Source organism: Methylocella silvestris, from assembly GCF_002891535.1.
Taxonomy (GTDB): Bacteria; Pseudomonadota; Alphaproteobacteria; order Rhizobiales; family Beijerinckiaceae; genus Methylocapsa; species Methylocapsa silvestris_A.
This window is the reverse complement of the sequence record NZ_PDZR01000029.1, coordinates 1-46,629: the sequence shown is the minus strand read 5'-3', so window position 1 is coordinate 46,629 and position 46,629 is coordinate 1. Positions and strand designations below refer to the sequence as shown.

Genomic DNA, 46,629 nt, shown 5'->3' with positions numbered 1-46,629 from the left:
GCTTCAACAAACTGAAAAACTGGCGCCGCTTGGCGACCCGCTACGACAAGACCGCCGAAAGCTACCGCGGCTTCGTCCTCATCGCCGCCGTCCGACTATGGATGAGGGTATTTGTCAACAGGACCTAGGAGATGTCGGCGCCCCATTTGGCGACGTCGTTGCGACGAGGTTGTAGATCGGGGGCGCCGTCGGTCCGCATTGCGATCAGGGTCAACATGTTCGGAGGCCGCGCCACGAGTGATTGGAGTGCGCCCCGTCGACCGTGTGACTGATGGCGACTGGCACGTAACGCGACCAAGCGTCGAGATAACGGCCAGATAGACGAAGCAAGCGCATCGGCAGAAAAAGCGGCTTGTCCGCGAGCGCGCGTCAGTCTTGCCCGTGGGTCAACGGATGAAAGATGGCGTCTCGTTTTATCCTTTGCTGCTATAGGCCCACCGAGGCAACAGTGTCAGCAATAATAAAAATAGCTGACTTCGCCATGGCGGGAAGATCTTACCTGTCCATCTCGAAGCTCATGTCTGGTCAACAATAATACACTTGATCTGAGGGAGAACGCGATGAGGACGAGTCTCGAGAAATTTGCCATAAACCAAGAAAGAGCGGGCACTCTAAGTATATTCCGGTTGGGCGTCTTCGCGGCTTTGCTCGCGATTTCTGGGCTATATGCGCCGAGCGCCAGAGCACTCGACGTCGATGCCGACGACTACAGCGCGGGGGCGCTTCCAGCGGGCACAAATCTCGGGCTCCTCTATGGGCAATTCGTCAATCGTGACGCCAACTACTCCGCCGGCCAGAGGGTCGGGAATGGAACGCTCGATTCCGAGGTGGGAATTCTCCGCTATGCACATTTCGTCGAAATAGGGCCCTTTATCGCGGACCCGCAGTTCCTGCTCCCCTTCGGGCATTTGCAGGGTAGTGGCGATCTTGGCGCGCTTGGCCAGACGACCGGCGTCGGCGACCTGATCCTGGCGTCAACCATCTGGCTCTACAACAAGCCTGAGTCGAATTTGTTTTTCGGGATTACGCCAGTGCTCTATGTTCCAATTGGAACATACAACTCGAGCAATGGGTTGAATCTTGGAGAGAATCGTTGGAAAGGCGCGTTGCAGGCCGGCTGGGTGATACCTGTCTTCGTCAAGGAGCTCGTCCTTCAGCTGGTAGGGGACGTAACATTCTATGGCAACAACACCTCTTACGGGGCGAGGGGGCAGACGCTACAGCAGCTGCCGCTCGTCTCGCTTCAGAGCTGGTTCAAATATGCCGTAACCCCTGATTTCGACATAAGGTTAGGCGCGACCTATTACGCCGGGGGCCAGACAAAGGTTAACTCTACCGTCAGCAGCGACAGCCTGAGCACAGTCAATTTCAAGGTGGGCTTCGCGTGGAATTTCGCCCCGAGCTGGAATATTATGGCGCTCTACGGGCGGGATATTTCGGTTGATAACGGCCTGAGAGAAGCCAATCGCGTCAATCTCCGGCTGATGAAGGCGTTCTGAGCGCCCGACTTTCTGCTCATCGCGGCGCTGCGCCTCCCCAGCAGTCCGCTTATTCGCCGCGCTTCCAGAGATGGGGCGCGGCGTTTTTTTGGCTGCGGCCCTCCGCGCGCCGGCGGAGGCGCCCTGGAGCGTCTCTGGCGCCGCTCGCAAGCTCAAGACCGCGGAAAAGAAAGTTCATCTGTCTTTGACTGATAAAGCGACGCCCCCTTTTTATCCCTGCAGGCAATAGGCGGTTCGCCTGCCGCGCTTCATTCTGCGTTTCGAAACGGGGAGGAAATTTGTTCGCAGGAAAGCTGCGCGGCAAATCCCGCACGCATACACAAAAATAATCAAGTGGAGCGCGTGAAAATGCTACGGATGAAAGCTGCTGTGGTCCGCGAGAAAGGCGGACCATTCCTCGTCGAGATGATTGATCTTGATGATCCGCGGGGCGACGAGGTCCTCGTCAGGATCGCCGGCGTCGGCATGTGCCACACGGACCTTGTGGTCCGCGATCAATATTTTCCGACGCCCTTGCCGGCCGTTCTTGGTCATGAAGGCGCCGGAGTCGTTGAGAAGATTGGCTCTCAGGTGAATAAGGTCGCCGTCGGCGACCATGTGGTGTTGACCTTTGCAAGCTGCGGTAAATGCGTCAATTGCCAGAGCGGACGATACGGCTATTGCCCCGACCTCTATGCGCATAATTTCAGCGGCGCCAGGGCTGACGGATCTAGCCCCTGCTGCGACGCCCATGGCAGCCGGGTCAGCGGCTATTTCTTCTCGCAATCTTCATTCGGCGAATATGCGCTGGCGACCGAACGGAACGTCGTCAAAATTCCAAACGATGTACCCCTTGAGATTATGGGGCCGCTGGGCTGTGGCGTTCAGACTGGCGCCGGAGCGGTCATCAACGCGCTAAGGCCCGGGGCAGGGACCAGCATTGCGATCTTCGGCGCGGGGTCGGTTGGACTTGCCGCGGCGATGGCGGCGCAAGTGGTCGGATGCGCCCAGATCATCGTCGTCGATTTGAACGATCGCCGGCTGAATCTGGCGATGGAGCTCGGAGCGACGCACGTCGTCAACGCCGGTCGGGATGACGCGGTTCACGCTGTCAGAGCGCTGACGAGCGGTGAGGGTGCGCAGTTTTCGCTTGAATGCACGGGCCTGCCGAAAGTGGCGCGCCAGGCGGTCGACTGCCTGAGGTTGACTGGTATTTGCGGAATCATCGGCGTCGCGCCGCTCGGCACGGAAATGATGCTCGACATGAATGGGATTCTCTTCGGCCGCGCGGTGCGTGGAATTATCGAGGGCGACAGCATTCCCGATATTTTCATCCCGCAATTGATCGAGCTGTGGCGGCAGGGGCGGTTTCCCTTCGACCGGCTGATCCGGAAATATCCTCTGACGGAAATCGAAGCTGCTGCCCGCGCCTCGGAATCGGGGGAAGTGCTGAAAGCCGTCTTGATCCCGGACGCCGTCACGGTCGGGAGCTAAGAGGCCGTGATGCCGCAGGCCGTGATGTCGAATCTTACGCAGCGCGCGGCGCAGCGCTACAAGGATGCCGTCGCATTGAAGCTGCCGGGGGCGGGCTGCTTCACTTTTCAGGAGCTTGACGATCTCGCCGGACGCTTTGCCGGCGGCATTCGCGGCCTTGGCGTGCGCCCCGGCGATCGGGTGCTGCTGCATCTGCCGAATGGCTGGGAATGGATCGTCGCCTATCACGCCATCGCGCGTATGGGCGCTGTCGTCGTTCCCGCCAATTTTCTGCTCAGCGCTGCGGAGGTGGCGTTCGCCGCACGTGATTGCGGGGCGATCGCGCTGATCTTGCCGGCGGAGCGCAAAAGCGCGGTCGAAGTGAACGCGAATGTTGCCGTCGTTGCGCTCGGGTCATCCGCAGGCGCGGTCGAATTTGAGACATTACTCGCAGGCGCCTGCATTGATCCGGTCAAGCGCGCGCCAGACGATCTTTTTACCATCGGCTACACCTCCGGCACCACCGGCAAGCCAAAGGGAGCGATGTTGACGCACGGATGCGTCTTCGCGAGCATGGCGGCGACCGCGACGATGCATGTCCGCCATGCAGCGGACATTGTGCTGTCCTCGCTGCCCTTCGCGCATGTCTACGGCAATATCGTCATGAACGCCGTGTTTCTGACAGGCATGCGGCTGATTTCAACGCCGCGCTTTGAGGCGGGAGCAGCGCTAAAGCTCATAGAAGACGAGCGCGTCACGCTCTTTGAAGGCGTGCCGACGATGTATTATCAGATGCTCGCACATCCAGATATCGTCTCCGCCGATCTGCGCAGCTTGGTCCGCTGTACGGTTGGCGGTCAGACCATGCCGCTTTCGCAGATTGAGGCGGTCACGAATCGGTTCGGCTGTCCTTTGCTCGAACTGTGGGGAATGACCGAAGTCGCCGGGCCGGCGATCACCCATTCGCCCTACTGGCCGCCGCGTTATGGTTCGATCGGCCTGCCTGCGCCCGGAGTCGAAGCCCGCATCGTTGATCTTGGCGATCCGACGCGCAGTCAGGCTACAGGCGAATTCGGCGAGCTGATGGTGCGCGGGCCGATGGTGACGCGCGGCTATTGGAACAACGCCGAGGCGACAGCCTGTGCGATCGATGGCGATGGCTGGCTATCCACAGGCGACGTCGCGCGGGCGGACGCAGACGGCTACCTTTTCATTGTCGATCGTAAAAAGGATCTCATCATCACCGCCGGCTACAATATTTATCCAGCCGAGCTTGAGCAGGTCATCGCCATGCATCCTGCGGTCATGATGGTTGCAGTGGCGGCGGTTGCGGACGCCGAGAAAGGCGAATTGGCCGAGGCCTTCGTCGTGCGCCGGCCCGGCGCCTTGCTTGATGAAATCGAACTGCTGATCCATTGCCGCAAGCATCTGGCGTCCTACAAAGTGCCCCGGCGCGTTCGCTTTGTGGAAGATCTGCCGAAGACCAGCACCGGTAAGATCATGCGCCGGAAGCTGCGTGATCTGGCTCCCGGCCGCCTTGCCTCACAAGTTTGAAAGAGCGTTTCCATGAGCATCGACTTTTTTTCCGATTATACGATGTCGATCGACGGCGCCGCTGCGACATCGGCGGCGACATTCGAGGCTTTCAACCCGGCGACCGAGGAAGTCATAGCGACGGTCCCTGACGCCGGCCGGGAGCAGCTCGAGGCCGCCGTCGCCGCGGCCAAGCGCGCCTTTCCGGCCTGGAGCGCGCGGCCGATCACGGAGCGCCAGGCGCTGGTTGCACAAATCGGCGACCTGATCGAAGCGCATGCCGAGGACTTTATGCGGTTGCTCACGTGCGAGCAGGGTAAGCCGCGCAAGGGCGCCGAATGGGAGATTTACGGATCGGTGATCTGGTGCCGGGAAATCGCCAAACAGGAGTTGCCCGTTCATGTCTGCGAGGAGAGCGAGACGCGTCTGGTGGAAACCCGTCGCGAGCCGCTTGGCGTCATTGCCGGAATTACGCCGTGGAATTTTCCTGTACTGCTCGCAATCTGGAAGATTGCGCCGGCGCTCGTCGCCGGCAACACGATGGTCCTGAAGCCCTCGCCCTATACGCCCCTTTGCACGCTTAAGCTTGGTGAAATTCTGCGCGGGGTTCTGCCTCCCGGCGTTCTGAATGTGGTATCCGGCGGTAATGATCTTGGCGTCTGGCTGACGACCCATCGGGACATTCGCAAGATCAGCTTTACAGGCTCGACCGAAACCGGCCGCAAGATCATGGCCGCGGCGTCGGGTAATATCAAGCGCGTGACCCTCGAACTCGGCGGCAATGATCCTGCGATCGTCCTTCCCGACGTCGACGTAAAGGAAACCGCAGAAAAGCTGTTCTGGGCGGCATTCCAGAACAGCGCGCAGTTTTGCGTCGCCGCAAAGCGCCTTTACATCCACGCCGATATTTACGACGACCTCGCCGCCGAACTGGTCGCCTATGCGAAAACGGTGAAAGTCGGCGACGGCTCCCTGCAAGGCACCGACCTTGGTCCAATACAGAACAGGATGCAGTTTGAAAAACTGAAGAACCTGCTCGCCGACGCTAGGGCCAGCGGTCTGCGCTTTCTGCTTGGCGGAGAGATCACCGACCAGAAAGGCTTCTTTGTGCCCGTGACGATTATCGACAACCCGCCGGAGAACAGCCGCGTCGTCGTTGAAGAGGCGTTCGGCCCGGTCCTCCCCCTCCTCAAATTCGATGACATTGACGGCGTGATCGCGCGCGCCAACGATACCGAATACGGCCTTGCGGCCTCCGTCTGGGGCAAGGACGTCAAGGCGGCGCGGCGGGTCGCGGAGCGGATCGACGCCGGAACCGTGTGGGTGAACGAGGCGCATACCTTCTCGCCGCATGTTGCCTTCGGGGGACATAAACAGTCTGGTCTTGGCGTCGAAAACGCGCTTGAGGGGCTTGCCGAGTACACCAGCGCGAAGACGCTCGTCATCAATGGGGCCTGAGCGGCGCCGAAATCGCCGTGATCCAACCGTCGCTGTCGAAACGCGGCCGCCTTCGCGCCATCCTGACGCGGGCGCTCCATCTGGCGGGAGGGATGGTCGACGCCTCCACCTGAAGCAGCGGCGCATTCTGACGGCGGCGGAATAAACGAACGATCGGCCTCCTCGTCGGATAAAGTTGAGCGCCGTTATTATCTGCTAAAGATATGGCGCGGGACCATGGATCGCCGCTAGTTTCACCGTCACGATCTCAAAAAGCAAGATTTTGGAAACAGGGGAGAAATGCATGATTGGGGCCGCGGACGCCGAATTCCATCCAGCTGATCCCGACAAACTGAATTGGGCGGAAACCAATTTCTTTGGCTTTTACAATGCCGAGGAGAGATTGAATATTGGCGTATACGCTTTGTTTCGCACCAATCTGCGCACCGTCAACTCAACCATCTGCATGAATTCCGGCTTTGCGATCACGCCGTGGGAGGCCGATTACGTCGACTATCAGTCCGTCATTCCTATGGCGCCTGACTGCAGTCTGCTCGACTACCGCCTCGCCAATGGGCTGCACATCCGCTGCGTTGAGCCGAACATGGTCTGGGAGATCAAATTCGACGACGGCGAAGGCACTTTGATCGACGTCGTCTACCGATCCATCATGCCTGCATTCGATATTCACGATCCGGACATGGATCCGATGGTTGGCCGCCATGACGGCGACTTCGCCTGGGGAACCGCCTACAATGGCCATTTTGACCAGACGGGTCACTACCAGGGCAGCGTGACCCTGCGCGGCCGGACGATTCCGATCGACTGCATTTCCACCATGGACCACAGCTGGGGTCCGCGGCCGGAGCGCGGCGCCCCCAACATGAGCTGGCTGCATGCGCATTTCTCGAAAGATCTCGCGGTTCACGCCATCTTCAGTTTTGATCCTGAGCAGAACGGGCTGAGGCTCTCCTTGACACACGGTTATGTGGTGGAGCGCGGCGAAATCTTCGGTCTCAAGGCGGGCTCCGGCCAGGCGGTGCGCCGGCGCGACCGTTACGCCGAGAGCGTCGAGCTTTTGCTCGTCGATCGCGCCGATCGGGAGTGGAGGCTTTCCGCCAAGGGGCTGACGAGCTTTCCGTGGCAATGCTGGGCCAATATGGTTTCATTTAACGTGCTCGGACGGTGGGAGACGAATGGTCTTGTCGGATATGGCGAGATTCAGGACTTCTTCGAACTACCGCAACTGACCCGGTTGAACTCGATCCCGGCGACGCGCATCGCCGCGGCGGCTTGAAGTCGATGGCGAGACAAATCCGTGCGATTCTGTTCGATCTCGATGGAACGCTCGTGCAGACCCGGGACGCGTCCTGGGCGCTGTTCGAACGGACCAACAAGAAATTCGCGCTCGGCATCGATGACCGCGAGCAATTCTTCAAGCTCTTTCGGGACAATCTGTTCGTGGCCGTCCCGCAGGCCTGCGGCGACCAGGAACGCGGCGTCGCGGCGATCGATCATTTCCTCGAGCTTCTGCGCAAGGAATATAATCCGCCGCTGGTGCCGGGCATCGCGGATGTCGTCAGGACTCTCGCGGCGCGTTGCGTTCTCGGCATCGTTTCAAGCAACGCACTCGAGGCGATCCGGCGGATCGCCGACGACGCCCGTATCGCCCAATGCATAGCCCATGTCTTCGCAGGCGATATCGAGCCTGACAAACGCAAAAGCATCCGCCAATTCCTCGCCGACCCGTCATACGCCACGCTGCGCATCGGCTCACCCGCCTATCAGGAGCGTACGCCGAAACCCTTCGAACCCGATGAGGTCGCAGTTGTGACAGACACGGTGTGCGACGTTAGGCATGCGCGCGAATGCGGCGTTCGAACGCTTGGCGTCTCATGGGGAATGCACAAGGCAAGCGAGCTTATGGAAGCGGGAGCGGAGAAAGTCGCGGTCTGGCCGCAGGAGATCATCTCCTGGGCGCTGCCGCCGCCGCAGTCGGACACGGTCGAGGAACGCGCCGGCGACGTAGAGCCGCCGCCGCAGACGGACCTTGAACCGGTCCTTGAAAAATCCGCCGTCAGGCGCCTGAAAGGACTTCGCGCTGAATAGAGCCGCAAGCAAATGCGGTCCAGCGACACCAACAAAAAGGAGAGGAAACAATGAAAGTCATAGCGCAAGGATACAACAGCTTCGAAACAAAAAAATCGTCCGAAGGGGAGGTTGTCTATCTGCCAAATCCGCAATCCGTGATCAAACTGATCCAGAGCGGAAAGCTGAAGGAGCACATATTGCTCGTTCAGGGGGGCACGACGACTTTTCTTTCGCCTGCGCTGACCATGGGCGCGATTGGCGTCATCACGCTGTCGGGCGCGCCGGAATCGCACCTTGGAATTCTGTCGCGCGAATTTCAAATGCCCTGCGTCATGACGGCTCATCTCGTCGACAGCGACACACGCTATGTCACCGGCGGCGATAATGAGGAGCATTTTGGCGCGATGATCAGCCGTCTCCAAGGCAAGCGCGTGCGACTTGATTGCAGCGACGTCGATCATGGCAAGATCGTCGAGCTTGATTGAAGCAACAATATAACAAGCAAAAGCAACAGCACAGGGCGAGGAAAAACAATGAGCAGCTATAAAAAGCGTTATTCCGAAGGCGATGACGGGCTCCGGTTTCAGGATCTCGCCTATGTCGGCAATTTCAAGGGCCAGGAACCTGTGCGCGACGGCATCGTCGGCGATCGTATCATGCGCTCCCGCGCCAAGTCGAAGGTGCTTGAAAAAGTCAGCCGCGAGGACGTCCTTAAAGGTCAGTTCACGCTCAATGAGCTGAACGACCTCAACAATTATCTCGCCTGGAATATCTGGGACGTCCTCGTTATGCGCGCAACGGAGGGCGTTTCCGGCATGATCCCCCGCCAGGAATATGAAATCCTCGCGTTCATGAACGAATTCTACCGTTGGCCCGAGATTTTGCGCATGACCACCGACGAGATCGGCGCGGAAGGCGTGATCAATATCGGCGCGACGGCGCGGCGCGAGATCGGCATCAAGGTCAACGCCGTGCATGACTGGTGCATCGGCGCCGTCGGCTTCGGCATGGGCCGCTGCGGATTGCTTGCTCTTGAGGCGATCAAGCCGAACGACTATGTCGAGGAAAGCAACGAAATCCTGAAATTCATGCAACGCGTCCTGTGGGGCAAGCGGCAGGATGGCTATATCCTGAATTCTCAGGATCGCTATCGCTGCGCGATCCACGACAAGGACGTCATCGAGACGCTGGCCTCCCATATCGAATATTTCGAGCCGGGCAGCGACAAGCACCAGAAGTTCACGAGGTTCAACGCATCGGCTGAATTGCTCGCGTTCCTGGACCATTTCGACAACCGCCTCGGCCTCGGCGACACGGGCCCCTATGAGCTCCCGGACGGCAAGATTCTCATCATCCGCGATCTTTTCACGAATGAGGAGGTTTATCACTGGAGCGACGCCTGCGACAACGCCGGCGTTCCTCATTGCTACAGCCTGTTGCTGGTGATCGATGCGGAGGCGATGAGCCTCGAGGAGATCAGAGTCAACGATATCTCGACCACATTCACAAGGCCAAAGAACTACATCGAGCACATCGTCGGCGGCGCGATTTTCGTGCGCGAAAAGTGGAACACGCCGATGTCGGAAATCTATCCGATCGCGATTGACAAGCTTGAGAAGCGGGTCGAAGGCATCCAGCAGGCGACAATGGGGCTCTATAGCAAGCTCGCCCGCATGTCCCGGCGCCAGCTTATCACCAACGGCATGTACACCTATTACATCGACATGATCCTGCCGCATCTGCGCCTTGCCGGCACCTATGAGAAGGCCTGCGTCGATTATGATTTCTGGGAGATCGATCAACGCGTCGCCAACTATTATTACGACATCACCAAGCGGGGCTTCGCGCAGGCGGTCGTGCCGCAGAAGATATTTTCGGGGGAGGGCTATCTTCCGTTCCCGGATGGAACGGATCTGCGCCGCTCGAAATATTTCTGGAGTTGAGTCATGATGGTTTCCGGCAATCGCGCATCGATGGAATCGCCGCCGGTCGCGCCCTTGATCGACGACGACACATTTGACGTCTTGAACGCCATCTATCTGCACAAGATGGCGACGCCACAGCATGTCGTCGAGGTCGCCGAACTCGCAGAGCCCGAGGTTGAGGGCATCCTGAAGCGGCAGCAGGGCGAGGAGGCTGTGATCGATCTTGGCGGCTCTTTCGTCCTTGACGAAAAAGGGACCGCAAAAGTGCTCGCCTTCTACCGCGAGGTCTATGCGCCATTGCGCGCGCAGGCCGGCGTCATCGCCTGGTACGACAAATTCGAAACAAGCCTCAACCAGCAGTTCATCAAGGCGGTTTCCGACTGGCAGACGTCTGCCGGAGACGATCGCGCCCGCGAAAAGATGACGAAACTCGTCGAGCGGATGATCCGGACCTTGCGCCAGCTCGCCACCGACGTGTCCCGTTATGAAAAATACGCCAAGCGCTTCGAACGGGCGATGGCGCGCGCCGACCGCGGCGACGACGATTTCGTCTGCAAGCCGACGGTGGATTCCATGCACAACATCTGGTTCGAATTTCACGAGGATATTCTTGCTCTGATAGGACGCCCGCGCGATGTCTGAGGTGCTTGAAACGACGGCGGCCTGCTTCGTCTGGGACATCCGCGAGCTCGATCCGAGCGATGGCAGGAGATTTGGCGGCAAGGCGACCGGGCTAGCCCGGATGGTCGCGGCGGGCATCCCCGCGCCGCCGGCTTTCGCCATCGGCACTGACGCCTTCCATGCCTTCCACGCGAACGGCCGGCGTCTTCCGGGCGCTCTGCGCCGCCAGGTCGACGAGGCTATGGCGGCGCTCGGCGCGCAGGCGGGGCGGAGGTTCGGCGTCGCCGGGGATGGCGAGCTGCCTCTCCTCGTGTCGGTCCGCTCGGGCGCGCAGGTCAGCATGCCGGGAATGATGGACACCGTTCTGAATTTGGGCCTCGACGCGAAGCTGGCCGCCAAAATGATCGCTGGCGCCGGCGCGCGCGAATTCGTCATCGATAGCTGGCTACGATTCTGGAAGATGTACGCCGAGATCGTGCTCGGCCTCGACGGTGAGGTTCTCGCCGAGGAAATTGCGCCACAGCGCGCGGCCGCAATCGCCGGACGAATTGATCTCGAGGCGCTGGAAGCGGCGATCGTCGCCTACGTCGCCGCACAGGGGGAGGACGCATCGACGGATCCGCGCGCCCAGCTCGATCAAACCATCTCGGCGGTCTTCGCATCCTGGGACAGCCCGCGGGCAAAAGCCTATCGCCTCCATCACGGCATAGCCGAGGAACTCGGAACGGCGGTCACGGTGCAGGCCATGGTCTTTGGCAACGCCGACGATAATTCCGGCTCCGGCGTCGCCTTCTCACGCAATCCGAATGACGGCGATCCGGCACTCTATGGGGAATATCTCGCTGGCCGTCAGGGCGAGGATATCGTCTCCGGGGCGAAGACGCCGATCGACCTCTCCCGCTGCGAGGGGGCCTACGCCGATCTGCGCGCAAAGCTCGACGAGCATGCGCGCACGCTGGAGCGCCTCTACGGCGATGCCGTCGACATCGAATTCACCGTCGAATCGGGCAGGCTCTATCTGCTTCAGGTGCGCCCCGCCAAGCGCACGGCCGAGGCTGCCGTCCGCATCGCCGCGGATCTTGTCGAAGAGGGCCTGGTCGACCCGGCGGCCGGCCTCAAGCGGGTCTCCGCCGAGCAAGTGAAACGGCTGCTGCGTCCTGTGTTCGATCCCGCCAAACTCGCCGGCGCGCGAAGCATCGCAAAAGGCATCGGCTCTTCGCCCGGGCAGGCGAGCGGCGTCGCGATTTTCGATTCGGACCGCGCGGCCGAGCGCGTGGCGGCGGGCGAGGCCGTCATCCTCGTGCGGCCGACGACGAGCCCGCTCGACATTCGCGGCATGATCGCGGCCGGCGGCATATTGACGGCGCGGGGAGGCGCGCTGAGCCATGCCGCCGTCGTCTCCCGGGCGCTCGACAAGCCTTGCATCGTTGGATGCGAGACGATCGAGATCAATCCGAACGAGAAGGTTTTCGTCGCAGGCGGCAAACGCTATTGCGAGGGCGACTGGATCGCCATCGATGGCGCAAGCGGTCTTGTTTACGAAGGCGCGATTGATCTCATCGCGCCGGTTCAAGGCGCTCGACGCTTATCTCGGTTGCTCGAAAAAGCCGACGCGCTGTCGCGAGCGACGATCTTTACCGTGACTCATAACGGCGGCGAGGCCGCGCAGATCGAGGGGGCCGGGGCCGCGCGCGCAATGATCGGAATGACCGATTTCGCCCTCGCGACCGGCTCGATCGCAGCTCTTATCGATTGCGTCAGCCGGATTGGACGCGCAAACGCCGCGACGACGGAAAGCGGCCTGGCGGAGATCGCGCGAACGCTCGCCACAAGGATTCTCGAATGCGCCGAGGCGCAGATAAACCATATTCGCCTTCCGAGGCTGGCGTCCGAACGCGCCCGCTCACTCATTCCCGATTGGTCCGATCTCGACCCGCGCCTGTTTCTGCCGCTTGGCAGCCCGGCATTTTACCGGCCCTTGCTTCATGGGCTTTCGCAGGCGTCCTTGGATCGGGACGCGCCTGTCACAGTCTTCCTTGGCGGCGTCACAGACGTCGGCGAATGGCGTCGTTTCCACGATGAAGCCGAAGCGTTTCCAAATCTCGCCGCCGGCGTCACCGTTCAGAATGTGGCGTGCCTCGACGCAGCGCCTGCAATGCTCGCAGAAGGCGCGACCTTGTGGCTCGACATGGACGAGATCCTTTTGTCCGCGCATGGATTGACGCCCGAGCATTATCTGGTCGCGACCGCGCTTGATGACTATGTCCAGCAAGGCCTCATGAGCGCGCATCCGCGTGGCTCCCTGAAGCCGTTTCTCGCCTCTCTCCTGAACAAACTGGCGAATGCGTCGGGCGCTGCCGAACGCGTCGGCGTTGATTGCGGCGCCGGCTGCGATCTCGGCCTGCTTCGTGCTCTCTATGGGGAAGGCTTCCGCACTTTTGGCGTTTCTCCCGGCAACCGCGAGGTTGTTTGCCTTGTGCTAGGACAGGAGGCTGTATTTAATTTATGATCCTGCGCCAGATAGGGCTCGAAAAGAAGCCCGGCGCCGCCTGCGCCCGGTTCAGGGACCGCGGCATTCATGAGGAGACGACGTGGTTGCATCCAAACTGGATCTCTGCGCGCCCGCGCGTCGTTCGACGCCCGAAGTCGGCGACGACCCGTTTCTTGCTCTGGATGCGCTGACGCGGCGCGTCGTGGCGGCGGTTGAAGGCGGTTCGCATTCGGTGTTTGCGGAGGCCGAACGATCGCTTTTGGAGTTTGCCGATGCGCGCGCCGTGCGGATCCTCGTCAACGCCGCCGGAAGCTGGCGCCCGTGGCGTCAGCTCAACATGCCGGACGCCCCGTCGCGCATCGACCCCGCGCCCGAGCCGGAGATTTCTGCGGGCTCTCCTTTTCTCGCGGATAATCGCATTGTGGCGCCTATCCGCCCCGGAAGCATCGTGGCGCTGATTGACCACGCTGCTATCGGCGAAGTCCGCCTGAAAGCGCTGGGCGTCGCAGCAAATTGCATCGATCTTGCGATCGCGACAGGCGAGCGCCAGGACAGTTCGAGCCGCAACGCGACGGAGATGCAGGCGCTTCAGAACGTTGCTGTGCGTATCCTCCAGAGTTCCGACATTGAGGAGATCCTGCTTCTCGTCAGTCATGAAACCAAGCGGCTGCTTGCTTCGGACATTTGCGGCGCGCTGATGCGCGACGGCGACGAGGTGGTGATGCGAAATTGCGTCGGCCATTTTTCAGTTGAGATGGCTAAGCTGCGCATGAAGCCCGGAAAGGGCGTCGCCGGACGCGTGCTGGCCACCAGCGAGCCTTGCGTCGTCGCCAATTACGTCGATAGCGATGCGATCAGTCCTGACTTCATTCCCCTCGCGCGGATTGAAAAGGTGCGGTCGGCGGCGGCCGCGCCCATTCTCTCGCGCGATGCGGTCATTGGCGTCCTCGAAGTATGGCGGCGGCGGCCTTCAACCTATACCGAGCAGGATACCAACCTGCTTCTCGCGCTGGCCGGCCTTGCTTCACTTGCGATCGTCAATGCGGAGCTCTTGCAATCGCGCGCCTCCGCCGCCGCGGAGCTGGCGGTCGCCAATGCCGCTCTCGCGCAACGTTGCAGCACGATCGAGAATTCAGCCAAGTTTCAGGAAAAAATCGTTCAACTGATGCTGAGCGGCCGCTCTCTTGCCGTCCTGGCGGCGACGACTGCGGAGCATGTGGCGGGCACTGTCCTGGTGCTGGATCGCGATCTCGCCGTCGAGACCGCGCAGCCCGATCCCGTAGAAAGCGCGGGTCCGATCCTTGATGTGGCGCGGTCCATCATCAAGAAAGTTAATCGCATTCCCGATCAGGCGATCATCAAAGGCGCGGGCGCTGACCATGTGCTGGCGCAGCCTGTTCTCGCGGGCGCTGAACTGCTTGGCTGGATTGTCTGGCACGGCGAAGCTGATCCATCCGAGACGACGAGATTAGCGCTAAGCCATGTTTCGCTCGCGGTCGCGATGCTGTTGCTCGAACGTCGGAGCGCCGCCCGCGCGCGCGCAGAGACGGTGCAGGCGGTGCTCTGGGATCTGCTCGAGGGCGATGAAATGGTGAGCGCCGCGGCGCTCGATCGCGCGCGGGAAATGAACGTGTCCTTCAGGGGAAAAGTCTGCGTGCTTGTCGCCACTCTGGAGGGTTTTGGATGTGGCCGGGACGGCCGCGCCGGCCTGCCGGATGGAACCACCCATGACCGCGTGCTTGACCGCGCCCGCCTCTCCGAGCTTGGACAAAGCGCCCATATGGTAGGCCTGCGCGGCGATCAGCTGCGCATGATCTGCAAGGCCGCTGACGCGGAGTCGCTTTGCGCCACGGCGGCCCGCATGATCAGCGACATCAGGCGTGAAACTCCAGGCCTTTCGCTGAAGGCGGGCATCAGCGGACCATGCGGCGATCTGCGAAAGCTGCCGGCCTGTTTCCGTGAAGGAACCGTAGCCCTCGAAGTCGCGCAATACCGCCGCGGCCAACCGGTCGCCTGTTATAGCGACATCGGCGTGCTCGGCCTGTTGATCAATTTGCGCGGCAAAACGGACATCAGGCGCGTCAGCGAGGAGATCCTTGGCGAGCTTACGTCGGAGCCCGAGCCGTCGCGTAAAATCCTCCTGGAGACGATGCAGACATTTTTCGAGTGCGACTGCTCGCAGATTGCGACCGCCGCCAAGCTCGGAATGCATCAAAAGACCATCGCCTATCGGCTCGGTAAAGTGTCACGCCTGACAGGCCTCAATCTCGGCCGTCATCAGGATCGGCTGCTCGCCGATATAGGGATTCGCCTGAGCCTGACGCTTGAAGCGAAATAAGCGCGAGGCGCCGATCGAAAGGAATTTCACGAGGCGGGCGCGCGCTCATCCCGGAATTGACGTCGCGCCAGTGGTTGCAATCCGCCGGCGATCCTGAAGGCCGAATTGCGTGGCCGCCCAACCGCCGCGCGCTGCTGCGTCATCGGCGTCAAGGAGCCAGAAGCTCTGAAGCAAAGCCTTCCCGTTAGCGATCCTGCGGGTTCGCGGGGAACAGGGAAAAGCCCCGATGTCCTTTCGGAGACCGGGGGCGCCTCGCTTTCGCAAGAACGGTTGGTTGCGGGGACACACAACCATGTCAGATTGCTATTTAACGCCAAAGCGTGATCGGCGCGTTTAACGCTCAACCTGCCGGGGCTGATAACCAAACGACCCGACCGTGACTTCCCGGGCGTGACCAGTCTAGCGACAAATCCGAGGACGTCTGTCCGACGACACGGCCGCATTTGGCATGGACTTCAATCGTCAATCCTCCCTCGACTCACGGAACCGGCGCTTCACCAGCGCAAGCAGTATTGCGGCGGCGTCAGACATCGGCACGTTGCACCGGGACACGATGCCCAAAGTGCGCGTGATCGAGGGATTGCGGATCGGCAGCGCAACCAAGCCGGGGGAAAAGGCGGCGTTGAGCGACAGCTGCGGCGCGATGGTCAGCGCGACATGATCCGCGACGAGGCCAGCGGCGGTGGCGATGTGTTGAACCTCGTAGCGCCATTTCAGTCTTTCGCCACGCGCGCCCAATGCAGAATCGATGATCGCGCGGTTGGCGGTCTGCGCGCTGACACGCACCAGGGGCTCGTTCTCGAAATCGCTCCAGACCACCGTGCTTCGTCGCGCCAGCGGATGATCTTGCGGACAGAGCAGAACATAGCGCTCCTTGGCGAGCGGCTGCATCTCCAGATCCCATCGTCCGGCGGAAAGCACGGTGATCCCGAATTCCGCTTCGCCGCGTTCGACCAGATCGGCGATTTCGGCTGCGGAATTGTCGTAGACTCGGACTGCGACATCGGGCAAGCGCTGCGAAAAGGCGTCAAGCAGCTTCGGCAGGTGCGAGGTGGCGATTGTGGGCAGGCAGCCGATCGACAAGGTCTCGCGCTTTTGCCGCCCCTGCGCCTTGAGGTTTTCGCAGGCGGCGCCCAATTCCTCGAGCATGGCGCCCGCGCGCGGCAGCAGTTCCGCCCCCGCCGGGGTGAGCAGCACTTTGCGCGTGGTGCGGGCAAACAATCTAAGGCCGAGCTCTGCTTCGAGCTTGCGCAGCCGGTGACTCAGCGCGGTCTGCGAGAGATTCAGATGAGTCGCTGCGCCCTTGAAACTGCCCCGGTCTGCGATGCTCAGGAAAGCTTCAATGCCGAGGAAGTTGATGCGCATGAAATGGCCCGCTGGTCACGTGAATTGAACCGCAGTTCAGGGCGCCGCCTTCGACGAAGCAACAATAAATTGCAGGCCGCCGTCGCGAGATTTGGACCCTGGCGGCGGCAGGCGCTCAGGCTGGTTCGATCGCACGCATGGAGTTGAGGGTGACTCCAATCGCCGGGCCGGAGAAGGACACGAGCTCAGCGTCGACGAATTCAAGAAAATCGAGATCTGCCATGCTGTTCACGATATGGAACGACAAAGGCAACTGCTCGAACGTTGCGCGGCGCCAATTCAGCCCGCCTTGGCCGACCCACTTCCGGAATTCGAAGGCGTCGAAATTGATGTTGGCGGCCTCGCCACCCTTTGCCGCAGGCGGCGCAGCTGTGGTGGCATAGGCCACGTCCGGTTGGTCTTTGCCCCACGGGCTCGTGCGGGGAAAGTATTTGTAATAAAGCTGCGCGCCGTCCGATCCCGGCAGGCCCCTTTCGAACTCCTTCAATTCCACAAGTTCACGCAGTTCGATGTCGAAAAAAGTGTGGTCGAACCAGGATGCCGAGCAACGCGCCGAGCCCGCATCTTCGTTCCGATCGATCTCCGTGAAGTTGGCGAACATTTTGGGGAAACCAAGTTCTTCGCGCCCGGTCATGATGGCGTCGGGGCTGCCCTCCCAGATGATTGGACAGAAGGAGCCATCGAGCCGCTCGGTCTTGCCTTGGTAGGTCACCGGGAAGTCGATCGAGAGAATGCCATAACCGCGCCCCGCCAGCCAGAACAGGTTCTTGAACCAGGCGCAGGAGACCGAGACGATTGGCTCGCCCCGAAGCGAAAACCCTGGCGGAAGCAGCCGCTCCAGTTTCTGCGGATCGGTCCGATAACTGATCTTCATCCAGTCTGAATGCATCCGGCCGGCCTCTTCCGGCGTCCAGGGCCGGCCCTCGGGATGCTGCCGCGGTCCGGGGGTCGGGCCGAATACGACGGGCATCCTGTAACGCACGCCAGGCAACAGTTTCGCAGGCATTCCGTGCTCCTGTTCTATTTCAATTGGGCCGGTTCTTCGTTGCTTTCGAGCTCACGATCGGTTCGCCAACTCGCGCATAGAACCGCGCCGCCGCTCGCTTGCGGCCACCACCAGAAAGCATGCCGGGGATGGATCGGAGAAACTAGCTTACTCATTTCCTCCTCCCATCGTCATCGCGCAGCGCGAGAGAAGGCGCGTGCGCGCGCAATCGAGTTTGAAGGGGCGCGGACAAGCATCCGCGAGCGAGTTCCAGCTCAAAACGCTCCAACCAGCGGCCGGCGCGTAATGAGACAGCTGTTTTGCTGCGTCGAAAAAACTTTCGATGCCGATCGAAGCTCGCGAAATCCTACAACGACAACGGGCCGAACTCTGCGGGGCGAAAACCTTGGCAAAGGGGGGTGGCCACAGCTCATGAGAACGAAATTGAGAACCATCTGGAGCTGGAAGTCGAGGGCGGCATTTCAGGGCGTGACCATCGCCATGCTGGCAATAACGGGACCCACCTTGCCCGCATTCGCGCATCACTCTTTCGCGGCCTACGACATGGCCCAAGAGGTTTCCGGTAGGGGCGCGATCAAGGAGTTCCATTGGGGCGCGCCGCATTGCGCCATCATCATCACGGTTCAACAAGCCGACGGCTCGTCCAAGGATCTGCTGCTCGTCAGCGTCGCGCCGCAAATTTTTGCCATGCAGGGCTTTTCGCCGAAAGCCTTTCATACCGGCGACGAGGTGAGCTTCAGCTATCATCCCAACCGGACGGGCGCCGAAGGCGGCTCGCTGGCGAGCCTCACCTTTCCCGATGGCCGCGTTTTCAAGGCGCCCGAAGCCGGGCCTCCACCAGTCGCGGACAGCCAGCCTACCGGTGGCGCGCCGCCGCCTGCCGGGGGGGCGGCTGACGGCCCTGCAGCGAAGTGATCTGACGAGGAGCCCGCGTGTTGAAGCTGAACGCGAAGCTCGGCTCTGGGTTTCCAGTTTAAGCGGCGGCGCCGGCCCAGCAGGCCATGGCGTTTCCCCGGGGCGCGCCCCGCCGTGCTTTTCGCCCTCGGTTGTCGCCTCGCCGGGCAGAGGGGGGCCAACTCAAGCGGTGTCGCTGTGCGCCTGCGCGCCAGCAGATTGGCGACTACCTTCGTTTAACGACATGGGTCGTGCGCCCATGCGGTTTCGAAACAGGGAGCAAAGATGAACAAACGTATGATCAGACAAGCCTTGGCGGCCGGAATAGCCGCCGCGACACTTGGCGTCGCGGCGCCGAGCTTCGCACGTGACGAAGCGCAAGAAAGCGCCAACGTCAAGTTGGTTCAGGATTTCTACGCCGAGCTTGACCAGGCGACCGCCTCCGGGAAAATTCGGGAAGAGGCGTCACCCATTGCGGCGAAATTCATTGCACCGAATTATATCCAGCACATGGAAGGCGCCCCGAGCGGACGTGATGGCTTCGTCAAGCTCATGAGCCAAATTCCGCCGGGTCCACCGCTGCCGCCCGCCAAGCTGATCGCCATCATGGGCGAAGGCGACAAGGTGATCCAGGTCACCTCCCGTGAAATGCCCGATCCTGTCACCCATGCGACGAAGTCGAACCTCGTGTGGAACATGTTCCGCATCGAAAACGGGCAATTGGCTGAACATTGGGATTCAATGCCGAGCTTCGGTCCTCCCCCGGGCGGACCTCCGGGAGGGAAGCCGCAGGCAGCCATGATACCGCCTGGCGGAATGCCTCCGGGAGGAATGCCCCCGCCAGGCCGCATGCCCCCGGGCGGACCGCCTCCGGGCGGCATGCCTCCGGGACCACCTCCGGGCGGAATGCCTCCAGGACCGCCTCCGGGACCGCTTCCGGCGAAGCCATGATCGACACAGAATAAAAGGAAATGAGATTTGGCGCCGTCCCGAGCCGGCGCCTTTTTCTACGCCGCAGAGCGCCGCTTACTGCTGGCAGGTCCTGATCAGGGTCGGTGAACTGAGCATATTCTTCTCCGAACCGAAGGTCCCCGTAAGCGAATGCCGCGCACACTTTCGGGAATGTGCGGTAGGACGCTTTCCGATCGGGACATGCTTCAGGGCTGGATTGCGGCTATAGGCTCCGGCCCCATCATTTCCTGAGCGGTGGCGACCCGCGGCCCCTCGTTAACGTCGATGACCTCCGGCGAAGCTGAATCGACGGGCCGCGTCCAGCCGCCGCCCAGCGCCTTGGCCAGCGCCACATGGTCGGTCGCGATGGCAACCCTGCTGACGAGCAGCGAATCCTGTTCCGAATAGAGTGATCGCTCGGCGTCGAGCACCTCGAGAAAGCTGGAGCTTCCCAAAGTGTAGAGCGACCGCGACAGCGCAGCGGCTTTGGCGTAGCCGGCCGCCGATTCCGCCAGCTTCTTCGCATGCAGTTTTTCCTGAGCCAGCGCCACTATGGCGTTCTCGACGTCCTCAAGCGCCGTCAGCACCGTCGCGCGCCACGAAACGAGATATTCGTCGCGTGTCGCCTTCGCGTAATCCACCTGCGCTGTCAGCTGGCCGCCCTGGAAGAAGGGGATGGACAGGCTCGGGCCCAAGGACCATGCGATGGTCGAAGCTTTGGCGAAATCTTCAATCCGAAACGCATTGCTGTATAGCGAGCCCGTCAAAGTCAGTTTGGGGTAGAGCTGCGCTTCGGCGTAGCCGATCTGCGCGGTATATTGAGCCACCCGCTTCTCGGCGGCCCGCACATCCGGGCGGTTGCTCAGAAGGTCGGCGGGCAGGCCAAGCGGCAGGCTCTTGGGTGTGGAAGGAACAGGTCTTGCCACCGCCAGACGCGCCGCAAGCGCGCCTGGCGCCTGCCCGATGAGAATCCCGAGACGATGCATGGCCTGGGCAAAGGAGGCGCGAAAGGGCGGAATGGTCGCTTCTGTATTGGCGGCGAGCGCCTCGGCGTTGAAGGTGTCGACCGCAGAGGCGGAACCCACCTGAAACTTGATGCGCGTGAGAGCCGCCGTCTTGCGTTGAGATTCCGCTGTGCTGCGCGCGAGAGCGATGCGGGCCTGATAGCCGCGCAACTCGATGTAATAGGTTGCGACATCGCCGACCAGGGTCAGGAGCGCTGCGTCGAGATCGTCCTCCGCCGCATGCGCGGCGAAATCATACGCCTCAAGCGAGCGCCTGTTACCCCCAAAAATGTCGATCTCCCAACTTGCGTCGAGTCCGCCGACGAATTGGTTGTAATTGCTGGCGCCGCCCTCAGCTGCGCCGGTCTGCGACGCCGACAGTTGCTGCTCCGTCGACGAGGCCGTGCCGCTCAATGCCGGAAGAAGCGCGGCGGCGCTGACGCGGCGGCTGGCGCGCGCCTCACGCACCTTGGCCTTCGCGCTGGCCACGCTCTGGTTGCCGGCGATGGCCTCCTTGATGAGCCCATCCAGCACGGGATCGTTGAAAGACCGCCACCAGTCGCCGAGATGCGCGGGGCTGGCCTTGTCGTCCGGCGCCTCGCTCCATTTGGCCGGGATCGGCGCGTTGAGCGGCGTGGCGATTGGACCGACGGCGCAGCCCCCGAGCGAAAGAACGCATATGGACAGGAGCGCCGAGCGCTTCATGCATGAGTCTCCGCGGACTTGCCGCCTTGAGTGAACAATCGCCGCGCGGCGACAAAGAGAAGCGGGATGAACAGCACGCCGAGCGCCGTCGTCGAGATCATGCCGAACATCACGCCACCCCAACGACATAAGACACCGTCGCTATGCGCGAATTCGTCGGCGAACTGACACGATTGCGCTCAGGCTTTCCTATTCTCGCAGGATTCTTGCGCGGAAACTGGTGGTCACTTTAATGAAAGCGTCCGGGACAATTCCGCTCTGGAGATCGTCGAGCTCGTAGAAGCGGGGTGAGGCGGAGTTCGGAATCACTGTCTTGTCCGCCGGGCGATGGCGCCCGGAGATACAACCACTTGCAAGGAGAGTGCGTTATGCTCCGCCCGCAAGATCATCCCTGGCGCAGGAGGGTTCGGCTGGAGCGACTTTGAAAATGAGCCGCCGTTAGAGGGTTCGGCGCATCGCGGCGGCTGTTGGGCTCGTCGCCGATCATGTCGCCCTGACCAAGGCATAGCGGCGCTGCCGTTCCGCAATCCCTCGATAGCCTGCACGCTCGGCATGGCGTCCCGGCGCAAACGCGCCGATTTCGGGCGCCGCCAGGACGATGCTCGCACTGGGGCGCAATTCCGCAAGCCGAAGCAAAATTGATGATTTTAGTTCACTAATCAGCCAAATCTCATCATTTGTCTGCACTCGGATGACGCGGCAAGTTAGCGGGCCTTCAGCCCGGAAAACGATCTTGTCCTTGCCCGATCAAATTGCCTTTATCGGCTATGGCGAAGTTGGCCAGCTGTTCTCCCGCCAATTGCGCGAGAAACATGGCCTGACCATCCGAGCCTATGACATCAAGGTCGATGCTCTCAGGAGCGGGAGCGGGGCGCCATTGGTCGCCGCTCCGCTCTTTGCGGCCGCTCAGGCGAGCGGCGTTGTGCTCGTGGCGAACGCAGCCGAAGCCGCCGCCGGCGCCGATATCATCTTTTCGTCCGTCACCGCCGACGCCGCGGAACAGGTGGCGCGGGAATCCATCGCTTATCTGAAGCCCGGCCAAATCTTGTTCGACGTCAATTCCGCCTCGCCCTCGACCAAGATCCGCGCTGCGCAGGCGCTTGCCGAAAAAGGCCTCGATTATGTCGAAGGCGCGGTGATGGCGCCCGTGGTCGGGGCGGGGATCAAGGTCGAGATCCTGACCGGCGGCCCGCGCGCGGCGGAACTCTCGGAAAAGCTCAACGCGCTCGGCATGAACCTGCGCGCGGTGGCGGAGACGATCGGACGCGCCTCAGCGACCAAACTCTGCCGCTCGATCATGATCAAGGGCATCGAGGCGCTGATCATCGACAGCGCCAGCGCCTGTGCGCAGTGGGGCGTGGCCGAGGATGTATTCGCCTCGCTTAACAAAAGTTTCCAGGGCGCCGACTGGGCCGATCTTGCCGGGAAAATGGACGCGCGCGTCGCCAGGCACGGCATGCGCCGCGCTGCCGAAATGCGCGAAGCCGCCGCTATGCTGACGGATATGGGGCGCGACCCCTCCCTTGCGCTCGCCATCGCCGAGCGCCACGCCTTCCGCGCGAAACAGAAATAGGGCCAGCCATGTCTTCACAGCGCGCCATCCCCTGCCTGCTGATGCGCGGCGGCACCTCCAAGGGGCCGTTCTTCAACAGGAGCGATCTGCCCTCCGACATTCCGACCCGCGACGCGGTTCTGCTCGCCGCCATGGGGTCGCCAGATCGGCGCCAGATCGACGGGCTCGGCGGCGCCCACCCGCTCACCAGCAAGGTCGGCATCGTCAGCAAGAGCGCAACGCCGGGTGTCGATCTCGACTTCCTGTTCGCGCAATTGCAGCCCGAGAAGGATACGGTGGATACGACCCCAAATTGCGGCAACATGCTGGCCGCCGTCGTGCCTTTTGCGCTGGAAACAGGCATGGTTGCGCCGCAGGGCAAGACCAGCACTTTCCGCGTGCTCACCCGCAACACCGACATGCAGTGCGATATCACCGTCGAGACCTCTGGCGGCGTGGTGGACTATGAAGGGACAGCGCGCATCGATGGCGCGCCGGGGATGTCCGCGCCCATCACTATTAATTTTCTGGATACGGCGGGGTCGGTGTGTTCCGGTCTGCTGCCGACCGGCCATGTGCGCGACCGCATCGAGGTTGCCGGCGAAGGCTTCGAGCCTTTCGCAATCGATGTCACCTGTATCGACAATGGCATGCCCTTGGTGATCTTCCGCGCCGACGCCCTGGGCCGCACCGGCTATGAGAGCGTCGCGGACCTCAACGCCGACGCCGCGCTGAAGACTCGGATCGAAGCCCTTCGACTGGTCGTTTCGAGGCAGATGGGCCTCGGCGACGTCAGCGCGAAGAACTACCCGAAAATGACTTTGATCGCGCCGCCGCGCGCGGGCGGCGCGCTGACGACGCGCAGCTTCATCCCTCATGTCTGCCACGACGCCATCGGCGTTCTCGCGGCGGTGACGGTCGCAACCGCCTGCGTATTGCCAGGTTCGGTTTGCGAAGGCGTCGCGGTCATGTTGGACGGCGGGGCGCCTACTGTTTCAGTCGAGCATCCAACCGGCGAATTCTCGGTCTCGCTGGAAACCGATCCGCACGATCCGACCAGGGTGACCAAGGCGGCTCTGCTACGCACCGCGCGGCTGATCATGCGAGGCGAGGTCATGGTCTCGCGCAGCCTGTGGCCGCAAGACTGAGCAAGAGTCGGCAAGGGCAGGGGATCGCCATGACGGACCGGCGCGGGCAAGCGATCAACGTAATTGATCTGATCGATGAAAGCGGCTTTTCCCACTTTCAGCGAATTCCCTTGGCTCTGCGCATTTGCATCGCGGCGCTGGACGGGATTGACCCGGCCGCGATCGGCTTCATCGCGCCGCGGGCCCTCAAAGCGCTGCCCCGGCAACCCCTCACTAACGAATAAACAGCAAGGACGTCCATGATCATCGATTGCCACGGCCATTACACCACGGCGCCCAAGGCGCTCGAAGACTGGCGCAACCGGCAGATCGCCGCCATCAAGGACGCGCCGCAGGCGCCGAAACCTTCCGAGCTGAAGATTTCCGACGATGAATTGCGCGAGACGATTGAAAAGAACCAGCTGCGCCTGATGAAGGAGCGTGGCAGCGACCTCACCATTTTTTCACCCCGGGCCAGCTTCATGGCGCACCATATCGGTGATTTTCAGGTGTCGTCGACGTGGGCGGCGATCTGCAACGAATTGTGCTTCCGCGTCGGGCAGCTCTTTCCCGATAATTTCATCGGCGCCGCCATGTTGCCGCAAAGTCCCGGCGTCGATCCCAAGACCTGCATTCCCGAGCTGGAGAAATGCGTCAAGGAGTATGGTTTCGTCGGCATCAATCTCAATCCCGATCCGTCCGGCGCCCATTGGACCAGCCCGCCGTTAACCGACCGCCACTGGTACCCGATCTACGAGAAAATGGTCGAATACGACATTCCCGCAATGGTTCATGTCTCGACCAGCTGCAACGCCTGTTTCCACACAACCGGCGCGCATTACATCAACGCCGACACCACCGCGATCATGCAGTTGATTCAGGGCGACCTGTTCAAGGACTTCCCGACCCTGCGCTTCGTGGTGCCGCACGGCGGCGGCGCCGCGCCCTATCACTGGGGCCGCTATCGCGGTCTCGTGCAAGAGCTGAAAAAGCCGCTGCTGGTCGAACATTTGCTGAAGAACGTCTTTTTCGATACCTGCGTCTATCACCAGCCGGGCGTCGACCTGCTGACGAAAGTGATCCCCGTGGACAATATCCTGTTCGCTTCGGAAATGATCGGCGCGGTGCGCGGGATCGATCCGGAAACAGGCCACTATTACGACGACACCAAGCGCTATATCGAGGCGACGCTAAACCTCGACGAAAACGAACGCTTCAAGATCTATGAAGGCAATGCCCGCCGCGTCTATCCGCGCCTCGACGCCGCCCTGAAGGCTCAGGGCCGCTAAAGCGTTTTCGAGCGAAGTGGATCCGGTCCGCCTGGAGAAACGGGTTAAACAGTAACTAAAGCGCGTTCGGTGACAGGGCGTTCACCCAAAACGCGGCAGGAAAGAGTGCCTCCATGACTGAACTCGGAATCGTCAAGCGCAACATTATCCGAGCCGACCGCGCGGCCGTTGACAATATGGCGCAATTCGGCGCCGCAACAGTCCATGAGGCGCAAGGGCGGGTCGGACTGATGCAACCCTATATGCGGCCGATCTATCCGGGCTGCGCGGTGTCGGGAACGGCAGTGACCGTGCTGCTGCAGCCTGGCGACAACTGGATGATGCATGTTGTCGCCGAACAGATCCAGCCCGGAGACATCGTCGTCGCCGCGGTCACCGCCGAATGCACGGACGGTTATTTCGGCGACCTGCTCGCCACGTCGTTCATGGCGCGTGGCGCTCGGGCGCTGATCATCGACGCCGGCGTGCGCGATGTGCGCGTGCTTCAGGAAATGGGCTTTCCGGTCTGGAGCAAATGCGTCAGCGCCAAGGGTACGATCAAGGCGACGCTCGGCTCGGTCAACATTCCCGTCGTCTGCGCCGGCGCTCTCGTCAATCCGGGCGACGCGATCGTCGCCGATGCCGACGGCGTCTGCGTCGTTCCCGCTGCATGGGCGCCGCGCATCGCCGAGGCCGCGCAGAAGCGCGAGAGTTTTGAGGGCGAGAAGCGGGAGAAGCTCGGATCCGGCGTGCTCGGCCTCGACATGTACAAGATGCGCGAGCCGCTGGAAAAAGCCGGTCTCAAATGGATCGATTGATGGGAGAGAAGTTGTCCAAGCCGACCAGCGGACCCTTTGAAAAGACAAAGGGCTGGCTCGATTGGTATGAGGGGCCAAGCGAACCGCACTTCGTGCTGCCGCCTGGCGCGGTGGACGCCCATTGCCATGTGTTCGGGCCGGGTAAAAAATTCCCCTATGCGCCGGAGCGTAAATATACGCCCTGCGACGCCAGCAAGGCGCAACTGTTCGCGCTGCGCGACCATCTCGGCTTCTCGCGCAATGTCATCGTTCAGGCGACCTGCCATGGCGGGGACAATGAAGCGATGGCGGACGCCTGCCTGGCTTCGCAAGGCAAGGCGCGCGGCGTCGCCACCGTGCGTCGCTCGGTGAGCGATGAGGAGCTGAAGCGCCTCAACGCGGCTGGAGTGCGCGGCGTTCGCTTCAATTTTGTCAAGCGTCTGGTGGATTTTACACCCAAGGACGAATTGCTGGAGATCGCCGGACGCATCGCCGGACTCGGATGGCATGTCGTCATCTATTTCGAGGCGGTCGATCTGCCGGAGCTGTGGGAGTTTTTCACCGCGCTGCCGACCACGGTCGTGGTCGATCACATGGGTCGTCCGGATCTGGCGAAGGCGATCGACGGCCCGGAATTTGGCCTGTTCCTGAAGTTCATGCGCGAGCATGAAAATGTCTGGAGCAAGGTGAGCTGCCCCGAGCGCCTCTCGTTGACTGGCCCGCGCGCGCTCGACGGCGAACAGGCGGCCTACCGCGACGTGGTTCCCTTCGCCCGCCGCGTGGTCGATGAATTTCCCGATCGCGTGCTGTGGGGCACAGACTGGCCGCATCCCAACTTGAGGGATCACATGCCAGACGACGGCCTGCTGGTCGATTTCATTCCGGACATCGCGCCGACCGCGCAATTGCAGAAAAAGCTGCTGGTGGACAATCCCATGCGGCTCTACTGGCCGGAAGAAATTGGAGGTTAGAATGGCTCTCGACAAACCCTATCTGGACGTGCCTGGCACAACGATCTTTGACGCGGAACAATCACGCAAGGGCTACTGGCTCAACCAGTTCTGCACCTCGCTGATGAAGGCGGAGAACCGCGCGCGCTTTCTCGCCGACGAGCACGCTTATCTCGATGAATGGTCGATGAGCGAAGAGCAGAAGCTGGCGGTGATGGCGCGCGACCTCAATCGCTGCATCGCGCTCGGCGGCAACATCTATTTTCTCGCCCGCATCGGCGGGGCAGAGGGCAAGAGTTTTCAGCAGATGGCCGGCAGCATGACCGGCATGAGCGAAGCGGAATACCGGACCATGATGGTTTCGGGCGGGCGCTCGCCGGATGGCAACCGCTTTCTCGGCGAGGATGGCGACGCTCAGCCGCACAACCAGCCGCAGGGCGAAGCCGGCCGCAGCGCGCGGGCGAAAAAGGGAGACGCCTGAATGGCGAAGATCACCGCCTCAGTTTACACCTCGCACGTCCCGGCAATAGGCGTCGCCATCGACGGAGGCAAGACAGCAGAACCGTACTGGGCGCCCATGTTCGCCGGCTACGAACCGTCGAAGAAATGGATCGAGTCCAACACGCCAGATGTGGTGTTCCTCGTATATAACGACCATGCCACGGCATTCAACCTTGACCTTATTCCCACCTTCGCCATCGGTACGGGCGCGGAATTTGCCGTCGCCGACGAGGGCTGGGGTCCGCGCCCGGTGCCCAAAGTCATCGGTCATCCCGAGCTCGCGGCACATATTGCGCAATCGGTGATCCAGGACGATTTCGATCTCACCATAGTCAACAGGATGGAGGTCGATCACGGTCTGACCGTGCCGCTGAGCCTGATTTTCGGCGAGCCAGACGCTTGGCCGTGCAAGGTAATCCCTTTCGCGGTGAATGTCGTTCAATACCCTGTGCCCTCTGGCGCGCGCTGCTTCGCGCTGGGTCAGGCGATCCGCCGCGCCGTTGAGAGTTTCGACGAGAATCTCAACGTGCAAATCTGGGGCACCGGCGGCATGAGCCACCAGTTGCAGGGCGCGCGGGCGGGTCTAATCAACGCGGACTGGGACAATCGCTTCCTCGACCGGCTGATCGCCGATCCCGCGGGCCTCTCCAAAGTGCCACATATTGAATATGTGCGCGAAGCCGGCAGCGAGGGGATTGAACTCGTGATGTGGCTGATCGCGCGCGGCGCCATGGCGGATGTTGCGGGCGGCGCGGCCCCGACCCTCAAACACCGTTTCTTCCATGTGCCCGCTTCCAACACGGCGGTCGGCCATCTCATTCTCGAAAACAACGTTTGAGGCTGACATGAGCAAGGTAAAAATAGCGCTCGCAGGCGCCGGCGCTTTCGGCGTCAAGCATCTTGAAGCGCTCCAGGCGATCGCCGACGCGGAGGTGGTCGCGCTGGTGAGCCCCGAGGCCGAAAAGGTCAAAGGTCTGGCGCAAAAGTTCGGCATCGCCTATGCCGGCGCCGATCTTGCCGACGCGCTGGCGCTCAAGGAAGTCGATGCGGTCATTCTCACCACGCCGACGCCGATCCATGCCGCGCAATCGATTCAGGCGCTCAAGGCCGGCAAGCACGTGATGGTGGAGATCCCCCTCGCCGACAGCCTCAAGGACGCTGAAGAGGTGGTCGCGCTGCAAATGCAGACAGGCCTCGTCGCCATGTGCGGCCATACGCGCCGCTTCAATCCGTCACACCAATTCGTGCGCCACAGAATCGTTGGCGGCGAGTTCAACATTCAGCAGATGGATGTACAGACTTTCTTCTTTCGTCGCAGCAATTTGAACGCGCTCGGCGAGCCGCGCAGCTGGACCGATCATCTGCTCTGGCACCATGCCGCCCACACCGTCGATCTCTTCGCCTACCAGACTGGCAGCCCGATCGTGAAGGCCAACGCCATTCAAGGTCCGATCCACCCAAAGCTTGGCATCGCCATGGACATGTCGATTCAGCTCAAGGCGGAAAACGGCGCTATCTGCACGCTGTCGCTCTCCTTCAACAATGACGGGCCGCTCGGCGCCTTCTTCCGCTATATCGGCGACAGCGCCACCTATATTGCGCGCTATGACGACCTCGTTACGGGCAAGGACGAAAAGATCGACGTGAGCAAGGTCGATGTCTCCATGAACGGCATCGAATTGCAGGATCGTGAATTCATTGCCGCGATCCGCGAAGGGCGCGAGCCCAACGCCAGCGTCGCCGGGGTGCTGCCCTGCTATGAGGTGCTTCACGACCTCGAGCAGCAGCTGAAATGACGCTTTTCTTCGCGGCGGGCGATTCATTCAGCACGGCTCAGCCCGCGCCGATTGCTTGAAGAGGGTAGAATGCAGATTCGCAAGCTCGGTCCCTTCACCGTTGGCGCCATCGGTCTCGGTTGCATGAATCTGAGCCACGCCTATGGGCCGCCGGTCAGCGCGGATCAGGCGGCGCGAGTGATCGGGGCGGCGATCGAAGCCGGGGTCGATCATTTCGATACGGCGACGCTCTACGGTTTCGGCGCCAACGAGGAATTGGTCGGGCGCCTGCTCAAACCGTATCAAGCGAAGATCACGCTCGCCAGCAAATGCGGCATGGAGGGGCGGCCCGACGCACAAGGTGTTTATCGCAAGATCATCGACGCGCGCCCTTCTACGCTGGCGCGGCAATGTGAGCAAAGCCTGCGCCGTCTGGGAACGGACGCGATCGACCTCTACTATCTTCATCGCTATGACCGCAACGTGCCGATCGAAGACAGCGTCGGCGCGCTTGGCGACCTCGTGCGCAAGGGCCTCGTCCGCTCCATCGGCGTTTCGGAAGTCTCGGCGCCGATCCTGCTCCGCGCCCATCGAGAATTCCCGATCAGCGCGGTGCAGACGGAATATTCTTTGTGGACCCGCAACGCCGAGATCGCCGTGCTTGCCGCTGCGCGGGAAATCGGAGCGTCTTTCGTCGCCTTCAGTCCGCTGGCGCGCGCCTTTCTCACCGGCGCGCTCACCGATGTGTCGACGCTGCACGCCGCCGACATCCGCCGCGCCATGCCGCGTTTCGCGCCCGACGCCTACGCCGCCAATTTGAAACTGCTCATACCGTTCAGGGCCCTGGCGCAACAGGCGGGCTGTACGCCTGCGCAACTGGCGCTCGCCTGGCTGCTCGCCAAGGATGACGGCATCCTGCCGATCGCCGGCACGACAAGCGTCGAGCATTTGCGCGAGAACCTCGCCGCCGCCGATTTGGCGTTGCCGCCTGACATCGCCGCCACTGCGGACGCGCTGATCAACGAACAGACGGTTACAGGCGCGCGCTACAATGCGCAGGGCGAAACGGAAGTGGATACTGAAACTTTGGCGCCGGCTTAAGTTGCGGCGCTGCGCGGTAGACATGCGCCGGATCGTCCTGGCGCCGCCGGCTCCAGATCACGTAGATCGGCAGGCGAGGGCGCCGCGCGAGAGCCGGTGCGCTGGCGAGGTCAGCTGTGGCCGCGAGGCGCAGGGGACCGGGCGCCGTCGTCAGAATGTCCGTGCTGCCTATAAGCCTGGCAACGCGGAAAAGCCTGGCGCCATCAGAACAATGCGCCGCTTTATTCCGCGCCGCGCGAAATGGTCGTCGAGATCGATGGCGCGACGCGGCTCTCCGGGGCGCGACGATGGCAGTGGCGGCGAAGGCGGCGGATTAAGCTGACAGCGCCATCTGGAGGTGGCGGGCGCATCGAACATCAGGCAGGTACCCCGGTGGCGAGCAGACTCTTTAAGTCGAAATGTTCGTCGGAAACCTCCTCGATGGTCGGCGAAAGTCCGTGGTCTAGCAGCTTGCGCGCGAGCATGTGGTCGCCAGGGCGGTTGATCGTGTCGACGCCGATCAGCTTGCCACTCCTGAGATAAAACAGCGAGAAGTTCTTGTCCGCCAGCGAGCCGCGCAGCGCAGCTTGATCTGCGTTGGCCGACGATCCCGCCATCTGTAGCTTGACGCCATGTTGATCGGACCAGAACCAGGGCGCCGCGCGAAAGGGCCGCTCCCTTCCGGTGAGCGCGGCCGCCGCCGATTTTGCTTGCTCCACGGCGTTCTGAACGGATTCCAGCCGCGATAAGGCGCCGTCGGCCAGCCGTCGCGCCGTGCAGTCGCCTGCGGCAAAAATTGAGGGATCGCTGCTGCGCGAGCAATCATCGACGACCACGCCGCGATCGCAAGCGAGGCCGGCGTGGCGTGCGAGTTCGTCGTTAGCGACCGCGCCGACTCCGACCACCACCAGATCGGCGGGGAAGGACTGGCCGTCGGCGGTCTCGACAGTGCGAACGACGCCCGCCTCACCGACGAGCCGCGAGACTTTCGCATTGAAAATGATCCTCGCGCCATGGTCGGAGTGGAGCCTGGCAAAGAAGTCCGAAATTGCCGGGGATGCGACCCGCGCCAGCAGACGGTCCATGGCTTCGAGCACAATCACCGAACAGCCCTTCTTGCGGGCGGCCGCGGCGACTTCGAGGCCAATGAATCCGCCGCCGATGACGACAACATTCTCGGCTTTTTGCAGTTGGGTGCCGATCGTCGCCGAATCCTCTAGTGTGCGCAGCGAAACGACGCGATCGAGACGCGCGCCTTCAACGGCCAGTTCGCGCGGACGCGATCCCGTCGCGAGCACGAGGCTGCAATAGGCGCGCCGGCTGCCGTCGTCGAGTTCGATGCGGAGACTGGTCGGGTCGATCGCGCGGACGGGTCGCCCGGCGCAAAACTCGATCCGCTTCTTGTCGAAAAGGTCCGGTCCTCGGATTGTGAGCTGCGCGGCGGGCGTGTCGCCAAGCAGATAGCCTTTAGAGAGCGGCGGGCGATGGTAGGGCGCGTGTTTTTCGGCGCCATAGATGACGATCTCATCCTGCCAGCCATCGGCGCGCAAGGCTTCGGCGACGGTCAGACCGGCCTGGCCGGCGCCTACGATGATGACGGCGTCGCCCATCAGCTCTGCGCCTCAGGCATCCGTACCACAAGTCCCTCGAGATACGGGGTCACCCTGATCTGGCAACCGAGGCGACTATTGGGCAGCCGTTCCGCAGCGACGTTATCGAGCATTTCCAGTTCGTCGTTGCTCGGCGCGGGTAGCCGCGTCGCCTGTTCGCCTTCGACATAGCAATGGCACGTGGCGCAGGCGCAGGAGCCGCCGCATTCGGCCTCGATGCCCTCTACGCCGTGCGAGGTCGCCGCCTGCATTAGCGTCCAGCCGTTGATCACGTCGATCTCCACCTTGGCGCCTTGGGGTTCGATGAAGGTGATTTTAGTCATTTGAATATGTCTCTCACGGGATGTTTGACGGCAGTTGAGACGCGGGCCAGTTCGAGGTGCAACGGGCTGCGGAAAGTCGAGGAGGGCATTCAGGGAAAGTGATCCTGCAGACGCACGTAATCCGGAAAGATAGCGTGGAATTCCTCCATGGCGATTTTCAGCGCGAGGCGCGCAATAGCGTTGCGACGGCAGGCTTTAGCGTCAGCATTGACATGGAGCCGCCGCCCGACAGCACCCACATGTTTGCTTCCTCGCTCCAGTACAGGGAAATTCGTCGTGCAGCCGCCCGTAGAAGCGAAATGCATCGACATCAACAGCCGGAGAATAGGGATCGAATGAAAACAAGGTCTCCTCCTCTATTCTGCTCTTGCGAGAGAAGTTAAGAGCGCCGGGAGAAAGACGGAATGGACGATTTTTTCTACTTTATGCAGTTTTTTTTGGACGAAGCCCGCGCGGGTCGGCGCCATCGTCGCGCTCGCCGCTCAGCCGCGTGCGGAATTGTTTGGGCGAAACGCCGCTGGCGGCGGTGAAGACGCGGCTGAAATAGGCCGGATCCTCGAAGCCGAGCGTGTAGGAAATCGTGGAGATCGGTAAATTGGTGAAGACGAGGTTGCGGCGCGCCTCCTGAATGAGCCGCTCCTGGATGAGTTGTGCCGCCGACAGTCCGCTCGCGGCGCGCAGGGCGCGACTGAGATGTGTGGGGCCGACCCCCAGGGCGCGAGCGTAGTCCCGCACCTTCCAGTGCTGCCGGTAATGCTCTTCCCGCAACTCCCCGAACTTGCGCGCGAGCGGATTGAGGTCTCGCGGCGCCTGCGTCTCGCTCTGCTCCGCGCCAGCGCGCGCCGCCACGCCCAGCAGCGCGCCGCAAAGTGACCGCAGCACCTGCGCGCGGGCGAACCTGCGTTCGGCGAACTCGTGAAAGATCCGGGCCATTAAATCGGCGGCGGCATCGTCTGCGTCAACGGCGTAAGCGGCGTTGAGATAGCGGCGCAATCCCTCTTTTGCCGGAAGGTTCTCGTCGAGAAATTCGCTGGCGAGCGTAACGACGAAACCTTGCGTCTCCGGCGCGAAGCTGAAGCCGTGGATGACGCCCGCCGGCACATTGGCCAAGCGGTTCGCGGCGAGGTCTTCGCGTTTGTCGTCGAAGCGCGCGAGGCCCCCGCCGCTTGTGACCAGGATGATCTGATGTAGCCGCGTGTGCCGGTGAGGCGTTAGCTCCCAGTCGTGTAGCGAAGCGCGATCGAAAATGGTCTCGCAATGCACGACGTCCGGCAGATCGCCGGTCTCGCCGAACAAGTTGAAATTGGCGACGTGGGGAGTCGTTAGCGCCATGTCGTGTTTCTACAAGTCTTTTGTCTTTCGCTCCATTCGGAGCGCGCGCCCAGAGGGCTATTCTTTCCAAGAATGATCATAACCCAAGGGAGGAAAATTTGAAGGTTCAAGTTTGCATAATTGGAGGCGGACCGTCCGGTTTGCTGCTGTCGCAATTGCTGCACCTCAAAGGTGTGGATAATGTCGTGCTCGAAAGGCAAACCCGCGATTACGTTCTGGCGCGCATCCGCGCTGGCGTGTTGGAACATGGGTTTGCCGCCCTGATGCGCGAAGCGCAATGCGGCGAGCGCATGGATCGCGAAGGGGAGATCCATCACGGCTTCTACATAGCACATGATGGGCGCCTCGACCGCGTCGACCTGCACAAACATTCGGGCGGCGACTCCGTTATCGTCTATGGCCAGACGGAACTGACCCGCGATCTCTATGAGGCGCGCGACAAATCCGGCGTGAAGACGGTGTTTCAGGTTGAAGACGTGACGCTGCACGGGCTCAAAAGCGACGCGCCGAGCGTGACCTACCGCAAAACCGGCGAAGACTGCAGGGTCGAGTGCGACTATATCGTCGGCGCCGACGGTTTTCACGGCGTGAGCCGAAAGTCGATCCCAACCGACGTTCTACGCGAATATGAGCGCATCTATCCCTTCGGCTGGCTCGGCGTGCTGGCGCACACCCCGCCGGTGTCGCCGGAACTGATCTATGCGCGCCACGAGCGCGGCTTTGCCTTGTGTTCGCTGCGCTCGCAGGTGCTGAGCCGCTACTACGTCCAGGTTCCGCTGGAGGACAAGGTCGAGGACTGGTCCGACGAGGCCTTTTGGGCCGAATTGAAGCGGCGTCTGCCGTCGGAGATAGCAGCGAAACTGGTCACGGGTCCCTCGATCGAGAAAAGCATCGCGCCGCTGCGCAGCTTTGTCGCCGAGCCGATGAGCTATGGAAAACTGTTCCTCGCCGGCGACGCCGCCCATATCGTGCCGCCGACCGGCGCGCGGGGCCTCAACAGCGCGGCCTCGGACATCTACTACCTCTACCACGGCTTGACCGACCACTACCTCAATGGTGACGATCTCGGTCTCGAAAACTATTCCGCCAAGGCGCTGGCGCGCGTCTGGAAGGCGCAACGATTCTCCTGGTCAATGACGCATCTGCTGCACGAGTTCCCGAACCGCTCATCCTATGAGGACAAGCTGCAGGACATCGAACTCGCCTATCTCCTGTCCTCTGAAAAGGCGCTGGGTTCGCTCGCCGAAAATTACGTTGGCCTGCCCTTCTGATCGGCTGTAGTCCCCGGCAAGAGTCGGGGACGATCAAACGACAAGAAGGCGGGAAGAAATGCGCCGGAATTGCCGGAGCTGCGCGCTCGCCTTGGTCGACCTTGTGATACTGCTGCTGCCTTGTGGGCCAGGCGCTCAGGCGCATGGCATCGGCGGCAAGGACGCTGCTTTCGTCGCATCGAACGCTGGGCCGCAGGCCGCAGCTTTCCTCTATCTCGGCGCCAAGCACATGGTCACGGGCGGCGACCATCTGCTATTCATCCTCGCGATGATCTTCTTCATCTATCGCTTGAGCGATGTCACGCTCGACGTGACCCTGTTCAGCCTGGGCCACAGCATCACCCTGCTCCTCGGCGTATTGGGGGGCATCCACGCCGACCCGCGTGTCGTAGACGCAATTATCGGGCTTTCCGCCTAGCGCATATGGCGAGGAGGCGGGCATCGCTGCGACGCCCGCCTCCAATGACTGAAACCTCAGGCCCGCGCGGCGACGGGCGTCGGCAGGAAGGCTTCCTGCTTTTTCCAGAACATCGGGCTTGGCAGCAGCCGCGCCGAATTCAGAATGAATGTCAGTTCAGACGAGGTGTGGATGATCGCAGCCCATATTGGATCGATCAGGCCAAAGAGCGCCAGCAGCAAGCCGATGATATCGACGAGAATTGTACCGGCAAAATTGAACCAGATGATGTTGCGGGTACGCCGCGCCACGCGCACGATCTCGACGAACTGGTTGAGATTGTCGCTCACCAGCATCACATCAGCTTTTTCGCGCGCGATCTCTGAGCCGGAGCCCATCGCGACTCCGACGGAGGCGGCGACGAGCGCGGGCGCATCGTTGACGCCGTCGCCGACCATTGCGACCGTCTTCTTCTGCTCGCGCAGCGCTTTGACGCGCGCGAGCTTTTGCTCGGGCAACAGCTCGGCCTCGATCTCGTCAACGCCCAGCTGACGCCCGAGCCGTTCCGCGACAGCGCGCACATCGCCGGTGAGCAGCACGGTTCTCAACTTCAGCGCCTTGAGGGCGGCGACGGCTTCCCGCGCCTCGGGGCGCACCCGGTCCTCGACGACGATCCCGCCGAGGACTGCGGTCTCACGCGCGACAATGACCGAGGCGTTGGCGATGGCGTCGGGGACGCCAAGAAACGAAAGCCCGGCCTCTTCGAGAAAGGCGCGGCTGCCGACGAGCAGCAGGCCGCCGCTGTCTTGGGCCTTGATGCCCTTGCCCGGGAGATAGGCGTAATGCGGAGGTTCTTCCGGCTGCACGCCGAGCGAGCGCGCATGGGAAACGATCATGCGCCCGAGCGGATGTTCCGAGCGGAGTTCCGCCGTCGCCGCCGCTTGCAGCAGGCTTTTTTCGCTGACGCCAGACATGGCGTGGACGCCGACGATATCGGGAACGCCATATGTCAGCGTGCCCGTCTTGTCGAGCAGCACCGTGTCGATCTTGCCGAGCGTCTCAAGATGGACGCCGCCTTTCACAACGGCGCCGAGCTTGGCGCAGCGGCCCATGCCGCCAAGAATCGCCAAAGGCGTCCCGGCCGCGACGCCACAGGCGCCGGCCACCACGATGGTCGAGATCGTCGTGTTGATATCGCCGTTCGTCATATAGAAAGCGAGGGCCGTGAAGGCGAGCGCGTACCACACAATATAGCTCGCCAGCCGGTCGGCGACGCGCTGGATTGGCGCGCGGGTTTTTTCCGCATGCTCCACGGCCTCGATGATCTTGCCGAAACTAGTCTCGCGGCCGAAGCGTTCGGTTTGGATATCGAGTGCGCCCGACTGGTTGACCGTGCCGGCATAGGCATGTGCGCCGGCTACCTTTTCGACCGGCATGGACTCGCCGGTGATGCGAGATTCATCGACAAACGAATTGCCGGCGGTGACAGGGCCGTCCACGGGAATACGCGCGCCCGGCGCCACTACCACGATGTCGCCTATGTGCAGAGCTGAAATTGGCATGAGGAAGGTCGCGCCGTTGCGGCGAACAGTCACCTCGTTCGGCAGCAAATCCATCAATTCGTGCAGTGCGCGGCGGCCGCGTTCAAAGGTCATGCCCTCCAGCATTTCCGCAATCAAAACGAAGAAGGTGATGAACAGAGCGACGAAGAAATAGCTGGTGTAGGCAGCCGCCGCCACGGCGATCGCCATCGACAGCTCCATAGTCATGCGCCGCTGCTTCAGGCTTTCAAAGGCGGCGCTGAACAAGGGCTTGCCGCCGATGAACAGCCCGATATAGCCATACCAGCTGAAGGGCAGAAACAGCTCGTTGTCGATGCTCAGCACGGTATTGTCGGGCAGGCCCAACTGAATGGCGAGGGCGCAGAGCGCGACCAGGCCGATCCGCAAACATTCTTTGAGCGAAAAGGCGTGGTTGTGGTCATGATCGTGATCTTCATGATCGTCGTGGCGATGATCTTTGGCGTGGCGATCGCCCTGCGACGGCGCGCCGGTCAGAGGTTTTGGATCAAGATCTAACATAGGCGGGGCTCCACTCGACAATCAAAGCCAGCATGTCGTCAACAGTGCGGGGCGGCGCAGCGTTTTGTGCGAGCAGGCCGCGGGTTTTCAGGACGCCGGTCAGGCGCGCGAGTACGGGCGGGGCGAGCCGCGCCTCCGCTAGGGCGCGCGTATCGGCGAGCAGTTCGGTCGCCTGCCCTTGAGCGATGACGCGGCCATTGCAGAACAGGGCGGCCTCATCGGCGAAGGACCAGGCGAAATCGACTTCGTGGGTCGTGAAGATGAGCGTGGTTCCGGCGTCGCAGAGACGTTGTAACTCCTCCGTAAGCAATGCTGAGCCATGTTGATCGAGGCCGGCGGTCGGCTCGTCGAGCATCAGGATCTCCGGGCGCATGGCGATAGCGCCCGCGATGGCCGCGCGCTTCTTTTGGCCAAAGGACAGCATGTGCGTCGAGCGGCCGGCGAGGTGCGATATGTTGAGCGCAGCGAGCGCCTCTTTGACGCGCTGGCGTGCCTCGTCCTCGCTAAGGCCGAGATTGAGCGGGCCGAACGACACATCCTCGGCCACCGACGCTGCGAACAGCTGATCGTCGGCGTCCTGCAGAACGAGACCGACGCGCCGGCGCCAGTCGTTGAGCGCCTGCCGGTCATATTTCATCATTTCGCCGTCGAGGCGGATCTGGCCCGATGCGGGACGCAAGGAACCATTGAGATGCAGGAGCAGCGTGGTCTTGCCGGCGCCGTTTGGTCCGAGAACGGCGAGTTTGCGACCGCGCTCAATGCGCAGGTCGAGTCCGTCGAGCGCCGCGACGCCGCCCGGATAGGAATAGGTGAGGCCGGAAACCTCCATTAGCGGCGTCATACAAAGAATCCCGTCAGGGCGATCGAGGCGATCGCTGCGCTGATGACGGCCAATCCCGAGGCCGTGGCCGCAGATCGGTCGGCAAGCACGCGCATCTCGCCACGCCAGCCGCGCGAAGCGAGCGCAATTTCCATACGGCGAGCGCGGTCGATGGCGCGCGGCAACAGATTGGCGGCGATCAGGCCGGCCGAAGTCACGCGCTGGCGCGCGGTGGCGTGGCCGAGCCGCGCTGCCTGCGCGGCATTCATTGCCGCGGCCGAGTCCCCGAGGATGAACAGAAATCGGTACATCAGCAGCGCAAGGTCCACGATTTCGCTTGGAAGGCCCAGCCTGCCGAGACCTCCAACCAGGTCGCTCGCCGGCGTGGTCAGCGCCAGAAACAGCATGCAGGTCAAGCCCGCGATCGACCGGGCGACCAGCGCGCCAGCCTCAACGAAGCCGCCGGGCGCGAGGCCGATGCCCTGCGCATCAATGCGCAGGGCAAGAGTCACCACGCCGACGGCGAGAAAGCCGAGCGGCGCCGTCATGCAGCCGAGCCAGAGTCGCGGGGAGACGCGGGCACCGACGAGCGTCACCGCCGTCATCGCAGACGCGACGAGCACAGCGACGGCAGGCTTGAGCGCAAGTGCGATAACCAGCATGCCGAGCGCGAGCAAAGCCTTTTCCGCCAGCGGTTTCGACCGCCAGCGGTTCAGATGGGCCTCGCGGTCAATGGGCGACATTGACATCGCCGACGGCGCCGTTGGCGACGGCTCCGGAGACCTGCTTGGCCGATCCCTTGGCGGCGGCGGAGCGCCGGCCGATCATAAAGCCGATGAAGCCGGCGCCGAGCCCCGCCTGCAATGAGAATAGCAGGCTCTCGATCTCGTCGGACGGCGGCTTCCATAGCGGCTCGAACCAGGGCTTGTAGTCGGGGCGCAATTCGTTGATGGCGTCCGTTCCCTGATCGTCGGAGCCCTTGAAGCTGCCGCCAAGGCCGGGAATGACCAGCGGCGCGACGACGAGGGCCAAGGTCGCGAGCAAAAGCCAGGTGGTGCGAGAGTTTTTCATTAGCGGGCCTCCCCAGCGAGAACTGCGATTTCGTCAGGCTGTCCGGCGCGTCCGGACAGGGCGTTCATCACCACCACGGTCAGAAGACCCTCGGCTATGGCGAGCGGAACCTGCGTCACCGCATAGATGCCGGCGAATTTGATGAAGGAGCCGACAATTCCGCTCTCGGCGTCCGGATAGGCCAGAGACAGCTGCACCGCCGTGGTGACATATGTGGCGAGATCGCCAACAGCGGCGGCGGCGAAGACGGCGACGGCGATCGACGCGCCGGAGGAGCGGAGCCCCTTCCAGATGCCGTAGCTGACCCAGGGGCCGACGACCGCCATGGAAAACACATTGGCGCCGAGCGTCGTCAGGCCGCCATGTGCTAGCAGCAAGGCCTGGAACAGCAGGACGATCGTGCCGAGCACCGCCATCACCGCGGGACCGAAAATCACCGCGCCCAAGCCGACGCCCGTCGGGTGCGAGCAGGAGCCGGTCACGCTTGGCATTTTCAGCGCGGAGAGAACAAAGGCGAAAGCGCCACAGGCCGCGAGGTTGAGCCGCGCTTCGGGCCGCTCGCGTATGATCTTGCGCAGGGATAGCCCGCCGGCGACCACAAAGGGCGCCGAAGCGACGAACCAGCCGACCGCATGGCTGACGGGAAGAAAACCCTCCATAATGTGCATTTCTTGTCTCCCTTCATGGCAAGTCGCAAGCCGCGTCCCGCACCACAACCGGTGGGATGCCGTCCAGCGCCGCCAGATCGGCGCTTCACTGCTGGCCGGTCGATCTACTCGACAACGGTGACCTCTGACGGCGGCGGAAAATAGCCTCCTTATTGCGCAGGCGCGGCATTGGCACTGCTTTTTTGTTCGCGTCCCCTGCTGTTGATCTTGTAAAGAATTAAGATCTGGAGGAAGCGCATCACGTGGTTGTTTTTCATGCTCGTCGCTGCACGATGGGCGCAGTTTGTCGCGCTTTTTGTTCTATTCAGCTGGCGCTGAACGCCGCTCTGGCTGCGCTCATCTTCGCGGCGCGAGTGTCGCTGCGCCAGAGAAATGCGCGCGGAGGCGCCGCTCTCGCTCCCCCGTCAGGTTTGGGCCCTTCTGGCGCTGCAACCCCATGAAGCCGCGGAGCGGCTCGCTCGCAACGTCATGCTCGATCAAGGCCTCGCGCTCGTGATTCCTCTCCGCCGCAGCGATCGGGCTCGCTCCGCCCACGCGTTGAGCTGCGCGCGGCTTGGGGCGGCTGCCGCTTTCGGCTATGGCTCGCCGGCGTCGGAACTGCTAAAATGTTGGAAGAAATGGGGGTTAGCGGATGTGGCGCTTTCTCGATACGGCGCGGGGGCAGATCATTGCGATCGCTTTTGGCGCGCTCCTGGCGACCTTCGCCGTTTTGTTGCTGCTCTCTGCGCTGTCGCGGCCGGCAAAACCGCCCCTGCCTCCCGGTCCTTGGCCGCAAGCGCTGCAGATCACGACAATAATGAAGGCCATGTCCGGCGCGCCGCCGGCGGCGCGGCGCGAAATCGCCCGGGCCGTGTCGTCCGAGAATCTACGGGTGAGTCTTGGACCCGCCGAGCCTTGCGCCGCCGCCGAGACGAATTATTGGGCAGACAGTCTGCGGCTGCTCATCAATGAGGTTCGTCTCGATCACGTTGGTTCGTTGTTGGTCAAGAATTGCATGCGGGACGATGGCGCCAGCGAAATGTTTCGTATCGAAACCACCTTGGATGGCGAGCCTGTCACGATCGACAGTTATCAGCACGAAGGGCTGTCCCAATTCATGATCGCGACGTTTCCGGTTTTGGTGGGGGTTTCCTTTCTATTCCTGCTCGTAATTTCGCTCTCCGTCTGGACCTTGTCGCGGATCAATCGACCGTTGCGCGAGCTCGTCAGCACTGTTGAGAAGTTCGGGCAAGACGTGGCGATCACATCCTTGCCGGTGCGAGGCGCGTTGGAGATCCGCCTGCTAATTCAAGCCTTCAACCGGATGCAGGAGCGCGTGGCGCAGCTGATGGAGGAGCGCCGCCACATGCTGATGGCCGTTGGACACGACCTGCGCACGCCATTGACACGGCTCAAGCTGCGGATTGATCTCGAGCCGTTTTTCTCCAGCCGTCGCGACATCTCGCGAGATCTCGACCTGATGCAAAAAATGGTCAATAGCGCGCTCGCCTATCTCAACGACGAGCGATGCGACAGCGAGCCCTTTGAGATCGTCGATCTCGGATCGCTCGTTGAAAGCATCGTCCTCGAGTTCAACGAAGACGGCCATGACGTGACTTTCACAGGCTCCTACGGGCTGGAGTGTCGCTGCCAACCCACCGCGATCACGCGGGCGGTCGCAAACCTGGTCGAGAACAGCTGCCGCTACGCTACACAGACCCATGTCGATGTGGGCGCCGACGCTGACTGTATCTTGGTCGACGTGAGGGACAATGGGCCAGGGATCCCAAGCGGCGAGCGCAATCGCGTCCTGTTGCCGTTTGCGCGGCTTGATCCAGCGCGAGCGGCCGAAGGGCGGCTCGGCCTCGGATTGTCGATCGTTTGCGACATTGTTCGCCGACACGGCGGCGAGTTGGTCCTGTCGGACGTCGAGCCCCAGGGACTGCTGGCGCGCATCATGCTTCCGGTGAGCGGTTCGAGAGACATTCAAGCCACGGTTGCGCAGGACGTGGGGCATGATCCCAGGTCCCAGCCTTCGGCGCTGGCGCCCGGAAGCGCTAGCGCTTTTCTTCATCTTGCCAAGGTTTTTCAACGCCAGTAGATTCAAGTTTCGCATTTGATGCGGCGCCGGTTTCGTCGAACCGGAACAATGTCGATCTGGGGAGAGAGCTGCGGCCATGAACGCTGAATTTCAGGCCGCTCCGCTCCTCATGCCGCGCATCCTGATCGTCGAGGATGATCCCGAGATCAGCAGGCTTGTGGCGCAGTTTCTTCGGGACAAGGACTATCATGTCGCCGCGGTCGCTGACGGCAAGGCGATGAGCGCGGTCATGGCCACGCAGGCGATTGATATTGTGTTGCTCGACCTCATGCTGCCCGAAGTCAGCGGCTTGGATCTCTGCAAGCAGATCCGGGCGACGGGCAATGCGCGCATCATCATGGTGACCGCCCTGGCGAGCTTGTCAGACCGGGTGGCCGGACTAGATGCCGGCGCCGACGATTATGTGAGCAAGCCTTTCGCCCTGCCCGAGCTCGAAGCGCGAATTCGCGCTGTTTCGCGTCGCGGCCAGGACGGAAAAGAAAATTCCACCGACGTCGCCGGCGTCCGATTCGGCGGATGGCGTTTTGAGGCGGAACGGCGCGTTCTTTATTCGCCCAGAGGCGTCCGCATCACGCTGACGGCCGCGGAGGCGGACCTCCTCCTCGCGTTCCAAAAGCATGCGCATCAGGTCCTCAGCCGACCGCAACTGATCGAACTCACACGTGGAAAAAGCGAAGGTGTATCAGACCGCGCAATCGATCTGCTGGTCAGCCGGTTGCGGCGAAAGCTTGCGCTCGGCGGACGGCAGTTGGAGATTATCCAGACAGTGAGAAGCGACGGCTACGTGTTCAATCCGCAGGATTGAGCCAGCGATCTCACGGCCTTCGGTTTAATGCACGATAGCCGGGTTTTTTTCCAGATGCGCCTGGCGCGCAAACCCATCAAACATGGCAGCGAGAAGCCGACCCAACGGGTTGTTCAATCCGTCGACCTGCTCGGCTCGCGAAAGGCCGTGATCAAGCTTGTCGGCCGCCAGTAGGGCGTCCGCGATGGTGACATCCTGGTGGAAAAGGTAGGCGAAGGTCTGGGGCAGGATCTCGGCAAGAACGGGCTTGTGGGTGAAAAGGCCGCCACTGCGGCCCAACCTGCATTCGATCACGCCCATGTCTTCAAGAATGCGAGACGCCTGCCGCACACTCTCGAGGCTGAATCCGTATCGATGGGCGATATCCCATTCGGAACCGAGAAACGTCGGTTGCGATTGATGCGGCCCCATGATCTCACCAAGCATTTTGAAAGCGAGTTGGGTTGAATAACGGCATGCGTTCAGCGACCCGGTAGGCTTGATCCAGCGCACGAGATCGAGATCGCGGCAGGTCGGCTCCGGGGCGGGGCCACAAACAAGGTCGGCGACGGTCGCCGTTTCGCCCGCCAGGACCGACCTTGAAATCGCTGCAAGGCGCCGTGGATCGAACGTGGTCTCAATCTCGGGGCGCGGCCCGGCGAGAGCTTCCAGGATGCTGGCGACAAGCGACAGAGCCGGATTGCCGGTCATCTTCAGCAGCGCGCTCAGCAGGTCCCGGGTTTCAGCAAAGGTTGCAGACAGTTCTACGGCGAGCGCTGCTTCTGTATGGAATCGTTGGAAAAGCAGCTCGGCCGTGATTTCGGCTACGACACGGGCGGTCCGGTACAAATGGGCATGCGTGACATGCTGGGAGAGCAAGTAGAGCGCGCAAGGTTTTACCACGTTATTCAACGTGGGCGCTGCGACCATTAGGCCACCGCCGCGTCCCCGACGCATATCCGCCGATCCGCGCATTTCGAGGATGCGTACGGCCTCACGCATCGCCCACCTGCCGATCTTGTACCGGCGCTGGATCTCGGCCTGAAGTCCGAACATCACACCCGAAGGCCAACCGGCGCTGAGAAATTCTCTTTCGATCGTGAGGGCGACCGCGAGGCCGAGTTTTCTGGTCCGGCCAAGGTCTTGGTCGTGAAGCTCACTTGCTGAGCTCGGGTCCTGCACGGCGGAGGCCGGCGAGCTTTGAGCTGTGATTTCCAAGTCTAATCGCGACTTTTCAATGCTGGCGAGCGTGTTCAATCTAAAGCCGGGATCCGGATCCAAGCGTCGTATAGACGCCTTGACACAGGTCGGAGTGAAAGCTTTGGTCTGCGCGGCTTTCGGCTTGGAAAAAGGAATCGTCTGCCCATCGGCAATGCGCATGTGTCTCACGCGGCCGCCCCCCTATGATTATTTGCGTGCGTCAGTACGTTTCGCGTCTGCGCTTACGTTTTTCTTATGTCGCGATAGTTTCGGCTTAGCCGCCTGTCGCGTTATCTTGCATGTCGGCCTTCTTTCTGAAGGCGACCCGATTATGACTACCGGCTCCAAAGCTGACCGTCTAGTATAGCGGGCTGACATATTTGGTACACAAATGGCCAGCGTGGCTCGATCGCGCCTGGCGCGAGGGGGGCGTCGGGCGCGCTCAGGCTCCAAGCGTCAGGCGCTGGAATGGTCGCGTTTTGCTTGGGCGTTGTCAGGGCGGCGTCGAAGGTCCGTAAGGAGAGGAAGATCGTCGCGGGAAAAAGACGGGAACAGCATAACTCGGGCGCCCATTGGCGGTTTGGAGCACTCAGCAGGAAAGAAAAATGAAGAAGGTCGCTACAGCTGACAGAGTTCTCTCGATCCTCCGTTTGTTTACGACGGAGCGGCCAGAATGGACGGTGGACGACGTCGGAGCTGAACTTCGGCTTTCCGCCAGCACGGCTTACGAATATGTTGGTTGCCTGGTGGGCGCCGGACTTCTGGTGGCCGGACGCACCGGCCATTATACCGTCGGGCCTGCCGCGATCGAGCTAGATCGCATCGCGCGACGAGTCGATCCGCTGACCCGCAACGCACGCGCGATCCTGCGGAAACTTGTCGAAGAGAGTGGGGCGGGAACCATCGGGTTGCTCTGCAGGCTCTACCGGCTGCAAGTCATGTGCGTTGACGAATATTCAATAAATCCTCCTGCGATCCAAACGAGCTACGAGCGCGGGCGTCCCATGCCCTTGATCCGCGGTTCAGCGTCAAAAGCGATCCTCGTCAATCTGCCGGCGCGGACCCTGCGCAGGTTCTTCGATCTGGAGCGCGAAGCTGTCGCCGCAATGGGGCTGGGGCGCGACTGGGAGGCGTTCAAGGCGGAGACGCGGCGACTACGCCGCAGCGCGCCGCTCATCAGCATCGGCGAACTCGACGCAGGGGCCCTTGGCGTCTCCGCGCCCGTATTCGGGGAAAACGATCTAATCCTCGGCAGTATCGGGCTGGTTCTGGCAGCCGAGGCCGTGCGCGAGGATCCCGCACGTGTCGAGATTCTCAAGATGCTCGTGGGCTCTGCCGGGCAGGCGGTGACGTGCGCGCTGCGTTCGCCTTGAAAGAAGCAGCGCATTTTGCTTGCGAACGAAGTTGACAGCAAAATTCCGAGATATTAGGAATTTTGCATAAACTGTCGGGGTGAGCACCCTGCCGTTGGTCAGGGAGGAGTCATGTCTGAGAATCTTCATCGTGCGGGAAGAGACAAGGACGCCCTCGTCGCGAATCTCCACTATCTCGAACTCGGCTGCGCGGAGGTCGAAAAGAGCGCTCAGTTCTATGAACGGGCGCTTGGCTATGCTTTCTCGAAACATGGCGACGCCTGGATCGGGCGCGGTCCGGAGCGCCGCCTCATTCTGCTTCCGGGCGATGCGCGCAAGCTGGTGTCGTCGGGTTTCGCCGTCGCCCGCGACGAACTCGAACATTTGCGGGCGCGCATCCGCAAGACAGGCTGGGCTGCGCTCAATGGGCCAACCCGTCTGTTCTCCGATAGCGTCACCGTCCGCGACCCCGACGGCAACTGCTATGCGTTTGGCATGCCCGAAGCCGATGAGAAGATCGCGACGGCCAATCCGCAGGCCCGGATGCAGCATGTGGTGACGTCGAGCCCCAATCCTGCCGCCATTGTTCAGTTCTTGGTGGATATTCTGGGGTTCACCGTCACCGATGTCGTAGTGGACGACCAGCGCGGCATGCGCGTCACGTTTATGCGTTGCAGCAACGAGCATCACAGCGCCGCGGTCTTCAGGGCCGCCGAAAGCCGATTCGACCATCACTCCTATGAAGTCGCCAGCTGGAATGACATTCGTGACTGGGCGGACCATATGGCAAAGGAGCATATCCCGCTCCAATGGGGTCCGGGCCGCCATGGACCCGGCCATAACCTGTTCATGTTCGTCCACGATCCCGACGGCAACTGGATCGAATTTTCCGCCGATCTCGAAATCGTCGGCGAAGGGCGGCCGATCGGAGAATGGCCGCACGCACATCGGACTTTAAACGAATGGGGTCTGGGACGTCTGCGCAGCTGATTGCAGACGCGCCGGGACCCGGGCGCCTGCTTCCGGATTTGTGGCGGCTATTTCATGCGGCAGTGCTGTTGTCTGTTGGATGGGCGGCTCTTCGGTTCGCTTGATCGGATGTCATTCGAAAGCAACAGCGTCGCAAAGGCGCGCCGCCCAACGGAGGAATATTTTAATGGAGACATTTGACCGTCGGCAGGCGTTCCGTTTGTTCGGAGTCGTCATGCTCGCCGGCTTCGTCGGAGTGACCGGCGACGCCGTGGCGCAGCCCGCGCCGCTCCCCGGACCCCCGCCGCC

Annotated in this window: 42 protein-coding genes and 1 pseudogene; 30 read left to right on the top strand and 13 right to left on the bottom strand. The window is 61.9% G+C overall.

What is annotated here, in order from left to right; all coding sequences use genetic code 11:
* The 12 genes and pseudogenes from CR492_RS18180 to CR492_RS18125 form a co-directional block, all read left to right on the top strand.
* A pseudogene (locus CR492_RS18180) lies at positions 1 to 128 on the top strand (IS5 family transposase); the annotation flags it as partial.
* A 432-nt stretch (positions 129 to 560) separates the two neighbouring features.
* The gene (locus CR492_RS18175; protein WP_102845149.1) at positions 561 to 1,499 is read left to right on the top strand and encodes a transporter; all 939 of its coding nucleotides are present in this window, start codon (positions 561 to 563) and stop codon (positions 1,497 to 1,499) included.
* A gap of 348 nt (positions 1,500 to 1,847) precedes the next feature.
* On the top strand, positions 1,848 to 2,972 hold the full coding sequence (locus CR492_RS18170; protein ID WP_102845152.1) for an NAD(P)-dependent alcohol dehydrogenase: 1,125 nt from the start codon (positions 1,848 to 1,850) through the stop codon (positions 2,970 to 2,972).
* A 9-nt stretch (positions 2,973 to 2,981) separates the two neighbouring features.
* The gene (locus CR492_RS18165; protein WP_102845148.1) at positions 2,982 to 4,505 is read left to right on the top strand and encodes a class I adenylate-forming enzyme family protein; all 1,524 of its coding nucleotides are present in this window, start codon (positions 2,982 to 2,984) and stop codon (positions 4,503 to 4,505) included.
* 12 nt (positions 4,506 to 4,517) lie between these two features.
* Positions 4,518 to 5,942, top strand: coding sequence for an aldehyde dehydrogenase family protein (locus CR492_RS18160; protein WP_102845147.1), 1,425 nt, complete (start codon positions 4,518 to 4,520; stop codon positions 5,940 to 5,942).
* Between the two features lie 283 nt (positions 5,943 to 6,225).
* On the top strand, positions 6,226 to 7,218 hold the full coding sequence (locus CR492_RS18155; protein ID WP_102845146.1) for a DUF7064 domain-containing protein: 993 nt from the start codon (positions 6,226 to 6,228) through the stop codon (positions 7,216 to 7,218).
* A 5-nt stretch (positions 7,219 to 7,223) separates the two neighbouring features.
* Entirely contained in the window at positions 7,224 to 8,030 is an 807-nt protein-coding gene (locus CR492_RS18150) for an HAD family hydrolase (protein ID WP_102845145.1), read from the top strand.
* 50 nt (positions 8,031 to 8,080) lie between these two features.
* Positions 8,081 to 8,497 (top strand): PEP-utilizing enzyme, encoded by a 417-nt coding sequence (locus CR492_RS18145; protein WP_102845144.1) that lies wholly within the window; start codon positions 8,081 to 8,083, stop codon positions 8,495 to 8,497.
* A gap of 48 nt (positions 8,498 to 8,545) precedes the next feature.
* The gene (locus CR492_RS18140; RefSeq protein WP_102845143.1) at positions 8,546 to 9,955 is read left to right on the top strand and encodes a hypothetical protein; all 1,410 of its coding nucleotides are present in this window, start codon (positions 8,546 to 8,548) and stop codon (positions 9,953 to 9,955) included.
* Positions 9,956 to 9,958: 3 nt separating this feature from the next.
* Positions 9,959 to 10,579 carry a hypothetical protein gene (locus CR492_RS18135; protein WP_102845142.1) on the top strand — a complete coding sequence of 207 codons (621 nt, stop codon included), beginning with the start codon at positions 9,959 to 9,961 and terminating at the stop codon, positions 10,577 to 10,579.
* Positions 10,572 to 13,067, top strand: a complete 2,496-nt coding sequence (locus CR492_RS18130) for a pyruvate, phosphate dikinase (RefSeq protein WP_102845141.1) — start codon at positions 10,572 to 10,574, stop codon at positions 13,065 to 13,067. Before CR492_RS18135 ends, CR492_RS18130 begins: the two co-directional genes overlap by 8 nt.
* 82 nt (positions 13,068 to 13,149) lie before the next feature.
* Positions 13,150 to 15,387 (top strand): helix-turn-helix domain-containing protein, encoded by a 2,238-nt coding sequence (locus tag CR492_RS18125; RefSeq protein ID WP_102845140.1) that lies wholly within the window; start codon positions 13,150 to 13,152, stop codon positions 15,385 to 15,387.
* Positions 15,388 to 15,849: 462 nt separating this feature from the next.
* Here CR492_RS18125 and CR492_RS18120 read toward each other — a convergent pair whose 3' ends face one another.
* Both CR492_RS18120 and CR492_RS18115 read right to left on the bottom strand, forming a co-directional pair.
* Entirely contained in the window at positions 15,850 to 16,752 is a 903-nt protein-coding gene (locus CR492_RS18120) for a LysR family transcriptional regulator (RefSeq protein ID WP_102845139.1), read from the bottom strand.
* A 115-nt stretch (positions 16,753 to 16,867) separates the two neighbouring features.
* Entirely contained in the window at positions 16,868 to 17,758 is an 891-nt protein-coding gene (locus tag CR492_RS18115; protein WP_102845138.1) for an acetoacetate decarboxylase family protein, read from the bottom strand.
* Between the two features lie 411 nt (positions 17,759 to 18,169).
* Between CR492_RS18115 and CR492_RS18110 the strand changes: the two genes are divergently transcribed.
* Both CR492_RS18110 and CR492_RS20880 read left to right on the top strand, forming a co-directional pair.
* Entirely contained in the window at positions 18,170 to 18,673 is a 504-nt protein-coding gene (locus CR492_RS18110) for a DUF6152 family protein (protein ID WP_180982609.1), read from the top strand.
* Between the two features lie 264 nt (positions 18,674 to 18,937).
* Positions 18,938 to 19,603: a nuclear transport factor 2 family protein gene (locus CR492_RS20880; protein ID WP_180982608.1), complete on the top strand. Its 666-nt coding sequence runs from the start codon at positions 18,938 to 18,940 to the stop codon at positions 19,601 to 19,603.
* A 206-nt stretch (positions 19,604 to 19,809) separates the two neighbouring features.
* Here CR492_RS20880 and CR492_RS18100 read toward each other — a convergent pair whose 3' ends face one another.
* Positions 19,810 to 21,312 carry an efflux transporter outer membrane subunit gene (locus CR492_RS18100; protein ID WP_102845136.1) on the bottom strand — a complete coding sequence of 501 codons (1,503 nt, stop codon included), beginning with the start codon at positions 21,310 to 21,312 and terminating at the stop codon, positions 19,810 to 19,812.
* 739 nt (positions 21,313 to 22,051) lie between these two features.
* Between CR492_RS18100 and CR492_RS18095 the strand changes: the two genes are divergently transcribed.
* From CR492_RS18095 to CR492_RS18050, 10 genes are all read left to right on the top strand, one after another.
* Entirely contained in the window at positions 22,052 to 22,885 is an 834-nt protein-coding gene (locus CR492_RS18095; RefSeq protein ID WP_180982607.1) for a DUF1932 domain-containing protein, read from the top strand.
* Positions 22,886 to 22,893: 8 nt separating this feature from the next.
* Positions 22,894 to 24,012 (top strand): 4-oxalomesaconate tautomerase, encoded by a 1,119-nt coding sequence (locus CR492_RS18090; protein ID WP_102845134.1) that lies wholly within the window; start codon positions 22,894 to 22,896, stop codon positions 24,010 to 24,012.
* Between the two features lie 29 nt (positions 24,013 to 24,041).
* Complete coding sequence (locus CR492_RS18085; protein WP_102845133.1) at positions 24,042 to 24,236, top strand: hypothetical protein; 195 nt, start codon at positions 24,042 to 24,044, stop codon at positions 24,234 to 24,236.
* 15 nt (positions 24,237 to 24,251) lie between these two features.
* Complete coding sequence (locus CR492_RS18080) at positions 24,252 to 25,280, top strand: amidohydrolase family protein (protein WP_102845132.1); 1,029 nt, start codon at positions 24,252 to 24,254, stop codon at positions 25,278 to 25,280.
* 113 nt (positions 25,281 to 25,393) lie between these two features.
* The gene (ligK, locus tag CR492_RS18075; RefSeq protein WP_102845131.1) at positions 25,394 to 26,077 is read left to right on the top strand and encodes a 4-carboxy-4-hydroxy-2-oxoadipate aldolase/oxaloacetate decarboxylase; all 684 of its coding nucleotides are present in this window, start codon (positions 25,394 to 25,396) and stop codon (positions 26,075 to 26,077) included.
* Positions 26,077 to 27,027 (top strand): amidohydrolase family protein, encoded by a 951-nt coding sequence (locus tag CR492_RS18070; RefSeq protein ID WP_102845130.1) that lies wholly within the window; start codon positions 26,077 to 26,079, stop codon positions 27,025 to 27,027. Before ligK ends, CR492_RS18070 begins: the two co-directional genes overlap by 1 nt.
* A 1-nt stretch (position 27,028) precedes the next feature.
* Complete coding sequence (ligA, locus tag CR492_RS18065; protein WP_102845129.1) at positions 27,029 to 27,487, top strand: protocatechuate 4,5-dioxygenase subunit alpha; 459 nt, start codon at positions 27,029 to 27,031, stop codon at positions 27,485 to 27,487.
* A complete protein-coding gene (locus tag CR492_RS18060) occupies positions 27,488 to 28,345 on the top strand; it encodes a class III extradiol dioxygenase subunit beta (protein WP_102845128.1) in 858 nt (285 codons plus the stop codon).
* A 7-nt stretch (positions 28,346 to 28,352) separates the two neighbouring features.
* A complete protein-coding gene (locus CR492_RS18055; protein WP_102845127.1) occupies positions 28,353 to 29,303 on the top strand; it encodes a Gfo/Idh/MocA family oxidoreductase in 951 nt (316 codons plus the stop codon).
* Between the two features lie 69 nt (positions 29,304 to 29,372).
* Positions 29,373 to 30,383 (top strand): aldo/keto reductase, encoded by a 1,011-nt coding sequence (locus CR492_RS18050; RefSeq protein WP_102845126.1) that lies wholly within the window; start codon positions 29,373 to 29,375, stop codon positions 30,381 to 30,383.
* Between the two features lie 356 nt (positions 30,384 to 30,739).
* Here the strand turns inward: CR492_RS18050 and CR492_RS18040 are convergent, their stop codons facing one another.
* The 4 genes from CR492_RS18040 to CR492_RS18025 form a co-directional block, all read right to left on the bottom strand.
* Positions 30,740 to 31,972 carry an NAD(P)/FAD-dependent oxidoreductase gene (locus CR492_RS18040; RefSeq protein ID WP_102845124.1) on the bottom strand — a complete coding sequence of 411 codons (1,233 nt, stop codon included), beginning with the start codon at positions 31,970 to 31,972 and terminating at the stop codon, positions 30,740 to 30,742.
* Entirely contained in the window at positions 31,972 to 32,295 is a 324-nt protein-coding gene (locus tag CR492_RS18035; RefSeq protein WP_102845123.1) for a 2Fe-2S iron-sulfur cluster-binding protein, read from the bottom strand. Before CR492_RS18035 ends, CR492_RS18040 begins: the two co-directional genes overlap by 1 nt.
* 89 nt (positions 32,296 to 32,384) lie before the next feature.
* Complete coding sequence (locus tag CR492_RS20875; RefSeq protein WP_180982606.1) at positions 32,385 to 32,606, bottom strand: hypothetical protein; 222 nt, start codon at positions 32,604 to 32,606, stop codon at positions 32,385 to 32,387.
* A gap of 112 nt (positions 32,607 to 32,718) precedes the next feature.
* Entirely contained in the window at positions 32,719 to 33,627 is a 909-nt protein-coding gene (locus CR492_RS18025; RefSeq protein ID WP_102845122.1) for a helix-turn-helix domain-containing protein, read from the bottom strand.
* 98 nt (positions 33,628 to 33,725) lie between these two features.
* Between CR492_RS18025 and pobA the strand changes: the two genes are divergently transcribed.
* Complete coding sequence (gene pobA, locus CR492_RS18020; protein ID WP_102845151.1) at positions 33,726 to 34,898, top strand: 4-hydroxybenzoate 3-monooxygenase; 1,173 nt, start codon at positions 33,726 to 33,728, stop codon at positions 34,896 to 34,898.
* Between the two features lie 91 nt (positions 34,899 to 34,989).
* A complete protein-coding gene (locus CR492_RS18015) occupies positions 34,990 to 35,316 on the top strand; it encodes a HupE/UreJ family protein (RefSeq protein WP_245412159.1) in 327 nt (108 codons plus the stop codon).
* Positions 35,317 to 35,372: 56 nt separating this feature from the next.
* Here the strand turns inward: CR492_RS18015 and CR492_RS18010 are convergent, their stop codons facing one another.
* From CR492_RS18010 to CR492_RS17990, 5 genes are read right to left on the bottom strand one after another with little or no spacing between them, the layout of a single operon-like run.
* Positions 35,373 to 37,376 (bottom strand): heavy metal translocating P-type ATPase, encoded by a 2,004-nt coding sequence (locus tag CR492_RS18010; RefSeq protein WP_102845120.1) that lies wholly within the window; start codon positions 37,374 to 37,376, stop codon positions 35,373 to 35,375.
* A complete protein-coding gene (locus CR492_RS18005; RefSeq protein WP_102845119.1) occupies positions 37,363 to 38,217 on the bottom strand; it encodes an energy-coupling factor ABC transporter ATP-binding protein in 855 nt (284 codons plus the stop codon). Before CR492_RS18005 ends, CR492_RS18010 begins: the two co-directional genes overlap by 14 nt.
* A complete protein-coding gene (gene cbiQ, locus CR492_RS18000; RefSeq protein WP_180982605.1) occupies positions 38,214 to 38,939 on the bottom strand; it encodes a cobalt ECF transporter T component CbiQ in 726 nt (241 codons plus the stop codon). The genes CR492_RS18005 and cbiQ overlap by 4 nt, the downstream gene beginning before the upstream one ends.
* Positions 38,926 to 39,267, bottom strand: coding sequence for an energy-coupling factor ABC transporter substrate-binding protein (locus tag CR492_RS17995; RefSeq protein WP_102845117.1), 342 nt, complete (start codon positions 39,265 to 39,267; stop codon positions 38,926 to 38,928). Before CR492_RS17995 ends, cbiQ begins: the two co-directional genes overlap by 14 nt.
* Positions 39,267 to 39,935: an energy-coupling factor ABC transporter permease gene (locus tag CR492_RS17990; protein ID WP_102845116.1), complete on the bottom strand. Its 669-nt coding sequence runs from the start codon at positions 39,933 to 39,935 to the stop codon at positions 39,267 to 39,269. Before CR492_RS17990 ends, CR492_RS17995 begins: the two co-directional genes overlap by 1 nt.
* 1,018 nt (positions 39,936 to 40,953) lie before the next feature.
* Here CR492_RS17990 and CR492_RS17980 point away from each other — a divergent pair.
* Together CR492_RS17980 and CR492_RS17975 are read left to right on the top strand one after the other, a co-directional pair.
* Positions 40,954 to 42,015, top strand: a complete 1,062-nt coding sequence (locus CR492_RS17980) for an ATP-binding protein (protein WP_180982604.1) — start codon at positions 40,954 to 40,956, stop codon at positions 42,013 to 42,015.
* Between the two features lie 76 nt (positions 42,016 to 42,091).
* Complete coding sequence (locus CR492_RS17975; protein ID WP_245412158.1) at positions 42,092 to 42,820, top strand: response regulator transcription factor; 729 nt, start codon at positions 42,092 to 42,094, stop codon at positions 42,818 to 42,820.
* Positions 42,821 to 42,844: 24 nt separating this feature from the next.
* Here CR492_RS17975 and CR492_RS17970 read toward each other — a convergent pair whose 3' ends face one another.
* A complete protein-coding gene (locus CR492_RS17970; protein WP_102845113.1) occupies positions 42,845 to 44,179 on the bottom strand; it encodes a FadR/GntR family transcriptional regulator in 1,335 nt (444 codons plus the stop codon).
* 425 nt (positions 44,180 to 44,604) lie between these two features.
* On the opposite strand from CR492_RS17970, the gene CR492_RS17965 reads away from it, so the two are divergent.
* Together CR492_RS17965 and CR492_RS17960 are read left to right on the top strand one after the other, a co-directional pair.
* The gene (locus tag CR492_RS17965) at positions 44,605 to 45,372 is read left to right on the top strand and encodes an IclR family transcriptional regulator (RefSeq protein ID WP_102845112.1); all 768 of its coding nucleotides are present in this window, start codon (positions 44,605 to 44,607) and stop codon (positions 45,370 to 45,372) included.
* 111 nt (positions 45,373 to 45,483) lie between these two features.
* Positions 45,484 to 46,341, top strand: coding sequence for a VOC family protein (locus CR492_RS17960; RefSeq protein WP_102845111.1), 858 nt, complete (start codon positions 45,484 to 45,486; stop codon positions 46,339 to 46,341).
* The last annotated feature ends 288 nt before the right edge of the window (positions 46,342 to 46,629 follow it).

What these genes read in the sequence shown, in the direction of transcription:
- CR492_RS18175 (WP_102845149.1), top strand. Translation starts at nt 561, where the DNA reads ATGAGGACGAGTCTCGAGAAATTTGCCATAAACCAAGAAAGAGCGGGC.
- CR492_RS18170 (WP_102845152.1), top strand. Translation starts at nt 1,848, where the DNA reads ATGCTACGGATGAAAGCTGCTGTGGTCCGCGAGAAAGGCGGACCATTC.
- CR492_RS18165 (WP_102845148.1), top strand. Translation starts at nt 2,982, where the DNA reads ATGCCGCAGGCCGTGATGTCGAATCTTACGCAGCGCGCGGCGCAGCGC.
- CR492_RS18160 (WP_102845147.1), top strand. Translation starts at nt 4,518, where the DNA reads ATGAGCATCGACTTTTTTTCCGATTATACGATGTCGATCGACGGCGCC.
- CR492_RS18155 (WP_102845146.1), top strand. Translation starts at nt 6,226, where the DNA reads ATGATTGGGGCCGCGGACGCCGAATTCCATCCAGCTGATCCCGACAAA.
- CR492_RS18150 (WP_102845145.1), top strand. Translation starts at nt 7,224, where the DNA reads ATGGCGAGACAAATCCGTGCGATTCTGTTCGATCTCGATGGAACGCTC.
- CR492_RS18145 (WP_102845144.1), top strand. Translation starts at nt 8,081, where the DNA reads ATGAAAGTCATAGCGCAAGGATACAACAGCTTCGAAACAAAAAAATCG.
- CR492_RS18140 (WP_102845143.1), top strand. Translation starts at nt 8,546, where the DNA reads ATGAGCAGCTATAAAAAGCGTTATTCCGAAGGCGATGACGGGCTCCGG.
- CR492_RS18135 (WP_102845142.1), top strand. Translation starts at nt 9,959, where the DNA reads ATGATGGTTTCCGGCAATCGCGCATCGATGGAATCGCCGCCGGTCGCG.
- CR492_RS18130 (WP_102845141.1), top strand. Translation starts at nt 10,572, where the DNA reads ATGTCTGAGGTGCTTGAAACGACGGCGGCCTGCTTCGTCTGGGACATC.
- CR492_RS18120 (WP_102845139.1), bottom strand. Translation starts at nt 16,752, where the DNA reads ATGCGCATCAACTTCCTCGGCATTGAAGCTTTCCTGAGCATCGCAGAC.
- CR492_RS18115 (WP_102845138.1), bottom strand. Translation starts at nt 17,758, where the DNA reads ATGCCTGCGAAACTGTTGCCTGGCGTGCGTTACAGGATGCCCGTCGTA.
- CR492_RS18110 (WP_180982609.1), top strand. Translation starts at nt 18,170, where the DNA reads ATGAGAACGAAATTGAGAACCATCTGGAGCTGGAAGTCGAGGGCGGCA.
- CR492_RS20880 (WP_180982608.1), top strand. Translation starts at nt 18,938, where the DNA reads ATGAACAAACGTATGATCAGACAAGCCTTGGCGGCCGGAATAGCCGCC.
- CR492_RS18100 (WP_102845136.1), bottom strand. Translation starts at nt 21,312, where the DNA reads ATGAAGCGCTCGGCGCTCCTGTCCATATGCGTTCTTTCGCTCGGGGGC.
- CR492_RS18090 (WP_102845134.1), top strand. Translation starts at nt 22,894, where the DNA reads ATGTCTTCACAGCGCGCCATCCCCTGCCTGCTGATGCGCGGCGGCACC.
- CR492_RS18085 (WP_102845133.1), top strand. Translation starts at nt 24,042, where the DNA reads ATGACGGACCGGCGCGGGCAAGCGATCAACGTAATTGATCTGATCGAT.
- CR492_RS18080 (WP_102845132.1), top strand. Translation starts at nt 24,252, where the DNA reads ATGATCATCGATTGCCACGGCCATTACACCACGGCGCCCAAGGCGCTC.
- ligK (WP_102845131.1), top strand. Translation starts at nt 25,394, where the DNA reads ATGACTGAACTCGGAATCGTCAAGCGCAACATTATCCGAGCCGACCGC.
- CR492_RS18070 (WP_102845130.1), top strand. Translation starts at nt 26,077, where the DNA reads ATGGGAGAGAAGTTGTCCAAGCCGACCAGCGGACCCTTTGAAAAGACA.
- ligA (WP_102845129.1), top strand. Translation starts at nt 27,029, where the DNA reads ATGGCTCTCGACAAACCCTATCTGGACGTGCCTGGCACAACGATCTTT.
- CR492_RS18060 (WP_102845128.1), top strand. Translation starts at nt 27,488, where the DNA reads ATGGCGAAGATCACCGCCTCAGTTTACACCTCGCACGTCCCGGCAATA.
- CR492_RS18055 (WP_102845127.1), top strand. Translation starts at nt 28,353, where the DNA reads ATGAGCAAGGTAAAAATAGCGCTCGCAGGCGCCGGCGCTTTCGGCGTC.
- CR492_RS18050 (WP_102845126.1), top strand. Translation starts at nt 29,373, where the DNA reads ATGCAGATTCGCAAGCTCGGTCCCTTCACCGTTGGCGCCATCGGTCTC.
- CR492_RS18040 (WP_102845124.1), bottom strand. Translation starts at nt 31,972, where the DNA reads ATGGGCGACGCCGTCATCATCGTAGGCGCCGGCCAGGCCGGTCTGACC.
- CR492_RS18035 (WP_102845123.1), bottom strand. Translation starts at nt 32,295, where the DNA reads ATGACTAAAATCACCTTCATCGAACCCCAAGGCGCCAAGGTGGAGATC.
- CR492_RS20875 (WP_180982606.1), bottom strand. Translation starts at nt 32,606, where the DNA reads ATGTCGATGCATTTCGCTTCTACGGGCGGCTGCACGACGAATTTCCCT.
- CR492_RS18025 (WP_102845122.1), bottom strand. Translation starts at nt 33,627, where the DNA reads ATGGCGCTAACGACTCCCCACGTCGCCAATTTCAACTTGTTCGGCGAG.
- CR492_RS18010 (WP_102845120.1), bottom strand. Translation starts at nt 37,376, where the DNA reads ATGTTAGATCTTGATCCAAAACCTCTGACCGGCGCGCCGTCGCAGGGC.
- CR492_RS18005 (WP_102845119.1), bottom strand. Translation starts at nt 38,217, where the DNA reads ATGACGCCGCTAATGGAGGTTTCCGGCCTCACCTATTCCTATCCGGGC.
- cbiQ (WP_180982605.1), bottom strand. Translation starts at nt 38,939, where the DNA reads ATGTCGCCCATTGACCGCGAGGCCCATCTGAACCGCTGGCGGTCGAAA.
- CR492_RS17995 (WP_102845117.1), bottom strand. Translation starts at nt 39,267, where the DNA reads ATGAAAAACTCTCGCACCACCTGGCTTTTGCTCGCGACCTTGGCCCTC.
- CR492_RS17990 (WP_102845116.1), bottom strand. Translation starts at nt 39,935, where the DNA reads ATGCACATTATGGAGGGTTTTCTTCCCGTCAGCCATGCGGTCGGCTGG.
- CR492_RS17980 (WP_180982604.1), top strand. Translation starts at nt 40,954, where the DNA reads ATGTTTCGTATCGAAACCACCTTGGATGGCGAGCCTGTCACGATCGAC.
- CR492_RS17975 (WP_245412158.1), top strand. Translation starts at nt 42,092, where the DNA reads ATGAACGCTGAATTTCAGGCCGCTCCGCTCCTCATGCCGCGCATCCTG.
- CR492_RS17970 (WP_102845113.1), bottom strand. Translation starts at nt 44,179, where the DNA reads ATGCGCATTGCCGATGGGCAGACGATTCCTTTTTCCAAGCCGAAAGCC.
- CR492_RS17965 (WP_102845112.1), top strand. Translation starts at nt 44,605, where the DNA reads ATGAAGAAGGTCGCTACAGCTGACAGAGTTCTCTCGATCCTCCGTTTG.
- CR492_RS17960 (WP_102845111.1), top strand. Translation starts at nt 45,484, where the DNA reads ATGTCTGAGAATCTTCATCGTGCGGGAAGAGACAAGGACGCCCTCGTC.